This window comes from Streptomyces sp. TAA204, assembly GCF_000424965.1.
In genome coordinates, this window is sequence record NZ_AUKW01000023.1 from 56,657 (window position 1) to 112,652 (window position 55,996).

Here is a 55,996-nt window from a genome sequence, read left to right on the forward strand (position 1 = left end):
GGACCGGTGTCGTATGGCCCGGACACATCGCGAACGAGGGCCGCGGCGGCCCGAGTTCGTGCTTGGCAGAGATGTCCTCAGCGGCCATCCGGCGAATCGGAGATCGTGAGGGGCGGCAGAGGTATGTCCTCGCCATTGAGGTAGCGCTTCGGGGACGTGCCGACCGTTCGCCGGAATGCGGCGAGGAATGCGCTGGGTGTCTCGTATCCCACTGTGTGTGCTACCCGGGATACGGGTTGGCCTTCGGCGAGAAGGGGCAGGGCGGCTCGCAACCGTACGTGGACGCGCCATCGGTCGAAGTTCAAGCCGGTGTCGTCGACGAACAGCCGGGTCAGGGTCCGTCGGCTCACTCCGACGGCTTTCGCGTGGGCCTCGAGGCTGCGCGGGTCTCCTGGGTCGGTCAGCAGTGCGTCGGCCACGGCAGATACGCGTTCGTCGACGGGATTCGGCACATGGATGGGTGTCGTCGGCAGCGGCCGCAGCAGATCCAGCACGACCGCCTCGGCCCGCAGCCGCGCGTCGCCGGTGAGGTCCTCCCGGTCGAGGTAGGCGATCAGATGGGCCAGCAGCCCGTCGACGGCGACCGGTGTGGGCTCAGTCCAGGCGAGCGCGCACCGGTCCGGTTCGAAGTAGAGACCGCACAACACCGCCTCACGGGTCGCGCCGGTCCGGTGAACGATCCCGGCGGGCAACCACAGCGCCCGTGTGGGCGGCAGGACCCAGTGGACGTCGTCGACGGCGACGCCGAGCACACCGCGTCGCGTCCACGCCAGCTGGTGCTGCGGGTGACTGTGCGGGGCGAACCACTGCCCTGACGACAGCGGGAAGTTCCCGACGACGATGGCTCCCGCCCCGGTCGGGGCGGCACACTCGAAAGGCTCGGCCATGCATCCCAGCCTATGTCCTGTACGCGATACCCCCTGGCCTTGTAGCGCATTGTGGCCAGCATGCCCGCTGCGTAGCGTCGTCGCATGGCGATCAATTCTTCGAGCCGCGGCCGCGACTGCAACGAGTACGTGCAGGTCATGCCGACGGGGCGTTCGGTATGACGACGGCATCAACCCCGCTCGCACATGCCGGTCGCCGTTCGTTGGCGCTGACGGTGTTGTGCTGCGTGCAGTTCATGCTCGTCCTGGACGACACCGTGGTGAACGTCGCTCTCCCCAGCCTCCGGGAGGAACTCGGCTTCAGCGCCGCGGGTCTGACGTGGGTCGCCAATGCCTATTTCCTCGCCTTCGGCGGGATGCTGCTGCTGTTCGGCCGCGTTGCTGATCTGTTGGGCCGTCGTCGCATCTTCCTGGCAGGTGTGGCGTTGTTCGGTGCGGCGAGTCTCGTCTGCGGGCTCGCACAGGAGCCCTGGTAGCTCGTGGCCGGGCGGTTCGTACAGGGTGTGGGCTCGGCCATGGCCAGCCCGGCTGCGATGTCGCTGATCACCCTCCTGTTCCCCGGTACTGAGGAGTGCGCCAAGGCGCTCGGCATCTGGGGCGGCATCGCGGGTCTGGGCGGCACGACCGGCCTGGTGATCTCTGGTGCGTTGACCAGCCTTGCGTCCTGGCGGTGGATCTTCCTGATCAACCTGCCGGTCGCCCTCGTCGCGGTTGCGGTGTTGCCGCGCCTGGTCGCCGAGAACCGCGCCGTCCGCCCGGCCCGCCTGGATGTCTCCGGTGCCGTACTGGGCACCGGCGCCCTTGTGCTTCTCGTCTACGGTCTTCTCCAGTCCGCAGAGTCCGGTTGGGGCAGCACGGCCTCAGCCATACCCCTGGTCCTCGCTCTGTTCCTGGCGATCTCCTTCATCACCGTCGAGGCGCGCACGGCCGAGCCTCTCGTCTCGTGGGCGTTCGTGTCGTTCCGGACGCGTGCCGTTGCCAACGGCACGAGTCTGCTGTTCACTGCCGCCTTCTTTTCGCTGTCCTTTCTGCTGATGCTGCATCTGCAGACGGTGCTGCGTTACAGCCCGCTCACGGCAGGCTTGGCCTTTCTGCCCTACGGCGGTGGCATCCTGGCCGGTGTCTGGCTCTCCTCCCGAGCTATGGTCCGATTCGGGACGCGCTGGACGCTCGTGGCGTCGTTCCTGACCAGTTCAGCGGGACTGCTGCTGTTGTCCGGGGTGTCATCGGGTAGCAGCTACGCGGGCGGAGTGCTGCCCGGCATGCTCGTTGCGAGCCTCGGCTCCGGCCTGGGCTTCCCTGTCTTGACGGTTGCGGCGCTCACGGGCATCACCGAGGAGAACGCCGGCCTCGGCTCGGCCGTACTCACGTCCGTTCAACAGGTCGGCGGCGCTGTGGGGTTGGCAACCCTGGTCACGCTGGCTACGCGCCACGGTGACACCGTGGAAGCATCGGCGGGCGAGGGGCGCACAGCGACGGCGGGCTTTTCATTCGCGCTCACCGTCGCTGCCGCCCTCCTTGCTCTCGGCGCCGTTCTCATCACCACGCTGCTCGGGCGGCACAGCGACTCAGGACCCTCAACCCGGGCTTGTGAGAATGCAGATGAGTCGCCGGCGCCATCGGGGTAATCGGGGACAGAGGCCGTTGAGCAGCGTCGTTCAGTGCGCTAGTCGGGCCGCGTAGTCGCCTGCTCCTTCCACTGCGGCGACCAGCACGGCCGGGTCCACGTCGACGCCTGCCTCGAGGCGGATCGTTGAGCGCCCGGTGCGCACGGCAGTGCTGGCGGAGCGGACCCCGGGGATCTCCTCCAACTCGTCGTCGATGAGGAGGCCGCAGCTGGGGCAGTGCATCCCGTCGACGTGCAGCACGACTGTCACGTCACCGTCACCTTCGGTCTTCGTCTTGCGGCTGAACAGGTTCACGATTGCCTCGACTTGAAGTTGATGGTGCCGGTCTGCATGCCCATGGAGCAGGAGAAGCGCAGCTTCCCGGTCTTGGGGGTTCCGAGGTCCACGTCGGTGTCGCCGTATCGCTTGACGATCTTCTGCACACCGAGGGACGGGATGGTGAACGCACGGGCGCACCCACCGGCGTTGTCACCGTGCAGCACCAGCTTGGTGGGAACACCTGCCTTGGCGCTGAACGCGGTGGTCTCGTAGAAGTCGGTGACAGTGAGGGTGATGATCTGCTTCCCCGAACTGTCCGTGCGCACGGGCTCGTTCGGCTTCCCCCTGTCCTCAGCCCGCCCTGATGGCTCTGGCGCGGCTGCGGGGCTCTGCCTGCTGTCCTCGTCGGAGGGCCCCCACCCGCCGGCCTGCACTCCGGAGGCGATCGTCCAGACCGCCACGGCCAGGACGACCACGCCGGTGAGGCTGCGCAGTGAATCGGAGAATGAGGTGCCCGAGCGGCGGAAGAGGAAGCCGAGGATGGTGAAGAGCGGAGCGGTGCCGACTACGAAGCCTGCCATCACAGCTGCGCCGGATACGAGGGATCCGGTGGTGACCGCGATCAGCTCTACGGACAGCGTCACGCCACAGGGCACCAATACCGTTGCGAAGCCCACCAGCGTGGGCGTGACCACCGATGTTGTCTTGGCGCTGCGACGCAGGAGACGCCCGAAGAACGCCGGCGTGCGTGGAAGGAAACGCCCGACTGCCTTCACACCGAACAGGTCGAGGGCGAACAGCACCATCAGCGCTCCGGCGATGATCAACAGTGCTGCTTGTGTGCGGGGACTGGGCTGGAGTGCCGCTCCGAAGACACCGAGAAGTGCGCCCAGGATCGCGTGGGAGAGCAGCTTGCCGAGCAGGAAAGCTCCCACTGGGGCCAGATTCTCGGGTGTCGGCTTCAACGGGGCTGTGGAGCGCGGCCGTACGGGGTCCGGGTCGGGCTTCGAAGAGGACGAGGGTGATGTCCGGGCAGGGATCGGTGAGCTGTCCCGGCTGGGATTGCGGCGCGTGACCGCGGCGGCCAGCAGCCCTCCTTGCACGGCGGCGCAGGAAGCGCCGCCGGCCAGCAGCCCGGTGCCCACACCAGTGACGAACAATGCAACGGTCGACGGCATGCGTCGTAACTCCTGTTCTGCAACGACAGCACGCGCATGAGGACTTGAGCGTGCCGCGGTGGACGTGGGGAATTCGGTGTCCCGCAGAGGCATGGACCTCACGGGTGGCGAATGATCACGTCCGCAGTACGCACAGCTGGTGCAGATCAGGAGGGGGTTTCGCCGCAGGAGGCGCGTTGGGCTGCGTCACCGGCGTTTCCGGCGGGCAGAGAGCCGTCGTCCGGGAACCGGCAGCGAGCGCCGGGGCCACGCCCCCGTGCTGGGCGAGGACTGCCTCCGGGGAAGCGCACTGCTGCTCGACCATCGGGCAGTGCCGATCCCCGTCAGGTGCGTGGGTGGCCATCGGCTCGGCGTGCCGGCCGGCATCGGCGGACATGTGCCCGCCGGCAGCCTCCCCGCTGGCAGCTTCGGCGGCCGCGGCGGAAGACGTCATCTGCATCGAGTCCGGCATCGCCATCGCGGGCCGGGCAAGTCCGGTCAGGCAGAGCATGAGCGCGCACACCATGAGCGCCCCGGAGAGCCCCCGGAGCGCAGGCGGCACGCATCGCGTCATGCCGGTCATGCTAAGGGCAGGCTCGCAGAGCCGGTTGATGGGGACCAGCCGAGTGGCGGCGTGCCGGGAGCGCGGGGCGTCGCTCCTCGGGCCTGGCGGACGACCAGCAGGGACGTACCCACAGCGCCTATTCGTACAGCGAGGCGCTGCCGATGCCGGCCTGTTGGGCGACCTGCGACAAGGGCGGCTCCACCGTCCGGCCCGCAACCAGCCGGTTGAGCCCTGCGGTCACGGCAGAGCCGTAGGGGCGGGACGGGGAAGGAAGGCGTCATGACGAATGTGGTCGGGGCTCTCGCGGCACTTCTGACGGCAGTGGCGATGGCACCCGCTCTCGCTCACGCGCTGGAGGTGCCCGGCAAGCTGCGCCTCGCCCGTGACGAGTACCTCGTGGTCCAGCGGATCTACTATCCCGGATTCACCATCGCAGGGAGCATCGAATTCCCGAGCATCATCGTGACGGCGATCGCGCTGGCGCTGACAGAGACCGCGAGCCCCGACTTCACATTGCGTGCCATCGGGCTCGTGGCCCTCGTGGGGATGCAGGCGGTCTACTGGCTGCGAGTACACCCTGTGAACGGGTTCTGGCTGGAAGGCGAGAACCTCGACCGGTTCAGCACGGGCTTCTTCACTTTCGCAGCGCGGCACCGGGATGCCGAACGGAACGGTCACGTGGAGTGGACCGCTCTGCGTGACCGCTGGGAGTCCGGGCACGCCATGCGCGCGGCGCTGTCGGTGGTCGGTGTCACCGTCCTCATCGTCGCGCTGGCGTGATTCCACGGCAGCGACGTCTCCCATGCATCCATCGCGTCCGCCGACTTCCGCTTCATTCGCCGGACTTGGCGGGAAGGGTGGCGAGAATCCCGCCGACGATGAATGCGACCAGCCTCTCGGGGTCGACGCCGCCGGGCCCGCTCGCTGATGTGCTGCTGTCCGTCTGTGATGCCCAGTCCAGCGTCGCGTACGCGCCGGACTGGTAGACGCTGAGCAGCCCGATCATGTTGGTGTAGGCGAACCGGACGGCACTGTCTTCGAGTTCGGGAAGCGCGCGTCCCAGGGCGGCCAGATAGCGACCTTCGACCGGCTCGACCTGTTGCGCGAAGATCTCCCGCACCCGGGCGTCCGGCTCACCCATCACGCGGCCGATGAAGCGCGCGACGGCCAGTCCACGACTGCCGTGCGCCTCTGCCAGGCCGACGCCGGGTTCGACGAAGGCGCGTACGAGGGCGGCTACCGACGTCGGTTGAGCTTCTGATTCGAGGTGCTCCAGTCGGATGCGGCGCTCTTCGTTGACGGTGCGCATCGTCTGGTCGATGACCGCGCGCAGGAGCCCTTCCTTGGAACCGAAGTGGTAGTTGACCGCGGCGATGTTGGTTCCGGCTGCGTCGGTGAGTGTCCGCAGCGAGGTCGCCCCGATCCCGCGCTCACCGAACAGCTCAACCGCCGCCTCGATGAGCCGCTCTCGCGTGGATGCCCGCTGTCGCGCGGCAGGCGCCTGGTCGGATCCGGCCACCGCACCTCCTTGTGTTGCCGGAAGGAGCTACATGCTATAACACTCGATTGAAGCAGGCGTTTGAAACAATCGATTGAATCTGTGAGGGGTGGCATCTATGGGCACGGACAAGGCGATCGTCGTCGGCGCGGGGATCGGCGGCCTGACCGCGGCGCGGGCTTTGCAGAGCATCGGATGGCGGGTGGCGCTCTACGAGCAGGCACCGCTCATCGGGCCGGTCGGCGCGGGTCTGGCCATCGCACCGAATGCCGTCAAAGCCCTGGACCACCTCGGCCTGGGGGCCGCCCTGCGCGAGCGCGGTCTGCGTCAGGACGGGCTGGAGATCCGGCTGCGAGGGGGCAGGCGCGTTGCACGCATTCCAGCCGCCGGTATCGAGCGACGCTACGGCGCCCCCTTCTACGCGCTGCACCGTGCCGAGATGCACCGCCTGCTCATGACAGGCCTCGACCCCTCGGTGCTGCACACAGGCCGTCGCGCCACGGACGTCACTACCGCCGCTGACACGGCCACGGTCACCTTCGACACCGCACACGGCCTGGTCACAGAGACTGCCGATCTGGTCGTGGCCGCCGATGGGGTCGGCAGCGGGCTACGGGCGGCACTGCTGCCCGACTACCCGGGGGCGGACTACGCCGGCTATACGGTCTGGCGCGGCATCGTTCCCGCCGAGAGGGCAGCGCCCCTGGGCATGGCGCCGATCCTCACCGAGACCTGGGGACGCGGCGCGCGCTTCGGCGTCGCCGCGATCAACGACGGCCAGGTCTACTGGTTCGCCGCCGAGGGCATGCCCGAGCACGCCACCCCCGAGCGCGACCTGGACAAGGTGGCCGGCCGGTTCCGGGACTGGCACGAGCCCATCCCCGAACTGCTCGCTGCCACCCCGGAAGACGCCCTGTTGCGTCATGACGTGTACTACCTGCACGCCCGGCTGCCCACCTTTGTCCGCGGCCGCGTGGCCCTGCTCGGCGACGCCGCTCATCACACCCGACATCGGTCAAGGAGCCTGTCTCGCGATCGAGGACGCCGTGACCCTTGCCGTCGCCATCGAACGATCAGGCGTCGTCGGCGGCTTGAGCGCCTACGACGCCACCCGCCGCCCCCGCACCCAGCGGATGGCCCGTACGTCCGGCAGGCTGGGCCACATGCTGCAGACCCGCAACCGAGCCGGAGTGGCGCTGCGCGACACCGTCGCCTCTCTGATTCCGACCCGGCTGCTCATGGGGGCGGCGGGGACGGCCTTCGCCTGGAATCCCCCTTCGGCGCAGGAGAGTTCAGCGTGACCGCCGATGAGCCCTTCAACCATCCGCGCCGAGCTGCTGGTTGCGGTAGCCCAGGATGGTCATCATTCCTGATTCCGAGTGGTAGACGTTGTGGCAGTGGACCATCCACAGGCCGGGGTTGTCGGCGTCGAAGTCGACGCTGAGGGTTCTGTCCGGGAGGACGATCGCGGTGTCCTTGCGGGGGCCGTTGTCGGCCAGGGCGAAGGTGTGGCCGTGGAGATGGACGGGATGCCACATCTTGGTGGTGTTCTTGAAGACGAGCCTGACGCGTTCGCCCGCGCGGACGGGGTAGCGCTGCTCCGGGTCGTATTTCCGTTTGTTGAAGGCCCAGTTGTACTTCGCCATGCCACCCGTCAGGGTCAGTTCGATCTCGCGGTCCGGCTTCCCGGGGCGTAGCCGGACGCTCGGGTCCGGGCTCAACTTGCTGGCGGTCAGCAGCTTTCCGGACAGTTCTGCCGGGCGGGCGGACGGCTTGGGGGCTGCGCCGCCTCCCGTTCGCAGCAGCGCCATGCCCGTCTGCTTCTTGCCCTCGGCCAGAACTGTCAGGGGGAAGACGCCGTCCTTCGCCGTGACGAGCACGTCGTAGCGCTCTCCCATGCCCAGCAGGAGCCCGTCCGTCTTGGCGTGTTCGACGGGGAAGCCGTCGGTGTGGGTCACCGTCATGGTGTGGTCGCCGAGTGCGACGCGGAAGGCGGTGTCACCACCGGCGTTGATGATGCGGATGCGGATGCGGTCGCCGGGCTTCGCACGGTAGACCTCCGGGTCCTCGGCCACGCGTCCGTTCACCAGGTAGTAGGGGTAGGAGACATCGCCCGCGTCGCCCCCGAGGAGGCGGCTCGTAGCGCCCATCATCATGCGGGACGGGCCGGATTCCTTGGGTGAAGGCGACGCGTTCTCGGCCATCGACATGCCGCTCATGTCGTGGCCGCCGTGCTCCATGCCGCCCATGCCCTTGCGGAGTTCGGCGAACACGGCGTCGGGTGTGCTTCCGTCCACTCCGTCGACCCAGTCGTCGAGCACGACGACCCACTCCTTGTCGTAGGAGAGGGGTTCCTTCGGGTCCTCGACGATCAGCGGGGCGTAGAGACCGCGGTCCTGCTGCACGCCGGAGTGCGGGTGGAACCAGTAGGTGCCCGGGTGAGGGACCGCGAAGCGGTAGTCGAAGGTAGCGCCGGCCCGCACCGGCTCTTGGGTGACGTCGGGCACGCCGTCCATGTCGTTACGCAGAGCCAGGCCGTGCCAGTGCACCGAAGTGGCCTCCGGCAGATGGTTGGCGAGGGTCAGGGCGAGGGTGTCTCCTGCGGTCACCCGGATCTCCTGCCCCGGCAGCCGGTCGCCGTAGGCCCAGGACCTGACCGTGCAGCCACCCAGATCGAGCCGGGTCTCCACTGCGGTGAGCCGCACCTTTCGTGGTGGTCCGGGTTTCCGCCCGGCTTCGGCGGCGGCGGCCTCTTTCCCGCCGGGGGAGACGTAGCCGTCGGGGCCGGTAAGGGCTGACCGCGAGGTCGCTGAGTCTCTGGTCGGGGACGTTGAACAGGCTGTGAGTAGGCCGCCTCCGGCAGCGGCGATTCCCGCGCCGAGCACGGCGCGGCGGGTTGGTTTGCGCATGGCTGAGTGCATCTCGATTCGTGTCGAAATCACGGGGCCGCCGCCTCGCGGGCGGACGCGGCAGGGCAGAAGCAGGCCGAGCCGGGGAATCGCGGCTGTGCCCTGCTGCAGGGCATGCCGACTTCTTCCGGGCTCACCAAGGGGAGCCGCCGGCATTCCATCGTCGGCGAGCTGTTGAGGCTGTCGATCTACGACAGAGCCGGGCAGGGGGCCAAACCAGGGCGGCCCCCTGCGCGGCTACTTGCCGAGGAGCGTGTTCATCTGCTTGATCTCGGCTGTTTGCGAGCTGCCGATGTCCGTGGCCATGTCCATGGCGGACTTGCTGGCGCCCTCCGACTTCTCGGTCTTCGCCATCTCCACGGCGCCCTTGTGGTGTTCGATCATCATCTTCAGGAACGCGGTGTCGAACTCCTTGCCGGAAGCCTTCTTGAGGTCTTCCATGTCCTGGGGCTTCATCATGCCCGGCATGTCTCCGGAGTGGTCCATGCCGGGCATCTCCTCAGGCACTTCCTGACCCCAGGATTTCAGCCAGCCGGACATCTTCTTGATCTCCGGGCCCTGCGCCTTCTCGATGTCCTCGGAGAGGCTCTTCACCTTCGGGGAGGAGGCACGCGAGGCGGCCAGCTCGGCCATCTCCACGGCCTGGCGGTGGTGCGGGATCATGCCCTGCGCGAAGGACACGTCCGCCGCATTGTGCTTACTGCCCTTCTTGGCCGGGGCGGAGCTCTTGTGGCCGCCGCCGTGGCCGGCGGAACTGTCGTCGCTCCCGCCGCAAGCGGTCAGCACCAGGGCGGCGGTGGTGGTGGCAGCGACTAGCGCAGCTGCACGGGAAAGGGATCGGTACTTGGTCATGGTGATTCTGCTCCTGCGCGGTGAGAAGTGATGGTGTGCGTGCCGGATGGCGGCGCAGGCGCGGGGCCTGGCGCCGTGCGGCACGGCCTATATACGCAGGAGCTGTAGTTGCGACAGTGAGGGCGGCGCCCGCTCTGTGGCAGAGGCGCCGTCACGTACCCCGTGATCCGTCGGCGAGTCGGCACCGGCGACCCCGCTGGGGGCCAGTGCGTCCAGGGCCGGACCACCGCTGATGCCGGTCGCCACACAGGTGGCGTCGGCATGCTCGAGATGGCCCCTGCCACCGTCGTGGCCGTAGGCGCTGGGGTGACAGGCGCTGTCAGCCGCGTGCATCGCCTGCTGACCGGGCCCCGTCATCTCGGCACCGTGATTGCTGACTGACGACATGGCCCGCTCGTGCTGGGGCATGGGGGCGGCGGGCCCGAGGCCGTGCATGGCCACGAGCCCTGTCAGCACCGCCAGGACCAGCAGCACACACGCACGCGCGCCCAGGGGGCGGTACGAGCGGCGGGAGCTGGCCATGTTCGTCATCCTAGAGTTAGGACTTCCGTACGTCCGGCGATCGCTGCAGTGAAGCGGAACACTTTCCCGTCCCTCAGGTCCTGGTCACTGGTCGGAAGCGTCGCAGTCGGAGGCTGTTGCTGACGACGAAGACCGAGGAGAAGGCCATCGCCGCACCGGCGATCATCGGGTTGAGCAGCCCGGCAGCCGCCAGGGGGAGGGCGGCGACGTTGTAGGCGAAGGCCCAGAACAGGTTGGACTTGATCGTCGCCAGGGTGCGGCGCGAAAGGCGTATGGCATCGGCGGCGGCCCGCAGGTCCCCTCGTACGAGCGTGAGGTCACCCGCCTCGATCGCCGCGTCCGTTCCCGTGCCCATCGCCAGGCCCAGTTCGGCCTGGGCGAGGGCCGCCGCGTCGTTGACACCGTCGCCGACCATGGCCACCGACCGGCCCTCGCCCTGCAGCCGCTTGATCACGTCGACCTTGTCCTCGGGCATGACCTCGGCGATGACGTCCTCGGCGGAGATGCCGACCTCGGCGGCCACCGACTCCGCCACCGCACGGTTGTCACCCGTGAGGAGCACCGGCGTCAGGCCCAGGCCGCGCAGGAGCCGAATCGCCTCCGCGCTGGTGGGCTTCACCGCGTCGGCCACCTCAAGTACGGCACGTGCCGCACCGTCCCAGGCGACCGCGATGACCGTGCGCCCCGCACCTTCCGCTGCGGCCTTCGCATGAGCGAGCCCGTCCGGGAGCGGGATCGTCCAGTCCGAGAGCAGCCTCTCCCGGCCCACCAGTACCGCGCGCCCTTCGACGACGCCTTGGACGCCGAGTCCAGGGACGTTCGCGAAGTCCTCCGGTACGGGCAGAGCGCCCACCCGCTCGCCGGCCCCACTCGCGACCGCGCGGGCGATGGGGTGTTCGGAGGCGTTCTCCAACGCGCCTGCGAGCCGCAGAACTTCCTCCTCGTCCACACCCTCGGCCGTGTGCACCGCAAGCAGCGTCATCGTGCCGGTGGTCACGGTGCCGGTCTTGTCGAGCACGACGGTGTCGGCCTTGCGGGTGTTCTCCAGCACCTCGGGGCCCTTGATGAGGATGCCCAGCTGAGCCCCCCGTCCCGTACCTACCAGCAGCGCGGTCGGCGTCGCCAGCCCCAGGGCGCACGGGCAGGCGATGATCAGGACGGCGACGGCGGCGGTGAAGGCGGCCGTCAGGCCCGCCCCCTGCCCCAGCCAGAAGCCGAGCGTGCCCAGAGCGAGCACGATCACGATGGGAACGAAGACGCCGGAGATGCGGTCCGCCAGCCGCTGGGCGGCGGCCTTGCCGTTCTGCGCGTCCTCCACCAGCTTTGCCATGCGTGCCAGTTGAGTGTCGGCGCCGACCCTGGTTGCCTCCACGACCAGCCGTCCGCCCGCGTTGAGGGTCGCGCCGGTGACACTGTCGCCGACGCCGACTTCGATGGGCACGGACTCGCCGGTCAGCATGGAGGCGTCCACGGCCGAACTGCCTTCGGTGACGACGCCGTCGGTGGCGATCTTCTCCCCCGGCCGTACGACGAAGTGGTCCCCGACCGCGAGGTCTTCGGTACGGATCAGCGTCTCGCGTCCGTCCCGGAGCACCGTCACTTCCTTGGCACCCAGCTCCAGCAGGGCTCTGAGCGCGGCACCCGCCTTCCGCTTCGAGCGGGCCTCGAAGTAGCGCCCGGCCAGGATGAAGGCGGTGACGCCCGCGGCGGCCTCGAGATAGATGTTGCCCGAGCCGTCGGTACGGGCGATCGACAGCTCGAAGGGGTGCACCATCCCCGGCTCGCCCGCCATACCGAAGAACAGCGCCCACAGCGACCAGGCGAACGCCGCCAGCGTGCCAACGGAGACCAGCGTGTCCATCGTCGCCGCACCGTGCCGGGCGTTGGTCCACGCAGCCCGGTGGAAGGGCCAGCCTGCATAGGTGACCACCGGCGCCGCGAGGGTCAGCGAGAGCCACTGCCAGTACTGGAACTGCAGTGCCGGGATCATCGCCATCGCGATCACCGGCACCGACAGCACGACGGATGTGGTCAACCGCTGCCGCAGTGTGACTACCTCATGGGATTCCTCGGGGGAGTCGGCTTCGCTGTCCGGAGCGGCAGCTGGGCGCTCAGGGGCGGGCGGGGTGGCGGTGTAGCCGGTGGCCTCGACGGTGGCGATCAGGTCCTGCACCGCGACGTCCTCGGCGTAAGTGACCTTGGCCTTCTCGGTCGCGTAGTTGACGGAGGCTTCCACTCCGTCCATCCGGTTCAGCTTCTTCTCGATACGGGCCGCACACGAGGCACAGGTCATACCGCCGATGGCGAGCTCGACTTCAGCGTTGGCAGGTGTGGTGGTGGTCATCACTGCTCCAGTGACGCGAAGGGGCGCGGGCCCGTACGACAGGTAGAGGCCGCGGGATGGGCAGCCAGGCGTCAGACCCGGCCGGTGAGCTCATAGCCGGCGTCGTCGATCACCTCGGCGACCAGCGCGTCGTCCAGGTCGCTGTCAGAGGTAACCGTGACACGGCCGGCAGCCAGATCGACACGCACGTCGCTCACGGCGTCCAGTCCGCTGATCGCCTTGGTGACAGTGCCGGCGCAGTGGTCGCAGGTCATGCCGGAGACGGCATAGACGGTGCCTGCCGTCGCTGCCTTGTCGGAGTGGCAGCTGCCGTCGGTGGTGCAGCAGGACGAGCTGGCGGGGGTTTCCTGCATGGTTTCCTCCAGGGAAAGTGATCAAGCTGGATACCCGAGGGGGGTATTGATTTGTTAGCCATGTATACCCCCTCCCCGTATAGATGGCAAGTGTCGGCAGGGCGAGCGGCGTTGTCGGATCCGCCCCGTGCGTTCATTGGCGTCGGGCCAACGCAGCCTCGCGGCGCGAGGGCAGGTCCCGGCTACCGGGTCAGGGGGTCGGAGAGCGTGCCGAGGACCAGCTGGGCTGCGATGCCAAGGGCGAGCGTCAGCCCGGCGGAGGTGATGGCCGCGGTGGTGGCCCAGTGTTCCGCAGGTGGGCCGACGAAGGCCGCGTCGTGGGTCCCTTCGGCCGAGACCGTGGGGGCGATCCAGCGCAGGTAGTAGAAGAGGCTGGCGATCGTGTTGACGGCGGCGACGACGACGAGCCAGGCCATGCCGTCGCTCCACGTGGCGGAGAAGACGGTGAGCTTGCCGGCGAACACCGCCGTCGGTGGTGTTCCGACCAGGCCGAGCAGGCAGACGGTCAGTGCGCCCGCAAGCCATGGGTGCTGCCGGCCCATGCCGCGATACGAGCGCAAGGTGCGTAGGTTAGGCAGGGCTGCGGCCGCGGCGAAGGCGCCGAGGTTGGTGACCGCGTAGGCGGCGAGGTAGAGCCCCAGGCTGGGAAGAGCGTCAAGCCGGTTAGCGACGGCGACAGCCATCATCAGGTAGCCGACCTGGCTGATGGTGGAGTAGCCGAGCAGCCGTAGCGGGTCGGTCTGGGCGAAGGCGGCGAGGTTGCCCAGCGTCATGCTCGCGGCGGCGAGAAGGGCGATCAGCAGGCGCCAGCCGACGGTCTCTTCGGGGATGGTGGTCAGCAGGCGGTACAGGGCGATCAGGGCGCCGACCTTGGGGACGGTGGTGAGGAACGCGGCGGCCGGTACGGTCGCTCCGGCGGCGGCGTCGGGGACCCAGAAGTGGGCGGGTACGGCGCCTGCCTTGAACAGCAGTCCGGCGAGCACGGCCACCGTTCCGGCCGCTAGTGCTCCGGCGGAGGCGCGGGGGAGGCCCTTGGTGAGCGCGGCATAGTCGGTCGCCCCGGCGAGGGCGTAGAGAAGCGTGATCCCCAGCAGCATAGTGATGCCCAGCAGCACTCCGAGCAGGTAGAGCTTCAAGGCGGCTTCTGCGCCGATCGCGTCGCGGCCCCAACCGGCCAGCGTGTACAGCGGGATGGATGCGAGCAGGTAGGCGACGGCGAGCAGGAGCAGGTCGGAGGTGCCCGCGAGGAGGATGCTGCCCAGGGCGGCCAGCAGCACGAGCATGTTGAACTCGCTCTCGCGTCGGTCGCCGCGTACCCGTCCCACCGACAGCAGCAGGACGATCAGCGATGCAGCCGGGACGATGATGCGGGCAGCGCCGGTGGCGTCGTCGAGGGCGTAGGTGCCGTCGTAGACGGTCCGGTCGGCGCCCGGGGCGAGCACGGCCCCGGCTGTCAGCGCTGCGGCGAGCGCCGCTACGGCGGTGAGTCGGGTGATCCACTGGCGTTCGCGGGGCACGAACGATCCGGTGAGCAAGGTGACCACCGCGCCCGCCATGAGCAGGATTTCGGGGAGGAGGGCCAGGGGGTCCTCGTTCATGCCCTTCACCGGGCGACCAGGTCGACGGCGGTGCGTGCGGCCGGTTCGACGGTGTCCAGCAGCATGCGCGGGTAGACGCCGATGGCCAGAGCCGCAGCGAGAAGCGGCGCAATCGACCATGCCTCGGCAGCCCGCAGATCGGCGAACCTCTCCGGGGAGCGGGCCGGGCCGAGCAGCAGTCGATGCAGGGCGTGGAGGAAGAGCCCGGCGGTGATCAGAATGCCGAGCAGGGCGAGGGCGGTCGCCACCGGCGCCGGACCGAGGCTGCCGGCGAAGATCTGGAACTCCGCGATGAAGCCGCTGAATCCGGGCAGGCCCAGGCTGGCGAAGGCGGCGACGGCGGTGAGTCCGGCGAACCGTGGCGCCGGCCCTGCCAGTCCGCCGTAGGAATCCATTTCATATGTGCCGCCGCGCTCCCAGAGCACTCCGGTGAGCAGGAACAGCGCGCCGGTGATCAAGCCGTGGCTGACCATCTGGACGACCGCGCCGCTCACCGCCACCGAGCGGGCCTCCTGATCGCCGCCGGCCAGTCCGGCCGCGCCGACGGCGAGCAGCACGTAACCCATGTGATTGACGCTGGTGTAGGCGACCAGGCGCTTGAAGTCGGTCTGCGCGAGGGCAACGAGGGCGCCGTAGAGGACCGAGACGACGCCGATGACCACGAAGGCGAGCGCCCAGCTGCGCCAGGCATCGGGGAGCATCGGCATGGCGATGCGTACGAAGCCGTAGGTGCCCATCTTCAGCAGAACGGCCGCGAGTACGGCGGAACCGGCGGCGGGGGCGTCGGTGTGGGCGGGCGGGAGCCAGGTGTGGAAGGGAACAGTCGGCGTCTTCACCGCGAGCCCGACCGCGATCGCCAGCAGCACCAGCGCACCGCCCGGTCCGCCGCCCTGCAACGGCGGCTCCCGGGTCAGCTCGACCATGTCGAAGGTGTGCGGGGAGGAGGCTGCGTACAGGCCGATGAAGCCCAGAAGGATAGCGAGTGAGCCGAGGAAGGTGTAGAGGAAGAACTTCAGGGCGGAGCGGACGGCTTGGGCGCCGTGCCCCCAGCCTGCGATGACGAAGTACATGCCGACGATGGACAGATCGAAGAAGACGAAGAAGAGGATCAGATCCAGCGCCGCGAACACCCCCAGGCACGTGGTCTCCAGCGCGAGGAAGAGAGCGGCGAACCGGCGGATGTCCCGCTGCCCGCGCAGCGAATACGCCGCGCACGCGAGGAAGACGAAGGCGGTGAGCGCGAGGAGCGGCAGCGACAGCCCGTCCACGCCGATGTGGTAGCCGGAGCCGACGCCCGGGATCCACGGAAGGTTGGTCTCGTGACCGAAGCCCGGTCCCGCGTACGTGCCCCACAGCGCCACGACAAGGGCCAGCTCCGCCAGCGACACCGCGACCCACAGCCACCGCACCGCGGTCTCGGACAGGCCGCGCAGGGCGAGGAGGATCAGCGAGGCGACCAGCGGGAAGAAGACGGTCAGGGAAAGCATCCTCACCTCAACAGCAGGAGCAGCAGCAGGAGTACGGCACCGGCGAGAGCCGACACGGCCTGGGCGTAGTACTGGTGGAGCTGCCCCGTCTGCGGGCGGCGCGCCAGGTCGCCGAGCCGGCGGGCGCCGCCTGCGACGCCGCGTACGAGGCCGTCGACGCCCGAGCGGTCGGCCGCCCCGGCCCAGGCCGCGAGGCGGCGGGCGCCGGAGGCCGACGCCATGACGGCCCGGTCGAGGACCGCGTCGTCGAAGTGGGCCAGGAGGCGGGAGAGCCGGAGCGTCGGGCGTACGACGAGCACCAGCGCCGCGGCCTCCAGGTGCAGCCAGGCACGTGCCCAGGACGGCTCGGGCAGTCGCGGGGCGAGCGCGATCGCCGCAGCGGTGCCGGCCAGGGACAGACCGGCGGACAGCAGCATGGTGCCGAGCCCTGCCGAGGATTCCCCGGCTGCGCCCACGGTCCCCTTGAGCCAGGCGGCAAGCGGTGGCAGCGCGAGCAGACCCGATGCGGAGGCGCCGAGGGCCAGTACGAGCAGGGGCGCGGTCTCTCCTCCCCCGATGCGGGAGCGCGTCTGGACGCCGAGGCGGTCCGTCGGCGCGGACCGTAGGACGTAGCCGATCGCCTTCCCTGAATACAGCGCCGAGAGCAGGACGGCTGCCAGCGCCACACCGAACAGACCAGGGGTGCCGACGGCAGCCAGGATCTCGTCCTTGGTCGCCCACAGCGACAGTGGCGGCACGCCTGCCAGCGCGAGGGCACCGACGGTGAACGCAGTACCGACCGCGCGGTGTTGGCGGCCGACGCCGCACAGGGCGGGGAGTTGCTGCGTGCCGTAGGCGGAAAGCCAGACCCCGGCGGCGAGGAACAGCAGCGACTTCACGGCGGCGTGCGCGACGAAGTGTGCGGTGCCGCCGGCGATTCCGCCCGTCCCGGCAGCGAGGACCACGAACCCGAGCTGGGCGCACGTGGAGGCCGCCAGCAGCTGTTTCAGGTCGCGCTGGGCCAGGGCGACGGCGCCCAGCAGCAGCGCGGTCAGCGCACCCGCCCACGCCGTGGCTGGTGCCGCCCACCCGGCGGCTTCCAGCAGCGGACGCATACGCAGCAGCAGATAGCCGCCCATGGCGACCATCGCGGCCGAGTGCAGCAAGGCACTGACCGGACTCGGCCCGAGCATGGCTCGGGAAAGCCAGAAGGAGAAGGGCAGTTGGGCGGCCTTGCCGAACGCCGCCGCCAGCACACCGGCGGCGGCAACGTGCAGCCACGGACCGTGCAGTGCGGTCAAGGCCTCCAGGGACAGCGCAGCCGGGCCGCCCGTGGAGCCGGCGGCCAGCGCGGCGCCGGCTGCCACGTACAGCCCGATGTCACCGGTGCGCGTCGTGAGGAAGGCGGTGGCGCCCGCCGTCACGTGCTCGTCCTCGCGCCAGCGGAAGGCGATGAGCGCGTACGAGCTGGCGCCCATGACCTCCCAGGCCAGGAGCAGACCGGTCAGGGTCGTCGCCGTCGCGGTCAGTAGGATGGCGGCCTCGAAGACCAGCATCAGCCCGAAGAAGCGGGGACGGCCGTCACGCATGCCGGCGGCGGAGAAGAGGAGAACGAGCAAGCTGACGGCGGCGACCGTCACGATGACGGCGGCGGACAGACCGTCGACGCGCAGAGCGAGCGGCCCCCCGGGCAGGAACGGGATGCGGGTGTACGCCCGTACGGACGCGGCAGTGGTGGCCAGTACGAGCGTGACCGCGGCGATGGCCACGGCCAGCAGCGACGCCGGATGCCACACCCGCGCCCGCACGCCCTCCCGGTCACGGTCTCCGCCCGCGCCGACCAGCACCACGCCGGCAGTGGCCGGGAGCAGCACGACGGCCGACAGCAGGGCGCTCACTGCCTCAACTCCGAGGCCATGTCGGTCATATCGGCGTCCTTGGCACGGAACAGGAGCGTCACCACGGCGAAGCCCATGGCCATCTCCACGGTCATGGCCGTGATCACCACCAGCACCAGCAGCTGGCCGTCGGCGCGATCCGGAGCGACGAAGTACCAGAAGGCGGCACCGGCGACGATCACCCCGTTGAGCATGAGTTCCAGGCCCATCATCACCATCACGACAGACTGTTGGCTCAGCGCTCCGAAGAGCCCGACCGCGAACAGCGCCGCGGCCAGCACCAGGAACATCTCCAAGGTCACCGCCGGTTCACCGAGCCTTCGCTGGCTGCGTGGGCATCGTCTCGGTCGTACCGGCTGCGGCCCGCGGCCAGTACGAGCGCCGCGACGATGGTGGCGAACAGCACCGCACCGATGCCCACCATCACCAGCATCTTGCTGCCCATGATCGCTTCTCCGACCGCGCGGGTCGGGTCCGCCGGCCGCGCGGTACGGCGCTGCGGCCAGGGCACGAGCAGCGCGCCCGCTGCCATCACGAGGAACACCCCGAGGGAAATGGCCAGCGCTCCGCGCCGGTTGTGCAGCATCGACATGGGCATCAGGCCCGCAGGATTCATCATGAACATGATCATGAAGACGCCCATGATCGCCATCTCCATCACCATCATCAGAATGGTCACCACCCCGAGGTAGGCCAGGTCCAGCAGAAGCACGGCCGCTCCGACGGCGACGAACGACAGCGCGAGGGCGTACGTGGCGCGGGCCATCGAGTCCACCCGGAAGACCGCGACCCCTGAGGCGACAGCCACCACCGCGCATACGGCGAACGCGGCAAGCTGCACCACGCTCACCCCTTCCGCACGACGACGACGGCGACCACCAGCACCTGCAGCAGCACCGCAGGAAGGGCCACCAACCACCCGACGCGAACGAGCCGTTCCGGATGCAGCACCGGCAACAGGTGCCGCAGCAGCACCAGTCCGGCGAGGACGGCCAACGTCTTGATCAGCGTCCACGCCCAGGACGGCAGCATCGGCCCGGCGCCACCGCCCAGGAACAGCGCGACCGCCATCGCCGAACCGGCTGCCAGGAGCGCGTACCGTCCGGCCAGCACCAGCAGCCGGTCCACACCGGCCGCCTCGGCCAGCACACCACCGGCGGCGTCCTCGCCGACCGGCGAGGCGAAAGGGCCCCACATGCTGAACGCGGCGACCGAAGCGGTGAAGACCACGAACGCCACCGGCATCCACACCACGAACCACAGCCCTTGCTGCGCCTCGACCACCTCGCGCACGCGCAGACTGCCCGCGCCCACGGCGGGTGCGGTCAGGGCGAACATCAACGGCAGCTCGTAGCTCAGGGCCTGGGCGAGGAAGCGGTAGCCGCCGATGAGCGGATACACACTGTTCGGGCCCCAGCCGGCCAGCCACACCGCCGCCCACAGCATGATGTCGACGGCGTTGAACCAGACGATCCCCACTGGCAGATCGGCCACCACCACGCCCCCGACCGGCACAACAGCAGCCATCAGCGCAGCCACCACGAGTGGCCCCGCGGTCCCGATCCGCCACAGCAACCGGTCTGCGGCCACCGTCTCCCGGTTGCGCTGCCGCAACAGCCGCGCGCACTCCACCGCCGGCCACCGCCACCCCGGCAGCAGCGAGGATGTGCCCGGCGCAGCAGGGTCCGATGCCCGTGCGCTCAGTACGCCGTCGAACGCGGCCCCCACAAAGGCCACCGCCAGCAGCACCGCTACCGCGGGCACAACTGCCCATGCCGGCGCTCCCGTTACCGTCACGGGCCCACCTCGCCGGCGGACTGCGGCTGCGCCTGTAAGAGCTCATCCGGATCCGGATCGAAGCTCGCGACCATCACCCTCGCCGCAGCCAGATCCAGGCCCGGCAACAGCTCGGTCACCGCGGCCAGCAGCGCCCGGGACGGTGGAGGCGATACGTCGGGCTGTCCGCGCGGCCCGGCTTCCGGGGCTCGTTCACCTTCGAGCAGACGCCCGACCTCCGTGAGCCACTGCTGCCACCGTGCTGTGGCATCCCACGGCTCTGCGGTACGGGCCGCCGGGCCGCCGACACCGAGGCGCGCCGCATGAGGGGCTGTCAGTACACCAAGCCCGTCAGTCGACCACCGCAACAGACGGGAACGCTCGACCCGACGCCGCCACCGTTCGCAGTCCCGCACCAGCCCTTCGCCCATCTCGCCGCCCAGAGCCCGGTCTCGCAGCTCACGCGCCCGGGCTGCCGCCGAGGGCCAGCCGGCCACAGCCAACAGCCGGGTCAGAGAGTCCAGATGAGCGGCGGCCGTATGTAGTTGCAGCGCCGCAGGATCACCATCGGCATGCCAGAAGGGGGTGCCGATGGAATGAGGGGCCGAGAGCGGTCGAGCTTCTGCCTGCTGCACCACGTCGCCCTGCATCCGGGTGTCGATGACCAGACCGCCGGGCCAGTGCGGCAGCCACGGACCGAGTGGCACATGCAGCACGTCCAGCTTCAGCCCGTCACGGTCCTCGGCCCGGTCGGCCATCGGTAGACCACCGGGCATCTCCATCTCCGGCTCCTCGCGCCCGGTGTGACCGCCGTGTCGGCTGGGTCGACCGGGGTCGCCCTCCCGTCGCAACGCATCCCAGGCGCCTTTCCGGTCCTGGCCGTCCCGGTGGGCAGGGCCACGGGTCAGTTCGGACAATGCAGTCCGCAACATCTCGGCCACCGGCTCTGGGGCCGTCGCCGTCACCCGTACGCGCGGACCCGGCATTTGGGACCACACCTCGTCGACGGCAGTTTGTAATTCGGCCGCAGGGCTGCCCGCCACGAAAAGCACATCAGTATCCGCAGGGGACATGGCGAGGTACCCACCGAGCGCGGCAACCGCCGATTCCGCCGCAAGCCGTACGGCCGTGGCACCCGGGCAGGCAAACAGAAGAACTCGGGGGCGATGTGACGCCCGATAGGCAGCCTTCAGGCCCATCGCAGCGCACCCTCCCGCCACGCGTACACGACGCCGCACATCAGCAGCCCGAGGAAGACGAACATCTCGATCACCGCTGATCCGCCCATCTCCGCCACGACGACCGCCCACGGGTACATGAAGAGCATCTCGACGTCGAAGGCGAGAAAGAGCAGCGTCAACGCGTACCACCGTGCGTGGAAGCGGGAAACCGCGTGCTCCGCAGGTCGCTCACCGGACAAGAACGGGTCGGCGGCCAATGGCCCCGCTTGCACCGCCGTCAGCCTGTGGACCAGGCGCAATCCGACAACCAGCCCGAAAACAACAGCGAACATAGCCGTCAGATCCAGGAACTCGCCCATCTCCCAATCACGGCCTTCCCAGGAGTTCCTCAGTCCTCACGGCAGCACCCCGTCGACTGCCACCAAGCGCTCACGGCGAAACACAGAGCACTACCCAAACATGACAGATCGTCTGTTACGTCCAGGCGCTCAGCACAACAGGGTGAGTCCGCCCGCGGGCGGACTCGGCCAATGCAGGAATCACCCGGGAGCTGAGGGTGCACCACCAGCAGGCGGGGGGCTGTCGTTTCAGGCAGCCGCCGCGAACAGCGAGGGCACGAGGGTCCCGGTCATCGCGTGTGTTCCCCGGCAGTTGTCCTGGACTGGTCGTCGAGCCCGGAACGCAGGAGGTCGACTTCCTTGCGCAAGGCCTCGACTTCCCGCTCTCGCGGGCCGGTACCGAAGCCCGCGTAACCGGTCGTCCTGCTCCGAGCGTCAGGGGTTCCGCCGTGGCTGCCACTGCCCGCCCATCTCTCCTGTGCAGGCAAGGACCTAAGCTGCATAGGAGGTAGGCTGCGTGTCGACCGCCAGCCCGGACCGCCCGGGCGACGGCACTACCGCCGTGAACCGCGTAGCTGGGACCCGACCCCGTTCCCATGGAAAGGCACCGTCTTGTCCGTCGACATCAGCCAGGTGGTCGGCTCCGGCTCGCTCTTTCTCGCCGCGCCCATCGCGCTGGCTGCGGGAGCGATCACCGTGGCCTCGCCCTGCTGTCTGCCTCTGGTCCCGGGCTACCTCTCGTACACCACCGGCATGACCGCCGCCGATGCCCACGCGCAGCAGGCCGCCCCAGGCCGCAGGGCCCGAGGCCGGGCTCTGCTGGGCACCGCCCTGTTCGTCCTAGGCTTCGCTGCCGTCTTCACCGCCTATGGCGCCCTGTTCGGCTCGGCCAGCACCCTGCTGCTGGCCCACCAGGACACCGTCATCCGCGTCCTGGGCGTATTCACCATCGCGCTGGGCCTGATGTTCATGGGCGCGCTGGAGCGCCTCCCGCTGCTGTCGCGCAGCTTCCGCCCCCAGTTCACCCCCCGCGCCGGCCTCACCGGCGCCCCCGTACTCGGGGTGATGTTCGGCATCGGCTGGACCCCCTGCATCGGCCCCACTCTCGCGGCCGTCCTCTCGCTGTCCGTGAGCACCGGGTCCGCCTCGCGCGGCGCTGTTCTCGCCTTCCTCTACGCCGTCGGTGTGGGCATACCCTTCCTGCTGTTCACGCTCGCCCTCGGCAAGAGCATGCGCGTCTTCTCCATCGCCCGCCGGCACGCCCATATGGTCCTGCGCATCGGCGGCGGCCTGCTGGTGGCCGTCGGCATCGCCCAGGTCTCCGGCCTGTGGAGCCTGATGATCTACCAGCTGCAGACCTGGGTCAGCGGCTACGAACTCCCCCTGTAGGCACCGACACATACCCCCACGAGGACCGATCCGATGACCTTCCAGCTCCGCCCCGCTGTGACCGCCACCTCCGTCCTGCTCGCCGCCACCGCCGTACTTGCCGGCTGCGCGAACGACTCCGACACCCCGGCCTCCAAGGAGTCCACCTCTGGAGCCGCTGTCAGCCACATCCACGGGCTCGGCATCGACCCGGCCGACGGCCGCCTGTACGTCGCCACGCACGAGGGCGTCATCGCAGTGACCGACGGCTCGTCCAAGCGAGTCAGCGACACCGCCGACTACATGGGCTTCACCGTCGCCGGCGCCAAGACATTCCTCGGCAGCGGCCACCCCGCCCAAGGCAGCGGCGACCACGCCAACCGTGGCCTGATCAAGAGCACCGACTCGGGTAAGACGTGGAAGACGCTCTCTCTAGGTGGCGAAGTCGACTTCCACTCCCTGGACTACGCCCACGACACCATCTACGGCTACGACAGCACCAACGGCCTGCTACGCGTCAGCAAGAACGGCGAGAAGTGGGACAAGCGGGCCGAACTCAACGCACTGGACGTCGCCGTCAGCCCCAAGGACCCCGACAGGATGTTGGCCACCACCCAACGCGGCATCGCCAAGAGCACCGACGGCGGCAAGACCTTCAACAAAGGCTCCGAACCCGGTCTGGCCTTCCTCTCCTGGACCAAGCCCGCCGCCCTGTACGGCATCGACCCGGCAGGCGGACTCCACCGCAGCACCGACAACGGCACCACCTGGAAGAAGTCAGGCACCGTACCCGGCGGACAGCCCCAGGCCCTCACCGCCGTGAACGCCGACCGCATTCTTGCCGCGACCCAGGACGGCGTCTACGAATCCCGCGACGGCGGCAAGACCTTCACCAAGCGCCTGCGAGTCACCGCGCCCACAGACCACTGAATCCACCACTGCGGATGTTGGCCCAGCGGACCTACAACAGCCGGCGCTGACGAATACCTCGAGGCAGACTGCGCCACGGACGTCCCTGCCCCGTCAGGGACGTGTCTTCTTGGCCCGCTTCCGCCGGTGCCGGGCGACCGCCCACGACGCGACGAAGAACAGCGGCAGGGCGATCCCCACCATCAGTCCGGCCCCGGTCACCGCGCTCAGGAGCAAGTCACCGCCCGCACGAGCGACGCCTTGGTAGTAGCCGACTACCACAATCATCAGCAGCAGGTAGCCGCCGACGGCGGTGCGCATCACCTCGCTCATGAGTCCGCGCCAGCCTCGCCTTGCCGGGACGAGCGCGAATCGTCGCGCGCGGCGTGGGTCGAGTCGGCTCCCCTGCTCGTACCTGACGCGGCCTCGGCGGAGGATACGCAGGCCGAGAGCCAGGTATCCCATGACCAGCAGGTAGCCGACCAGCATGAGTACGACGTTCAGGGAGGTGGGGAGCACGTCACTAGACCTTCGGCCGCGGTGTCCGGCCCGCGCTCATCATCCGTCCCGGAGCAGGAAGTGCCAGCCGCGCACGAAGGTGTGCCAGCCGAACCACAACCACAGCGCGAAGAGCGCCCATCGCCCAACGGGATACCGCATGACCGCACGCAGGGCATCACTGAGGCTGGGAAAGGCGTCGTCCGCCCGGATCAGGGAAACGCCCTCCCAGGCGAACAGGGCACCGAACAGAACCGCCCAGACCAGATACCCGGCCACTGGGTGCTCAGCCACCGCGAACCTCCTGCCACGCTCGTGCGCAGTGCTGCGCTGCCTTGCTAGGGCAGTCGATCATCCGCTGCTGCATGCTCACAAAACGGATACAGCAAGCTAAACAGTGATTCTGTACCCGAACCACTCTGCCCTTCGGGCGGTTCCCAGATCCGTCTCATGCCGGCAGTCCCTGGGTCTACCCCATGACCACCACGTCACGGATATCTCGCAAGGTGTAGCGACCGCCGGCCTGCGTTCTGCGGCTGACCGCCGAAGTCCGAGCCACAACCTGCCGAATTGCGCCGACCGCACCCGCGATGGATCGAGCGGTGATCTGCAGCCCGCAGGCTACTTCCGGGGCATCTACCGATGAAGGCTAAGACGCTTGGCGTTCGGGGAGTAGCAGGGCCCATGCTGTGGCAGTGACGCCGCTGTATGCATTGGGAAGCTGCGAATTCCAGGCGTGCTGACTACCCCCTTCAGGGCTGCGATTGAGGCTAAGCACCTTAACGGGCTAGGATCCAGCACGCCTGCGCAGGTCGACCACCCACCCGGGGTGGTGAGCGGAGGCGCCGCCGAATCCGCATCCGCGTTGCTCACCTGGAACCACGACACGGCGATCGGTCGGCGGCCAGGAAGAGAGGGAGCCCGCCTCTATGCCGTCTCACCGCCGCCCCAAGCAGTCGAGCCATGCCTACGCGACCGTGCTCGGTGCGACTGCCATGGCGGCAGTCGCTGTCACGACCCAGTCGGCCCAGGCTGACCCGTTGCCGGACCCCAAGAAGAAGGGCGTCAAAGCGCAGGTCGACCGCCTCTACGAAGACGCCACGCAGGCCACCGAGAAGTACAACGGCGCCGAGGAGAAGCGGAAGAAGCTGCAGAAGCAGGTCAGCGACCTCCAGGAGACCGTGGCTCGAGGCCAGGGTTCCGTCAACGAGCTCCGCAACGGCCTGGGTTCCCTGGCCACGGCCCAGTACCGCAGTGGTGGCGTGGACCCCTCGGTGCAGTTGTTTCTCTCCTCCGCCCCGGACAACTACCTGGACAAGGCGGCCACACTCGACCGATTCACCAACAGACAGCTAGGAGTGCTGAAGGACGTGCGCTCCAAGCAGCGACTCCTTGAGCAACAGCGCAACGAGGCGGCGAACAAGCTCAAGGACCTCGCGGAGATCCGCGAGGAGCTGCAGAGCAAGAAGAAGGAGATCCAGGGCAAGCTCGCCAAGGCCCAGAGGCTCCTCAACTCGATGACGGCGAAGGAGAAAGCCGAGCTGAAGGCTGAGGAGGCACGGAGCAACAGGGCCAGCGAGCGGGCTAGTTTGGGCAGCGGCGCCAGCGCCTCGCAGCGCGCCGGAGCCGCCCTTGCGGCTGCCAAGGGCAGAGTCGGCATGCCCTATGTGTGGGGTGCTGACGGTCCCAGCTCCTTCGACTGCTCCGGACTGACCATGTGGGCGTTCAAGCAAGCCGGGGTCTCCATCGCGCGCACTTCGCAGGACCAGGCCAATGAAGGAACTCGCATCAACTCGCAGAGCGCCCTCAAGCCCGGCGATCTCATCGTCATGCGTTCCGACCTGAGCCACATCGGCTTCTACGCCGGCAACGGTCAGATACTCCACGCGCCCAAGCCCGGCTCCCAGGTGCGATACGAGCCGATCGCCACCAGCGGCATGCCGTTCATGTGGGGCGTCCGCATCGGCTGATGCCAATGAAAACTCGCCCTCAGCCGCTCCGCGCCATCATGGAGGTCCTGCGCTGGTCGGCACCGTCGGCGTCGCCACTACTGCGAGAAGTGAGCGCAACTCGGCTGTGACTCCGGCCGACAACGTCTCTCCGGCGCTCGCTCGCGGTGACCGGACCCGGGGGGTATCTACTAAGCTACTTGGCAGCATTGGCTACGGTGAGAGGCGCGCGTATGAGGAAGTGGACGCTGCGTCACTGGACTGTGGCCGCGCTGGTGACCCTCGTGGCGGCAGCCGCGATCGGCGTGCCGACCGGGGTGGTGGCCACGCCGCTCTACACCCGGATGACCCCTGTGCTCTGGTGGAACTACCCGGTGTGGGCCATCAGTTCCGTGCTGGAGGGCCTGCTCGTAGCCACCTATGTGAGCCGACGGGCCGATGCCCGCGCTACAGCGCAGCCCACGCCCCGTACAGCGCGGGCCGTGCTCGCGGGGGTGCTGTCGGCCTTCGCTGTCGGCTGTCCTGTGTGCAACAAGCTGGTGGTGCTGGCGCTCGGTGTCAGCGGTGCGATGTCGTACTGGGCGCCGGCGCAGCCGGTGCTCGCGGTCGCCACAGTGGCCCTGCTCGCGCACGCCTTGGTCCGGCGCTTGCGCACGACGGACGAGTGCCCGGTACCCGGCACAGCCGATCAGTACCCGGCCGACGGCTACGATGAAGCGGTGTCAGGAGCGCCGCGTGCGGATGCGCGAGACGGAGGGGCCGGTCGTGCGACAGCTCGGTGAGCTCGAAGCTGAGATCATGGACCGCCTGTGGACGTGGGGGCGTCCCGCGACCGCACGTGATGTCGTCGCAGACCTCAACAAGCACCGCCCAGTCGCCTACAGCACCGTCAAGACGGTCGCCGACATCCTCTTCCGCAAGGGCATGCTCCGCCGCGAGAAGGAGGGGCGGGCGTGGCTCTACGAGCCCACCTGCACGCGCCAGCAATACACCGCGACGCTGATGCAGGAGGCACTGGGCGGCACCACCGACACCGCTGGAGCGCTCGTAAGTTTCGTGGAACAGATGTCGCCCGGCGAAGTGGATGCTCTACGGTCTGCCCTACGCGCCGCGAAGCGGAGGAGCGATACGTGATCACGGCCCTGGTACTCGCCGGATACGCTGTCCTGGTCGGCGCGGCCGCCCCACGCGCGTTGGCACGAGCCCGGTGGACCCACCGCGCTCCCGGCCTGGCGATCCTCGCATGGCTGGGCCTGATGATGTCATTCGTCATCACCACTGCGCTCGCCGTCTATCACCTGCTCCTGACGGAGGAGCACGTCCACGATGGGCTGGTGGGGCTGCTCAGCACCTGCGGCGTGCTGTCAGGGGCGAGCACCAGCGAGCCGGTCCCGGATGCGGCCGATGCCGTCGCTCTGCTGGCCTTGGCGATCATCGTGCTGCTCCCGGTAGCACAGCTCGTACGCGCCACGTGGTGCAGGCGCCGTACCCAGCGTCGCCACCTGGACATGCTCACAGTGGTCGGCCGCTCGGCGCCGCAGTACGGCGCCACGATCGTGGACCACGACACTCCCGCTGCCTACTGTCTCCCCGGCCGTTCTCACCGCGTGGTCGTGACCCGTGGCGCCCTGGAGGTCCTTTCAGCGGAGCAGCTTCATGCGGTGCTCGAGCATGAGAGAGGACACATCGCGGGTCGGCACCACCTCATCCACGCGGCGACAGAGGCATTCGCGCACTCGTTTCCGTGGCTGCCACTCGCCGGCCACGCGCGGAACCAGACCGCGCTGCTGCTGGAGATGCTCGCGGACGATCGGGCTCTGCGTTCCCACTCGGGGGAGGTGCTGGCCAGCGCCATGTACGAGCTCGTGGCGGGACGAGCCCCGCATACCGCGCTCGGCGCAAGCGGGCCGGGCGCGGCGATCCGGGCGCGCCGAGCGCTCGCTCCGCAGACCAGGCCGCACCGTGCCACATGGCTTGGCGTGATCGGAGCGTCTGTCGCCGTGCCTCTTCTGCCGCTGCTCACCGCCTGTGGGCCCGCTGTCGGCTGAACCTGAGCCACCTGGTGGCTGAGCCCGCGGAACCGACCGCCTGCTGAGGAACCAGTCATGGGGACCTGCGACCGCAGCGCCGCGGTCACCGGCCCAGGGCCACCGCTCGACTCGCCGTCCAGGGGGACACCGGTCACATTGGGAGGGTGGAGACCTATCCCAGGGGCCGGAAGCCGCAGCACGGGAGAGAGCGGCAGGCGGACAGGTGGGGCTTGCGGATCACGCGCGAGGGTCGCTTCGCCGGCCCGGCGTCCGTGCGCCGCGTCGTATTCCCGCTCCCCTTCGTGCTGATCCTGGTAGCCGTCGGTTTGGAATTGGTCACCGCTCCCACGCTGACCGGCACCGCCCTCTTCTGTGCGGCCCCACTCGTTGCTGCTCCCTTCTTCTCGACCAGCGGCACCGCCCTGGTCGGCATGTTCTCGGTCGGGGCCGTCGCACTCCTGCGCGTACTCGATGAGACGACCACCGGTCTGCATGACATCTCCGAGACGGCTTCCACCGGCGTCGTATCTCTTCTCGCTGTCGTCATCAACCGCCTCTTGCACCGCAGCGGTGCCGTTGCCGCCTCCGCCCGAACCATCGCCGAGGCCGCCCAGCTCGCAGTGCTGCCGGTGCCGCCCTCCTGGATCGACATTTTCCAGGTCGCGGCGCGCTACCGGGCCGCCCAGATCGACGCACGCATCGGCGGAGACCTGTATGCCGTGCAAGAGACCCCGTACGGCGTCCGGCTCATCATCGGGGACGTACGCGGGGCGGGCATGGACGCGGTCGAGGCGGTGGTAGTCGTGATCGGGACTTTCCGGGAAGCCGCGGAGCAGGAGAAAACCCTCGCAGCGGTCGCAGCCCGCCTGGACCACGCACTACTCCGGGAAGGCCAGCGACAGCGCGGCGACGCTGGTTACGACGAGAGCTTCACCACGGCCGCGCTCGCCGAGATCCCCGCCGGACATCCTGAGACACTGCGCATCGTCAACCGCGGCCACCCACCACCGCTGCTCCTCGCCGACGGCCACACCCGCTTCCTCGACCCTAGCCAGACCGCCCTGCCGCTGGGCATGTCCGAGCTGGGCGAGGGACCGGCTGACCGCATCGACGAGGTCCCCTTCCCGCAGGGGACGCAGCTGCTCTTCTACACCGACGGTCTGTCCGAGGCACGTGACGACAGCGGCGAGTTCTTCGAACCTCACAAGGCACTCGCGGAGCGCGCCTTCGACGACCCGGAGACGCTCCTTGACGCCGTAATCGCGGACGTACAGGCGCATACGGGCGGCGCGTTGACGGACGACATGGCCCTTATGGCGCTGCAACGAAGAGCCCGAGCAGACCGGAAGAGGCCAGAGCGGTAACGGTAGTGGCGCCTGCGCCCGGACATCGAACCAGAGCGATGGATGAGAAATGATCTCCCACAGCGCGGGAAACGATGTCTGAGCAGGTTCCGTAGCGCCTGATCAGTGCATTTCGTCGGTTCCTCCCCAGCGCCTTCCCGTTTCTTGTCCGGCTCCGGACCGCGTTCCGCCCGAGAAGGCTCTCAGTTTCCAGATTGCCGCCTATAGCGGGCACACTGCTAATCTGCTTAGCAGTAGAGCAACGCTGGGGGCTCACGTCGGATGAGAACGTCTGAGGAACTGGTGCGTGTGAAGGCCGGCCGCACGCGGTCAGCGTCGGGCGAGGTAGGCCCGCATGGTCCGATGCAGGGTGCGATTGACCGTACCTTCCAGTGGGGTCTCCCACTCGCCGAGCGTCTCCGCGACCTCGCCGCCGGTTCCCAGCTTCCAGCGGGTCAGCCCGAACGACCGGTTCTCGGGGTCGAGGGTGGCCGGGACCCCTCGCATGTCGTAGACCGCTGCTCCGCCGGCAAGGGCATCCCGCAGCATTCGCCATTGCAGGGCATGGCTGGGGCGTACCTCGCGCCGGTGGCTGGCGGAGGCGCCCGTCTGATACCAGGCGCGCCTACCCATGGTGATCATGGTGTGTGCTGCCAGCACCTCTCCATCGTGACGGGCTATGTACAGCCGCATGCGTTCGGGCTCCTCTTCGTTGAGCACCGCGAACTGGCGCTCGAAGTACTCCAGCGACCGTCCCAGCGAGAAGCCGTCCCGTCGTTCGGTTGTCCGCAGCAGTTCGTGGAACGCGGGCAGATAGTCCGCGGTGCCGACCTCTGCTGTCACTCCGTACCTCGTGGCTCGCTTGATGTTGCGACGCCACTCCTGGTTCAAGCCGGCCCACACATCCTCCAGACTCCTTTCGGCGAGCGGTACTTCGAAGACGTAGCGCGGCTGGGCGTTGTCGTCCCGGCGTTGCCAGCCGGCTTCGCGCAGCTGTTCCGCTACCGAAGTACCCAGCGGCTCCACCTGGTCCGGCACGACGTGGCCGATCTGCCGGCCCGGTCCTACCGCAGACTTGAGGGTGTCGGTGTACCAGCGACGAAAGGCCAGCGGCGGCCCCATCCGTACGGCGAATGCTCCTGCCTCCCTCAGGTGGTCGAGCAGGGGATCGATCCAGGCACCGAGGTCGAGTGCGGCCCAGTCCAGCACTGGCCCTTCCGGTACGTACGCGAAGACGCGCCGCGCGCCCGGAAGCCGTCGGTACAGCACGAGCGCCGCCCCGAGCTGCTCCTCGCCGTCGAACCATCCGAGGAGCTCCGCACCCCACTCCGGCTTGACCCGAGCCCACGACGCGTCCTGCAGGAAACTGACCTCGTGGGAATGCCGGCAACGCGCCCGCAGATAGTCGGAGTGCTGCGCGGACGAGGTGCGTGCCACATGCAGCGTTCGGTGTGGATCAGGCGCCTGGACCGTCGAGTTCATGGCCGTGGCCTCCTCGGGATGAATCGGAACCATCTGTCTGGAAGGGCCCCGGCGGGCCCGCTCACGTGGGATACGTCCGGGAGGGCTGCCAGGTGACAGAGCAATCAGGCGGAAGCGGACAACAGTCGCTGAAGCGCACTGACGAGCAGCAGAGCCGGAGTCCGTCGAATCGCCATGCCGACGCCGGCATGATCCTCGGCTCGTTGGTGTCACGCCTGACCGGGTTCGTACGCGGCGCGGCCGTCGTGGCAGCGCTCGGCACCGGCCTCATCGGCGACGCCTACAACGTCGCCAACACCGTGCCCAACATCATCTACATCCTGCTGATCGGGGGCGCGCTCAACTCGGTCTTCGTGCCCGAACTCGTACGGGCGGCCGAGAGGGACAGCGACGGAGGGGCCGCGTACACCGACCGGTTGCTCACGGTGTGCACCGTCGCGCTGCTTACGATGACGGCAACGGCGGTGCTCGCCGCTCCCTGGATCGTCGCCGCATACACCGACTACACCGGCGCACAGCGGGACCTCACTGTGGCCCTTGCCCGCTTCTGTCTGCCGCAGATCCTGTTCTACGGGCTGTTCACGCTGCTCGGCCAGATCCTCAACTCCCGCGACCGGTTCGGCGCGATGATGTGGAGCCCGGTTCTCAACAACCTTGTGGTGACCACCGTCTTCGGCCTGTACCTGATGGTCGCCGCGAACGCGACTGAAGCGGCGGAAGTAACCGAGGGGCAGATGCTGTTGCTTGGCGTGGGGAGCACGGCAGGCATCGCCGTCCAGGCCCTGGCTCTGCTGCCGTCGCTGCGCTCGGCTGGATTCCGCTGGCGCCCCCGCTTCGACTGGCGGGGTTCAGGGCTGACGCGCCCGCTGAGGGCCGCCGTGTGGACGCTGCTGCTCGTACTCGTCAACCAAATCGCGTACTGGCTGGTGACCCGCCTGTCCACCTCCGCCGGTCTGCGGGCCACAAGTGAAGGAGTGACGGCGGGTGTTGGCTACACGGCGTACAACAACGCCTATCTCCTGTGGGCGATACCGCAGGGCATCGTCACGGTCTCACTGGTGACCGCTCTGCTGCCGAGGATGAGCCGTTCCGCGGTCTCAGGAGACATGGCCACGGTAGCCTCCGACCTCGCCCGCGGGCTGCGCAGATCGGCTGCGGCGATCGTTCCTGCAGCCTGCATCTTCCTCGTGCTCGCACCTCAACTGGTCGGCGTCGCCTACCAATACGGCCGGGTCGGCGAAGCGGATTCCCGCGCAATCGCGCTGGTGCTCATGGCCTTCGCACCGGGGCTCGCGGCATTCGCCGCCCAGTACGCACTCTCTCGCGGCTTCTACGCGCTGGGCGACACCCGCACTCCGTTTCTCCTCACCCTGGTGATCGCCTCCACCAACGCAGCGGGCTCGGCCCTCGCCTACACCTATCTCCCCCCGCAGCTCGCCGTTGCCGGCATGGCCGCGGGATACTCCGTCGCCTGCACCGTCGGCGTGGCGTGCACCGTCCGGATGCTGAACCGGCGGTTGCGCGCCGGGGGCACCGATAGCCCTTCGCGCGGTCTGTACGGGCACCGGGTGCTGAGTATTCACCTGGCTCTCGCCGTGGCGTGTCTCCCCGGGGCAGCTGTGGCCTACGCACTTGCCAGGTGGAGCACGCGGCAGTTGGGCAACGGCCCGGCCGGCGACCTGGCAGGGCTTGTACTCGGCTCGGCAGCGGTCGCCGGGTCGGTTCTGCTTCTGGCCCGGCCGCTCCGCCTCATCGAGGTGACCGAACTCCTTGCGCCAGTGTCACGGCGTCTGGTCCGGCGGGACCGGCGCGGACAGGCAACGGGCGGGTGAGGCAGGTGGACGGACAGCATCCGCTGCACAGGGACTTCACATCCTTCTACACCGCCACGGTGAAGCGACTCACCGCCGCCGTGTACGCGATCACCGGCGACGCGTCCGAAGCGGAGGACGCGGTGCAGGAGGCGTACGCCCGAGCCTGGCAGCGCTGGGACAAGCTCACGGCCGACAGCGACGACCCGACCCCGTGGGTACGGACGGTGGCAGTGCGGCTGGCGGTCAGTTCGTGGCGCAAGACGCGCAATCGGATTCGTGCGCAGTTCCGGAACGGGCCTCCGCCGGACCTTCCGGGTCTCGGGCCCGACCACGTCGCCTTGGTTCATGCCCTGCGGAAGATACGCTCCGAACAGCGGCGCGTCATCGTGCTGCACCACCTCCTGGACCTGCCGATCGCGACCGTGGCGCAGGAGACCGGTGTCTCTGAAGCGGCGGTGAGAACTCGCCTCGTACGAGCCCGGCGCGCACTGGGGCAACACCTTGCCGAGGAGCCGCAGGCCAATACCCGGACCGCGCACGGAGATCGACGAACAAGCGGATCCACTGCCGGGCCCGGTACCGATGAGCTGACGGAGGAGGCGGCTGCTCATGGCTGACGAACGCGATCAGCAAGTCGCCGCACAGCTGAGCGAGTTCGGTGACGCAGTCGAGGCGCTTGTCTCGCCGCCCGGGGCGGCCGATGCCCGCCGCCTGGGCCGGCGCCGGAGAAAGAGGCGTCGGGAGACAGTGGCCGGTGCTGTATCCACCGTTGTTCTCGCAGCGACGGCCTGGGGAGTGATGCCCGCCGTGGACGACACAGGACGTAAGGAGGAGGCGTCCCGGCCCGGCGAGTACGCCGTGGCCGCATCGGTACTCCCGCCATCCGACCCGGACGGCAGGCTGTCCCGGGCCATGCTGCTGTCTCCTTCAGCGCTGCCCTGGCACGACACGTATCAGTGGCAGGCGGGCAAGCTCGGCGGCGCCTCGGCCATCCCGCTCCCCAGGGTGGGCGCGTGCCACCTGCGGTGGCCCCGCAGTAGTCCGCCGGCAGATGAGGTAGCCGCCTCATATGCGGGGCGCGGCACGGCGTATGCGCAGCACCGCATTGCCTCGTATGCGGATCGGTCACAAGTGGTGGCGGCGTTCGACGCGTTGGATCGGACACTGCGCTCGTGTGGCTGGCACGAGAAGCAACCTGTCACCACCTCCCACGGCCCACGGCCAGACGCGACGCAGGAGTACGGCGTAACAGTCGACAATGCGCCGGCACGGGTGACCGTTGTGCGCAGGGGTGATCAAGTCGGCCTGCTCTTGGTCTCTGCTGGGACGCATGCTCAGCGGTGAACGCCGAACGACATGCCCTGGGCAACCGTGCTGGGTGCACTGGGAGTTGGGCGCGAGCGAGGCCGCGGACTGATCCGCGCAAGTGCTTCTGACTAGGGGAACCGGGGGTGTGCACGATACGTCTACTAAGGTAATTAACAGTGTGGCACCCTTGGAGGCCGGCTCATGAAGCGTGTCCCAGTACGATGGCTCCCTGTTCCGGAGCTGTCCCTACGCCGATCGGCGCAGCGTCTCCTGGTCCTCACGGCATCTGTGGCCGTGATCCTTACGGGCTGCACAAGCGCAGGGGGCGCGGAAGGTGCGGTCAAGGGGCGTACGAAGATCACCGTCACCCCTGCCGCGGACAGCAAGCCCGTCCCGGTGGACCGCAACGTGACTGTCCGCGCATCCGGAGGCGGCAAGCTCACCTCAGTGCAGGTGAGCGCGCCTGGCCCGGGGAAGCTGGACGGCAAGATCTCAGGCGGCAAGAACGCATGGGTCTCGACTGCTCCGCTGGCGCCAGGGGTCACGTATCAGGTCTTGGTCCACGCCGCTGTCGCAGACGGGAAGAAGAACGTCGAGCGCAGCAGCTTCACCACCGCTGATCCGAAGCCCGAGAAGACCTTCGTCGGTGAGTACAACGTGGACAAGGGCTCTACCGTCGGTGTCGGCATGCCGGTCTCACTCGTCTTCAACCGGCCGATCCACGACAAGGCCGCAGTGGAACGGCGCCTCAAGGTCTCAGCCTCCCCGGCGGTCGATGGCGCGTGGAGCTGGATGAAGGACAGAGACGGCAAGGACCGGATCGATTACCGGCCGAAGAAGTTCTGGAAGCCCGGCACCGAAGTCTCGCTGCGGATGTCCTTGGACGGAGCGGACGCCGGTGACGGCCTTAACGGGACACAGAATCGCCTCGTCAAGTTCCGCATCGGCAAATCGGTGGTGAGCACTGTCGATGTGGTGAAGAAGACCATGAAGGTCTCCGAAGGTGGCAAAGTGCGGACCCTGCCGATATCCGCCGGGAAGAAGAAGTACGAGACATGGAACGGCACCATGGTGGTGCTCAGCAAGGTCCCCACCATCAGGATGAACTCGCGGTCGGTGGGCATATTCGGCCCGGAGGCATACGACCTCGGTGCCGTGAAATGGGATGTCCAGCTCACCCCGTCGGGTACCTATGCGCACGCCGCGCCCTGGAACGACGGGAAGTTCGGCAAGGTCAACGGCAGTCACGGCTGCATCGGAATGAGCACCAAGGACGCCAAGTGGTTCTACGACCGTGTCCATGCGGGAGACCCCGTCACCGTGGTGAACTCCAAGGACACCGTTTCCGCCAACAATGGCTACGGCGGGTGGAACGTCGACTGGGACACGTGGAAGGCCGGCAGCGCACTGAAGTAGTCCTCGAAACCGTGCGTACGGCGCGGAGTTGACCGCCAAGGCCCACTGGCTGATCACGGCGCGGAGAGGACACGGAGGACCATCCCCGCCACCGGCTTGGGACCGAACGACGTCGACTTGCGGGGCAACAGCACGCCGGCACCGGCCAGTTCGCGGACTGTTCCCTCGGTCAGTGCGGGCAGGAGGACCGCCGTGCCGCCCCCTGGCGCGGCAGCAGCCGCGATGGCCTGCGACGTGTCGTGTACGTGAGCTACGGCTCCGGGGAGGTCGGGGACCGACCAGGCACCGGCGAGCAGCAGATGGTCGGCGATGGCAGCGGGCAGAGAGTGCCACTGCGGCGGACACCCTGCCAAGGCGTCCTTGAGGGCTTCCTCGTCAGGGTCTCTCACGCTCCAAGCGCGGCCGGCTCCGGTGACCACCAGCTCACCGGGCTCAGGCGGACGTGGTCCGCCAGGAAGTGGCCGTACGCGGGCCACGTCGGCGGCTGCGGCTGCGGCCTTGTCCGCTTCCAGCCCGGAGACGAGCCGGTGGATGGCAGTCAGCTCGACCGGACTGGACGTGGAGTCGACCAGCAGGGCAAGGCTGTATCGCCACTGGTCAGGGTCTCCATGTGTGTTGAGGTCCCGGCAGGCTGCGTAGCGGTGGTGTCCGTCGGCGATGAGGGCTTGGTATCGCGACAAGCCCGCGCTGATGAGAGCTTGTTCCCCCGGATCGGTACATGCCCACAGGACGTGGGTGAGCCTGCCGATACGGGCGTAGGCCACGGGTGGACGTCTGGTGACGTGGTCAATGAGCTGTGCCGTCGTTGATTCGGTGGAGCGGTAGGTGAGGAGCAGAGGTTCGAGCTGGGCGCCCAGCCCGGCCATGTGAGCGGCGCGCTGCCGGACGACGGAGGGCTGCACGTCCTCGTGGGGCAGTACCGGTGCGGGGTTGCCATGTTCCAGGAGGTCGAGCTCGCCGATCAGACCTCGTTGCAGAATCCGGGCCCCAAGCTGCTGCTGATACACGTAGAAGGCTGGATGGGGGTCACGGCGCAGGATGCCGTCCTGCTGCCAGCGCTCCAGCTGACCGGCCGCAGTGCGTGGGTTGCGGGCGTACAACAGCCGGGCAAGGTGGTGCGGTCTGCGGAGGGCCTGCGCGCGGGCCGGCTCCATGGTGTCGTACGGCGGGCACAAGAGGCCGGACAGGTCACCGGCTCGATCAGCGTCGTAGCGCACGGCCTGAAAGGGGCGTACGTGCAACGCGGTTGAGGCGGTCAGGGGGCAGGCAGGCATGAGGTGCGCACTCCTGTCAGGGAAGGACGGCCGAGCGGAGGGGCGGGCGCTGACAACGCCCGCCCCTCCACTGCGAGGCGGCTCGGTTATACGGAGGCGGTCGCGGGCTGCGCTGCGGGCGCAGGGGGCCGCAGACGGCCGGTGCGGTGCAGCCCGTACAGGGCCGCACTGCATCCGAGCCCGAGCGTGAGCAGCGCGATCCAGGGGATGGCGGAGACCCCGGCTGCACGTGCCGCGTCCAGGGCAACACCGGTCAGCAGGTTGCCGAGCGTGATGCCGATGCCGCAGATGGTGTTGTACAGCCCGTAGTGGGTGGCGACGAGCCGGTCTCCGGAGAGGCGGACGATGGTGTCCATCTCGAAGGGGAAGGCGATCATCGTTCCCAGGGCCAGCAGCAGCGCAGCCAGCGACGGCGGGATCGCAGCCATCAGCCAGAGCCCCATGCCCCCGTCCGGAACGGGGATCGCGGTGGCCGCCAGAAGGGGGACGAACGCCACGCCCATGATCAGCAAGCCGCAGCCAAGGGCCTGGCCCGGTGCCATGCGTGCCTTGCACCAGGCGGTGAGCTTGGTCTGGCCGAGGATGGTACTCAGACCGGAGACGGCGAACATCAACGCCACCGCAGCGGTGCCGAACGTCCCCTGGCCGCCCAGCCGCCGTACCTCGAGCGGCAGGGCGAGATAGACCTGGAACTGCATGACGTAGAAGCCGATCATGGCGGTGGAGAAGAGCAGGAACGACGGGTTCCGCACGATGCTGCGCCACTGGGACAGCACACTCTCCTGCTTTCCGTCCTTGCTGTCCTTCGCGTTGTCGCCCCTGCGGGCCGGCAGGGCCCTGATCTGCACGATGCTCAGCAGGGTGAAGATGGCAGCCGAGACCAGGCAGGTGATGCGGAAGTCGATGCCCGTCAGCAGCATGCCCACCAGCGGCCCGAGCAGGATCCCGGCCTGGTAGTAGATGTTGAACAGCGCGAAGGCATCGACCCGCCGCTCGCCCGCATCCGCGGCGAGATAGGCCCGTACGGCCGGATTGAACAGCGCCCCGGCCAGCCCCGTCGCGGCGGAGGCGGCCAGCAGGGCCGGTACGGAATCCACCAGGCCGAGGGTGACGAAGCCGAGCGTACGCAGCACACAGCCCGCGACGATGAGCGGCTTGTAGCCGAGCCGGTCGGCGAGGGTACCGCCGACCAGGAACATGCCCTGCTGGCTGAAATTCCGCACCCCGAGGACGAGTCCGACGATCCAGCCTGCCAGGCCGAGCGTTCCGGACAGGTGCGAAGCCAGGTACGGCATCAGCATGTAGAAACCGAGGTTGATGGTGAACTGATTGACCATCAACAGCTGGGTGCTGCGCTCGTAAGTGCGGGTCTGCGCGATGACGCCCTTGGCGCGTGCGTGCCGGCCCATCACTCGCTCCCCTCCTCCAGCGCGTCGGATTCCACGTCGCTTTCGACGAGCAGATCGACCACGCCGCTCTCCTTCGCCGAGCCATTCCGGCTGAGAGGGTCGACCACGGTCGTGCACCGGGTCCAGCGGGTGACTTCCTTCTCGTCGGGCCGGCCGATCACCTCCGGCTCGGGAGCGGGTGGTGAGTCGAGCAAGCCATGGGCTGCGCAGTAGTCGTCGTCGAAGACCGTGCCCAGGTAGCGCTGTGGCCCGTCGGGGAAGATGGCCGCGATCCTGGTCTCGGCGGGCAGGGTACGGGCCAGCCATCCGGCGACCAGGGCTACCGCCCCCACGCTCCAGCCACCCGTGGCGTAGTGGGAGTTCGCCAATTGACGGCAGGTCCACACCGCTTCGGACGGTGCCACCCAGTGCACCTCGCTGAATCGGTCGTAGGCGATGTTGCCGGGGTAGATGCTCGAGCCCAGGCCGCGCATCATCCGCGGCCTGGCCTCCTGCCCGAAGATCGTCGATCCGACGGTATCGACGCCGACCAACTGCATTTCGGGATAGAGCTGTTGGAGGACTCGGGACACACCGGCTGAGTGACCACCGGTTCCTACACTGCACACCAGCACATCGATGTGGCCCAGCTCGGAGGCCATCTCCAGCGCGAGGGGCGTGTAGGCGGTGATGTTGTCCGGGTTGTTGTACTGATCCGGGCACCACGACTCGGGGTGCTGGGTGCGTAGTTGATTCACGCGGTCACGGCGGGCCTGCTGCCAGCCGCCGGTGGGATGTGGCTCGCTGACGATGTTGACCTGGGCTCCGTAAGCGGTCAGCAGCCGCGTCATAGAGGATTCCAGGCCCGGGTCGGTGACCAGAGTGACCGGGTGTCCGTAGACCATGCCGGCCAGGGCGAGGCCCAAGCCGAGTGTGCCGCTGGTGGATTCGATGATCCTGGCGCCGGGACGGAGATCGCCACGGGCGCGGGCCCGCTCGACCATGTGCAGGGCGGGACGGTCCTTGATCCCTCCTGGGTTGAAGCCCTCCAGTTTCGCCCAGAAGCCGCGCCCGGCAGAGGCGAGCGGTTCGGAGACCTGGAGGACGGGCGTGTTGCCGACAAGCCCCGAGAGGGCAGAGCGGGCGGGGGGTGTGATTTCAGGGGTGGTCTGGGATTGCATGATCCGCTCTCATTCGATGATGGGCATCAGGAGGTGCTCATCTCGCGCGCCGCCCGTTGCGGGCATGGCCATACGGCTCTGCCCTGACAACGGCGCGCGGCAGCCGTCTCGTACGGCTGCATCGAATTCGGCCTAAATGCGCCACCGGCATACGGACTTCAGTCTGGAACGACCGGACTGAGCCCAGTCACGGCTGCGAGACCGAGGCGGTACTGCACGCGCAAGTGCTACTCCACCCGCCGCTGCCACTGGGGTAGCGGTCAGGAACAGCGGTCCAGGCTGGGAGTTGTTTCGTCCCTCACCCTCGTCGTCGAGTCCGAGCGTCGAACAGGACTCGTCGACCGGTGGCACCTCCGCAGCTGTATGCCCCGTGTGGTCCTCCGCCACGGTGGAGCTGGAGCTCGTAGAAGCTGAGCCGTGAGAATGGTCGGCGCCGTGAACGAGGGCCCCGCAGTCGAATGTCACGAGGAACAGACCGCCCATGAGAAGGGCGAGAAGTCGGTGACGCCAATGCCAGGTGACAGAGCGGCAGTGGGCACGGGGGTGGAACGGCACAGTTCCTCCGCAGAGGGGGTTTCCTTGCCGAAAACGGCGAGGTGACATGGGCAGAATCAGCCTGGAATGCTCCCGCGCAGACAGCCGCAACCTGGCCCATCGCAGGACAATGGGCAACAATTCATGAGCTGGAGTGTCGCCGCTGCATGGATGCCGAGGGTTGCCGGGCGTACCGAGCAGCGCACCGCGAAGAGCCTCCGGATTCTAGATCCGCAGGACGCCTGCCCCCGTGGAATCTCTCAGCTGCGGAGGAGCCGAGGCGCCCTCACTCTGGACAGACCCATCGCGCCACTGATCGGAGAAGGCGGCCCCACTGTGCCAAGAGCACACGGAGGGAGCCTCCATAGCCGGTCCTTGCTGCGGCTGCCCAGGCAAGCACTCGAGAGCGGGATGAGATGAGCCGTGTTCATCCTGATGGTCTTCAGTGTCTTCTGCGGACCCCGCATGGGTGCCGTGGACAGCCGTTCCGGGCTCTGCACCGGATCCATGAGCGCCAGCTGTCTCAGAAGCGGCTATATCCGCACGAACGACATGGCCGGACGCGCCCTCTGCGCTGATGCCGTGAGCGAATACGAGCCCGAACAGCAGCATGGCCACCAACATCAGGCGCCGCGACACCGCTGACGAGCGGGCCCGCGGCGCACCGAGAGGCGACCAAGCCGTAATCATGCCGTGATCCTAACGTCTTCCTGGCACGGCACGGGCACCACTCCGGGAACATCGCGTTAACAGGCACCGGCTCAAACCCGGCATCTCCCCAATGAGCAGCTGAAACAGCAGCCTTGCGGCTCGGTGTCGGCTACGCCACTCCCGCAATACGGCCGAGTGCTCCAGCCGTATTGAAAATGCCTAGGACACATCTGTTTGTACTGTCCTGGTGCGGTTCAGCACTCGTCCTCACGAACCTGCGTACGCACCATCACCGCGGGGCCACGCGCTCGCTCTCGGTCTGCCGCCACGCACGAGTTTTCGCCAGACGCTCAAGAGTCTCCACCCGTAAGATCATCACCATGATCAGTCGCCGCCGCGCCCTACGCTCCCTCGGGGCGCGCGCGTGTGCGCTGCTGGTGCTGACGGGGCTGGTGGCCATGCACAGTCTCAGACCCCACGCCCTCAAGACCCAGCATGAGCGGGCCATGTCCAGGGCGAGCATCCCTGCGGGCGCCTCCATGGCGAACCCAGGCGTACAAGCACACGCAGCCAACAGCGCCTGTCACCAGCTGTCGTACGGCGACAGTGGCGGCGGCCACGGCGACCACGTCAACGCCACTTGTTCGGCGAGCGGTATCAGCGGTGGGCCGGCCCTGCCTGCACTGGTCACGGTCGGAAGCGCCGCTGCCGGCTCCCTCATGCCTCAGGCTGGGCATGACGCCACCGCCTCCGCCACGGTGCGGGCGCCACTCTCGCGCCCGCAACTCCAACTCCTGCACATATAGCCGCACCGACGGTGCCGGGCCCTCAATGCCGGTGCCGCATCCGGCACATACACCACCACTTCCCATCACGCAGGAGCACAGCATCACCATGACCACACACCGTTCCCTGACGCGCGTCGCGGCCGTCGTAACAGCTGGCCTCAGCGCCGCCCTCGTCCTCACCGCCTGTGGCGACGACAACGACAAGGGCGCCCCGGCCAAGGCCAAGCACAACTCCGCTGACGTGTCCTTCGCCCAGGGCATGATCCCGCACCACCGCCAAGCCGTGGAGATGGCCGAACTCGCCGACTCCCGCGCCTCCTCCCCGAAGGTGAAAAGCCTCTCCAAGGACATCGAGAAGGCGCAGGGACCGGAGATCAAGCAGATGTCCGGCTGGCTGAAATCCTGGGACGAGAAGGTCCCCGAGGAGATGCACGGCATGAACCATGACGGGGACATGCCGGGCATGATGAAGCCCGAGGACATGGAGAAGCTCAAGAAGGCCTCCGGCACGAAGTTCGACACCACCTTCTAGAAGATGATGATCGAACACCACAAGAGCGCGGTCTCGATGGCCAAGACTGAGATGTCCAAGGGCGCCTACAAGCCCGCCAAGGACATGGCCCAGGACATCGCCACCTCACAGACCGCCGAGATCAAAAAGATGAACGGCCTGCTCGGCAGCTAACGGCAAAGGGGCCGCACCCGGTAGGCCGAGCGGCACGGCGGCGACTTCGAGGTCGGCTGCGTTGGTTCGCCGCCTCTGTGAGCGCGGTCCGGCCACCACCCTTCAGTTCTGGGGGCGCAGCCCCGCCAGCGTGACGGCGACAAGTCGGCGGACCGCGGCTTCGGATGGCAGGCTGCCGGCCGCACCGAGGGCGTGGAGGCAGTAGCTCGCAAGCTCATCGGGCGCAACATCGTCCCGGAGGCCGCCGGTTGCCGCGACCTCGGCCAGCAGATCCCGGAAGACCTCGATGAGCCGCTGCTGCGCGTGGGCGACATGCTCGCCTCGGTGCAGCAGTGCTGCGAGTTCTTCGGTGCCGTGCCGCTCGCGCTGGTAGCAGATGAGCGCGTAGTACTCGAGTACCGCTTCGAGCCGCTCGTCGGCGTCGCCGGGCCGGCTCCGGAGTTCGGCGAGATGTTCTAGGTGGCTGCTGACGTGGCGTTCGTGGTGGGCGGCCAGGATCGCTTCGACGTCCGGGAAGTACTTGTACAGCGTCGCACGCCCGATGCCCGCCTTCTCGGCGATCTGCGTCATCGTCACCGACATCAGCCCGTGCTCGGACACCAGCGCCCAGGTTGTTTCCAGGATCGCCTCACGCACCGCGTGGCGATGCGACTCGATCGTCTCGTTCCACAGCTTCGGCACCCACGCAGCATACGTGACGATACTGCCGTGACACTTTGAACTCTCTGTAGACACTGCGTCTCGTAAACTGTTAGCTGTTCAGGGAACCGCGCAGACCACGCACATCGGAGGCTTCTCATGGCCGACCCGTCCCACCACCCCGGCACCAGCGACGACACCGACGTAAGGCCCGACCGCGGATCGCCTCACAGCGCGCCGCCCAGGGCGCCACGCTGGGTGAAGGTGTCCGCCATCATCGTCGGCGTCCTGATCCTGCTGGTCCTGATCACGAAGCTCACCGGTCTCGGGGGAGATCACGGCCCTGGACGGCACACAGGTACCAGCGGCACACCGCTGGCCGGCGTCACAGAAGTCCAGGCAACTTCCGTAGACAACTCGGGCGGCCACGCACCAGCCGAGGGCGACGACTGATGATCATGCCTCCGCGCCTCCGCAAGATCGTGCTCACCGCACACATCGCCACGTCGGTCGGCTGGCTCGGCACGGTCCTGGCCTACCTCACACTCGACATCACCGCTGTGACCAGCAAGGACATACCGACGGTGCGAGGCGCGTACGCCGCGATGGAGGTAACCGTCCTGTACGCCATCGTCCCGCTGGCACTCACGTCGGTGCTCATCGGGATCGTGAACGCCCTGGGCACCCCGTGGGGCCTGTTGCGGCACTACTGGGTGCTGGTGAAACTCCTGCTCACCGCGTTCGCCGCCACCGTCTTGCTGATAGAGACGCAGACCGTGAGTCACCTGGCAGAGACAGCGGCGTCCAGCGCCGATCCCAGCGAGCTGCCCGGCACACTGCTCCACTCCGCCGGCGGCCTGGTGGTGCTGCTCATCATCCTGATCCTGTCGGTGTTCAAACCGCGGGGTGTGACCCGCTACGGCTGGCGCAGGCAACAAAAGCAACGGCAGAATCAGCGCGCCCGGCCCACGGTGCCCATCGGGTAGGTGCGGCAGCCGCTCGATGGAGTCGTCTCGCGGTTGTACGCCTCGACCTTGTTGGTCGCCGCCGTCCACTGTCGCGTGGACGGTCGGACCGAAGCGCAGCAGCTGTGCCCCTTAGCACCGGCATGGTGAGCGCGACGGCTGCCGTTGAGCGACCCCGCCGTGGTCGGTTGCCCCGGAGTCCAATGCAGGCAAAGCCTGCCGAACCGCTATTGAGGTCTTTTAATACAATCAACCAGTGTGTGACTTGTTGCATGAGGCCTGTCTGTGCGACGCGACTGCCATCGACAAGGAGATCCAGTGCATCGCTTTCCGCGACTCGGCATTCCTGCAGCCGCCGCGCTGGCCGACCGCCGCAGAATACGCGCTGTGGCACTCGTGGCAGGGGTGGCGAGCATTGGATTCGGCGGCCTGTACCTGGCGGGCCTGCTGACATCCGGTGACGACATCCCCGCGGGTGCCCGAGTGCAGGGCGTGGACGTCGGGGGGCTGAGCCGCCAGCAGGCCCAGGAGAAGCTGGACAGGCAGCTGGGTGCGGCCTGATCATCGCAGGTGAAGGTGCGCATCGGCGACCGTACCGACACCATCGACGGGGGTGTGGCCGGCCTCTCACTGGACAGCGAGGCAACCGTCGCCCGTGCCGCGCGAGCGGGGTCCGACCCGCTGACCGTGATCGGTCGATTGTTCGCGACCGGCGGCCGCGACATCGAACCGGCGACCCACGTGGACGAGGGAAAGGCCCGCGCGGCGCTGGCCAAGACGGCGAAAGCGTACGACCTGAAGACCCGGAACGGCGCGATCAACTTCGACGACGGCAAGCCAGCAGCCGTACAGCCAGACGACGGCCGGTCAATTGATGTGGACCGCGCGCTCGCGGCCCTGAGCTCCGCCGACCCCGGTCACGGGGCCGATCCGGTCCGGCTGCCGGTGCGGAAGACCGAATCCCGTGTCGATGCGGCAGAAGTGTCCCGCGCCATGAAGGACTTCGCCAGACCTGCGATGTCGGCTCCGGTCACACTCACCACGAGCGGCCGCCGGATCGAGATCAGCCCAACGACGGTGGGTCAGCACCTCACGATGCAACCGGACAAGACGAACCGGCTGACACCGGAGTTGGACGGCGAGGGACTCCTCAGGGATCCGGCGGTGGCCCGGCCCCTTGCGGGGGCTACCCGCGGGGCGGTCGAGGCGAAATTGCGCCTGGAGGGCAGCCGGGTGGCAGTGGCCTCGGACGGCGAACCCGGGCAGGAGGTCACAGCCAAGGGGATCAAGAGCGCTGTACTGCCCCTGCTTACCAAGACCGGGGCGGCTCGCACCGCAACCGTTGCTACCGAGACGGTGCGGCCGAAGCTCACCCGTGACACCGTCCGCCGACTGGGTATCAAGGAAAAGCTGTCCACCTTCACGGTCAACTTCGAACCCGCCCCATACCGCACACAGAACATCGGCCGTGCCGTGGAATTGATCAACGGGTCAGTCGTGCTCCCCGACGAGACCTGGAGCTTGAACCGGACCGTGGGTGAGCGGACCAAGGCCAACGGTTTCAGGGACGGCATCATCATCCAGGACGACAATTACACCAAGGCGGCTGGGGGCGGGGTCTCCACTGTCGCCACCACCGTCTTCAACGCCATCTTCTTCGCCGGCGTCAAACCGATTGAATACGGGGCTCATTCGTTCTACATCGAGCGCTATCCGGAAGGCCGGGAAGCAACGGTAGCGTGGGGCAGTCTCGACCTGAGGTTCGCCAACGACTCGGGCAACGCCATCTATATCCAGGCGAGTGCCACGGATACCTCCGTCACCGTCACCTTTCTCGGCACCAAGAAATATGACTCAATCGAATCCGTCAAAGGCCCTCGCACGAACGTGAAACAGCCGGGAAGCCGCCCGGGGGCTGCGAAAAACTGTCTGCCGCAGACCCCGCTCGAAGGGTTCGACGTAAACGTTGACCGGAGCTTCCGGTCAGGTGGAAAGGAAGTCAAACGAGACACCTTCGAGACCCGGTATGTGCCCCGTGACCGCGTTACTTGCCACTGAGACGCACAGGCCACCAGGTCACGGAGGCCGACGTCACTGGAAAATGCTCTTGTCCGCGGGCCGACAGATAGAAGCGGCGGCCGGTGCGGGCGCTCGGCCGCTGGTCTTCGAAGGAGCGTCCCGGGGAGGAGATCCAGGCCAGCCCGGTCACGGCGAGCTGCCATTCGCCTTGCTACGAGCATTCCGCTGCGCTGCGGAAATAACGGGCCTGTGCGCCGCCAGCGAGCTAGGACAGCGCGGCCGTAGTTGTTGGTGTCCGTCAAACGGTCCAGTTCGGCACAGTCGGAGTGCGCCCACTGAGTTTAGTGACGGTCCATCAACAGCGCCAAGGTCTTCACTCCCCGGTGGCGGGGCATAACCTTGAGCACGCTCACCGAACCCGACGAGTTGAGTCCCACGACACCGTGTGCGTTGCACCGCACCATCAAAGCATCAGTGCAGGTCACAGCCCTACAGGGGAAACAGCGGCGTGCGAGCAGCCAAACTGCCGGAAACGCCCCCGTGGTCAGGGCGCCACACGGCAACGAAGGCGGCTGACCTGCGCAAAGTCGTTGGACAAGACGCCTCTGAGGCGCTGCTCCAGACGAAAAGAGCAACGGTCCCCAGACCGTGTGCGTTTGGCATGCACACCTAAGGCTCTCTGACCCGCATGTCTGCTGGTCAGAGCCTTGATCGGAAGTACCCCCGGCAGGATTCGAACCTGCGCACACGGCTCCGGAGGCCGTTGCTCTATCCCCTGAGCTACGGGGGCTCTGTCGGCGCTCTCGGCGGCGACAGGAGGAACAGTATCAGCTCAGCGGTGGTGCACCGGAACCCGGTTTTCGGGAGCCCGGGCCTGCGGGGAGGCGGTGTCCTGCCAGGCGACGGACCCGCCGCCGGGCACGTGGGAACCGCCGAACCGCCGGCCGCGTCCCACAGGGAAGCCCCCCGCACGGGTGGAAAGGGGCAAAAGCCGGACGCCGCCCTAGGTGTATGCCTAGGCTTTGTCGCGTGCCAGGTGTGTTCGGCCGGGTCCTTGTGGTGGACGATGACAAGGTTGTCCGGCAGTTGATCAAGGTCAATCTCGAGCTGGAGGGCTTCGAGGTGGTGACCGCTGCCGACGGTGTCGAGTGCCTGGACGTCGTGCACGGTGTCCGGCCGGATCTCGTCACACTCGATGTGATGATGCCGCGTCTCGACGGGCTGCGTACCGCCGCCCGTCTCCGCTCCGATCCCCGCACGCGGCACATCCCCGTCGCGATCGTCAGCGGCCGTTCCCATCTCGGGGGCGAGGAGGGCGGGGAGGAGCCCCCGGTCGACGCTCTCCTCGCGAAGCCGTTCGAGCCGGCCGAACTGGTGCGGATGGTCCGGCAGTTGACGGGCGCCGAGCAGCGCGAGGACGACCCCTCCGGGGGGACGGGCGAGGCGAACGAGTCCGATGCCCGCCCGGCCCGCCGCTGACGCCCGAGAGCGCGGTGGACGTGGCGGGTGCCGCGCTCGCCCTGTCGGCCCTGGTCCCGCGCCTCCGCCCGCCCCGTCGGGTGACGCGGCAGCGCGGCATGTTGACGCCGTCCCGCACCCGCACGAGAGCCACAGACCGGCACCGCATCCGCGTGCGTCCGTCATCAGCACACACGCCTCCGCACTCCGACGCCGTTGCCGGTGCGCCGACCGGGGAAACCGGTTCGCTCTCACCCACCCCCTCTCCCATACGCTTGCCCTGTGACACCCGCCCAGCTCTCCCGCACCGTGCTGCACGTGGTGCGTCGCGCCGCCGAGAGCGGTGATCTCGGCAAGGCCGCTCCCGGCGAGGCACCCGAGGACTTCGGCATGCCCCGGCGTGTGGTCGTCGAGGCGCCGCCGCGGCGCGGGGAGGGGGACTACGCGCTCAGCGTCGCCTTCCAGGTCGCCAGGGCCGCGGGCATCGCGCCGCTCGAAGCGGCACGCGTCCTGCGGACCGCGCTCGCCCGGCAGGACGGGGTGGCAGGGGTGGAGATCGCAGGAGGCGGCTTCCTCAACGTCACGCTGGACGACCGGGCGCGGTCGGCCCTCGTGGCGGAGCTGTCCGAGTCGTCGCCAGAGCGGGTCGATACCACCGAGCAGAGCGAGCAGAGCGAACGGGACGAACGGGACGAGCAGACCGGCCTCGCCCACAGCGGCCCGCGTCACGCCCACCGGCCGGGCAGCGACGCCCCCGCCGCCGACATCGCTCAGTGGAGCGCCGCCACCGGCGACGCCCCCGCCGCGCTCGCCGTACGAACGGCGACGTCCAGCCCCCTCTTCCATGTGCAGTACGCGCACGCCCGCACCCGTGCTCTCTCCCGCAACGCCCACGACCTGGGTTTCCGCAGCGATGCGTACGCCGCCGGCACCGAGGTGGCCTGCGGCGGCAGTGGACGGGCGCTGCTGGCGCTCCTCGCCGACCACCGGCGCGTCAGCGAGCAGGGCAGCCGCCCGCGGCAGGCCCGTCATCTCGTCGCGGTCGGCGAGGCGTTCTTCGACTTCCACGACCACTGCCCGCCGCTGCCCCGCGGGGACGAGAAACCCGGGGCCGCCCACCGTGCCCGGCTGGCTCTCGTCGAAGCCACCGGGGCGGTGCTGGCAGGCGGCCTGTCCCAGCTCGGCGTGACCGCCCCCGAACACCTGTGAGCCGGAGTGAGCCGTGAGCCCTCGTCCCTGAGAGCTCCGGTCGGACCTCCGAGTCTCCCGAGACCTCCCGAACGAGACTTCCCGAAGGAACAACGATCGACGTGAACCAGTACGAGCAGTACGAGCCGCATGAGCAGCACGAGCGGCGCGGGCCGCGTGAACAGCCCCCGCTCCACGGGGACCACAGCGCCCACAGGAACCACCGTGAGAGCGGGGCCCCCGCATGAGCCGCTCCGCGCACCCCGCCGGGCCCCGGTACGCCGACGTCCTCCCCGAGGGCCACTACGTCGCACCGCCCGCCGACATCAACGACCTCGACCCCCGCGTCTGGCCGAAGACCACCACCCGCACCGTGACGGGTTCCGTCACCCTCGGCGGGCTCGACGTGAAGGACCTGGCCGAGGAGTACGGCACACCGGTCTACGTCCTCGACGAGGCCGACTTCCGCGCCCGCTGCCGCGCCTGGCGTGAGGCGTTCGGGCAGGACGCCGACGTCTTCTACGCGGGCAAGGCCTTCCTCTCCCGCGCCGTCGTGCGCTGGCTGACCGAGGAGGAGCTCAACCTCGACGTCTGCTCGGGCGGCGAGCTGTCCATCGCGCTCGCCGGCGGCATGCCTCCGGAGCGCATCGCGCTGCACGGCAACAACAAGTCCTCCGCCGAGATCGAGCAGGCCGTCGAGGCGGGCGTGGGGCGCATCGTGCTGGACTCCTTCCAGGAGATCGTCCGTGTCGCGCACATCGCCGACCGTCTCGGGAAGCGTCAGCCGGTGCAGATCCGCGTCACTGTCGGCGTCGAGGCGCACACCCACGAGTTCATCGCGACGGCGCACGAGGACCAGAAGTTCGGTCTGGCCCTCACCGGCGGCCACCAGGGTGCCGGGGGAGGGCCGGCGGCGGAGGCCGTACGGCGGGTGCTGAAGCTGGACAGCCTGGAGCTGGTCGGCATCCACTCCCACATCGGTTCGCAGATCTTCGACACCTCCGGCTTCGAGGTCGCCGCCCACCGCGTCGTCGGCCTGCTCGCCGACATCAGGGACGAGCACGGTCTGGAGCTGCCGGAGATCGACCTCGGCGGCGGCCTCGGCATCGCCTACACCTCCGACGACGATCCCAGCGAGCCGCACGAGATCGCCCGTTCCCTCCGAGAGATCGTCAGCCGTGAGTGCCGCGGCGCGGGCCTGTCGGTGCCCCGGCTGTCGGTCGAGCCGGGCCGCGCCGTCGTCGGTCCGTCGGCGTGCACGGTCTACGAGGTCGGTACGGTCAAGAGGCTGCCGGGCCTTCGTACGTACGTCAGCGTGGACGGCGGCATGTCGGACAACGTCCGCACGGCCCTGTACGACGCGGAGTACAGCGTCTCGCTGGTCTCCCGGACGTCCGACGCCGAGCCGATGCTCTCCCGCGTGGTCGGCAAGCACTGCGAGAGTGGCGACATCGTCGTACGGGACGCGTTCCTGCCCTCGGACATCGCGCCCGGCGACCTGATCGCCGTCCCCGCGACGGGTGCGTACTGCCGTTCCATGGCGAACAACTACAACCATGCGCTGCGCCCGCCGGTCGTCGCAGTGCGCGACGGAGAGTCGCGGGTGATCATCCGCCGGGAGACGCAAGAGGATCTCTTGCGTCTCGATGTCGGTTAGCGAGATATACGTCCCACATTCTGGAACGAGCGTGGAATCTCCGGACCGGTACGTGAGACTGACAGCACAGGAAATGACGAGAGGCGAGGTCGGATGATGCGTACGCGTCCGCTGAAGGTGGCGCTGCTGGGCTGTGGAGTCGTCGGCTCAGAGGTGGCACGCATCATGACGACGCACGCGGACGACCTCGCCGCCCGTATCGGAGCCCCGGTCGAGCTGGCGGGCGTCGCCGTACGCCGCCCCGACCGGGTACGGGAGGGCATCGACCCCGCCCTGGTGACCAGCGACGCCGCCGCCCTCGTCACGCGCGAGGACATCGACGTCGTCATCGAGGTCATCGGCGGTATCGAGCCCGCCCGCGCCCTGATCACCTCCGCCTTCGAGCACGGCGCCAGCGTCGTGACCGCCAACAAGGCGCTGCTCGCCCAGGACGGCCCCACCCTCCACGAGGCGGCCGAGAAGCAGGGCGGCGACCTGTACTACGAAGCTGCCGTGGCCGCCGCCATCCCGCTCGTGCGGCCGCTGAGCGAGTCCCTGGCCGGCGACAAGGTCAACCGTGTCGTCGGCATCGTCAACGGCACCACGAACTTCATCCTCGACCGGATGGACTCCAGCGGCGCCGGATACGGCGAGGCCCTGGACGAGGCCACGGCGCTCGGCTACGCGGAGGCCGACCCGACCGCCGACGTCGAGGGTTTCGACGCCGCGGCCAAGGCCGCCATCCTCGCCGGGATCGCCTTCCACAGCCGCGTACGCCTGGACGACGTGCACCGCGAGGGCCTGACGGAGGTCACCGCCGCGGACATCGCCTCCGCCAAACGCATGGGCTGCACGGTCAAGCTCCTCGCCATCTGCGAGCGCGCGGCCGACGGCCGGTCCGTCACGGCACGCGTGCACCCGGCGATGATCCCGCTCAGCCACCCGCTGGCCAACGTCCGCGAGGCGTACAACGCCGTCTTCGTCGAGTCGGACGCGGCGGGGCAGCTGATGTTCTACGGGCCGGGCGCCGGCGGCGCACCCACCGCCTCCGCCGTACTGGGCGACCTCGTGGCGGCCTGCCGCAACAAGCTCAACGGGGCCAGGGGGCCGGGCGAATCGGCGTATGCGCAGCTTCCCGTCTCGCCCATGGGCGAGGTGGTCACGCGCTACCACATCAGCCTCGACGTGGCCGACAAACCCGGTGTCCTGGCCCAGGTCGCCACCACCTTCGCCGAGCACGGCGTGTCCATCGACACCGTCCGGCAGCAGGGCAAGGACGGTGACGCGTGGCTCGTCGTCGTCACGCACCGCGCGGCCGACTCCGCCCTGAGCGCGACCGTCGAGGCGTTGCGCAGACTCGACACCGTGCGCGGTGTCGCCAGCATCATGCGGGTCGAGGGCGAATGAAGGCGAGCAGGCCCCAGGGGACTTGGAGTTGAGGACAGTGACCACCATGGAAAGCGCCGCATCCGGCCCGGCCGCAGCTTCCGGCCCGTCCGCCGCGCCCGCCGCGGCCACGGCGCCCGCCACCAGCCGTCAGTGGCGCGGCATCATCGAGGAGTACCGCGACCGGCTGCCCGTCAGCGCCGGCACCGCGGCCGTCAGCCTGCGTGAGGGCGGCACCCCGCTCGTGCCGGCGCAGCTGCTGTCCGAACTCACCGGCTGCGACGTCCATCTCAAGGTCGAGGGCGCCAATCCCACCGGCTCCTTCAAGGACCGCGGAATGACCACGGCCATCACGCGCGCGAAGGAGGAAGGCGCGCAGGCGGTCATCTGCGCCTCCACGGGCAACACTTCGGCGTCCGCCGCCGCTTACGCGGTACGGGCGGGCATGGTCTGCGCCGTGCTGGTGCCGCAGGGAAAGATCGCACTGGGCAAGATGGGCCAGGCGCTGGTGCACGGCGCGAAGATCCTGCAGGTGGACGGCAACTTCGACGACTGCCTCACCCTCGCCCGGGGTCTGTCCGACAAGTACCCCGTGGCGCTTGTCAATTCGGTCAACCCCTACCGCATCGAGGGGCAGAAGACGGCGGCGTTCGAGATCGTCGACATGCTCGGGGACGCACCCGACATCCACGTCCTGCCGGTGGGCAACGCCGGCAACATCACGGCCTACTGGAGGGGTTACCGCGAATACGCGGCCCCCGACGGCCCGGCCACCCGTACGCCGCGGATGTGGGGCTTCCAGGCGTCCGGCGCGGCACCCATCGTGCGCGGTGAGGCCGTGAAGGACCCCAGCACGATCGCCACCGCCATCCGGATCGGCAATCCCGCTTCGTGGGAGATGGCGGAGCGGGCCCGGGACGAGTCGGGCGGCTTCATCGATTCCGTGACGGACCGTCAGATCCTGCGCGCCTACAAGCTGCTGTCCTCGCGGGAGGGCGTCTTCGTGGAGCCCGCCTCCGCCGCCTCCGTCGCCGGCCTGCTCCAGGCCGCCGAGCAGGGAGCGCTCGAGCCGGGACAGCGGGTCGTGTGCACCGTCACGGGCAACGGGCTGAAGGACCCGGACTGGGCGGTGGCGGGCGCTCCGCGGCCGGTGACCGTGCCGATCGACGCGGACGCGGCGGCCGAGCGCCTCGGGCTCGTCTGACCGGCCCACGACCGGCCCACGACCGGCCGGGACTCGCCGCGACCGCCGGTTCGGCAGGGGCCGTCCCGGGGTTTCGGCGTCCGACGCCGCGCGCGGGAGGCGCACGCAGCGAGGCACGGGGTTGCGGAACGGGGACAGACGGGTACGGATGCAGGTGACGAGGGAGCGCGGAGCTGCTCACGACACGCATCGTGCGCCTCCCGTGCGCCCTGTGTCGCCACTGAACCCACCTTCGATAAGCTGGGACAACCCCGAACCCCACGAACGTATTTCGGGGCCGCCCCGTGCTTTGCCGGGGGCTTCGTCAGGGCCGTCAGGTCCGTAAGCACACAGGGTCAGCGGCCGGTCCGGCGTCTCGCCGCGGTCCACGGGAAATCGCGTCAACCAACCAAGGAGAGTCATCGGAAGATGGCCGGCCCCGCGTTCCGCGCAGCGCCCGTCCGCGTGCGTGTTCCCGCCACCAGCGCCAACCTCGGCCCGGGCTACGACAGCCTGGCGCTCGCGCTGGGCCTGTACGACGACGTGGTCGTCCGCGTCGCCGACTCCGGTCTGCATGTGGACATCGCCGGCGAGGGAGCCGAGAGCCTGCCGCGCGACGAGGACCACCTGCTCGTACGCTCGCTGCGTACCGCCTTCGACCTGCTCGGCGGCCAGCCGCGCGGCCTGGAGGTCGTCTGCGCCAACCGCATTCCGCACGGGCGCGGGCTGGGCTCCTCCTCCGCCGCGATCTGCGCGGGCATCGTCGCGGCCCGCGCGGTCACCACCGGCGGCGAGGCCAGGCTCGACGACGCCGCGATGCTGGAGCTGGCCACCGAGGCCGAGGGCCATCCCGACAACGTCGCGGCCTGTCTGCTCGGCGGCTTCACCCTGGCGTGGATGGACGCGGGTGCCGCGCGGGCCATCAGGATGGAGCCCGCGGAATCCGTCGTCCCCGTGGTCTTCGTGCCGGCGGTGCCGTTGCTGACGGAGACGGCGCGCGGGCTGTTGCCTCGTCATGTCCCGCATGTGGACGCGGCGTTCAACGCCGGACGGGCCGCACTGCTCGTGGAGGCGCTGACCAGGCGTCCCGAGCTGCTGCTGCCCGCGACGGAGGACCGCCTGCACCAGGAGTACCGCGCCCCCGCGATGCAGGAGAGCGTGGAACTGGTGAACCGGCTGCGGGCGGACGACGTCCCAGCTGTTGTCTCCGGTGCGGGCCCGACGGTGCTCGCACTGCCCATGGGGAACGGCGCCGCCGAGAAGGTGGCCCGGCTCGCCGGGGAGAAATGGACGGCGAACAGGCTGAGCCTCGACACCACGGGCGCCGGCGTCCTTCCGCTCAAGGCGGAGGGTGGCCCCCGCGATGCACCTCAGTGACAGCGAACGGCTTCCCGGGGCCCGCCGGGGCCCGGGGGAGGGCCAGGGTCCGGAAGAGATCCAGGAAAGGGGGAATGTTTGTTGGACTCGGTAGTGTTAACCTCAAGTCAGTACCCGCAGTCTCGTGGTCCGCACGTGAGTTTCAGTGGCGGCCCGTAGGGTGCGGTGCTTGAGTGGTCCCCCAGGGCACAGGCCCAGGGATCGCCTCTTCCTCCAGGAGCCTCCCACGCTGCTCTGCATGCTGAGCAGTCCCGAGCCCGCTCCGGAGCCGGCGTGCGGGACACATTTGCGTCCTTGTTGCACGCCGAACCATGAATTGATCTCCCCGCCGCACATTCAGGCGGAACCACCGTTTCGGCCAGGTCCGCTCGTACAGGATCACCGCCGGACAGCACGACCGGTCGCCGAGCCAGACAGGCCGACGTCCGCTCCAGGGAAGGACCCTTAGTGAGCGACACCACCGATCTGATGGGCGTGAACGCCGCTCCCTCCGAGCCCGCAGGCTCGGGTGGTACCCCTTCCGGGGGTACGTCCGCGGACAAAGCCGACGCGCCTGCCACGGACGCATCCGCCGCGCCTGCCTCCGGTGCTGCGCCCAAGCGTCGGCGCTCCGGCACCGGACTCGAGGGCATGGTGCTCGCCGAGCTTCAGCAGGTTGCCTCCGGCCTCGGCATCAAGGGCACCGCGCGGATGCGTAAGAGCCAGCTGATCGAGACCATCAAGGAGAGGCAGGCGGGCGGGGGTTCGGCCGGACAGGCCGACGCGTCCTCCTCGCGGGGCAAGGAAGGCGAGGCCGGTAAGGACACGGCCGACGCGGGTTCCAAGCCGAAGCGCCGGGCGACGTCCAAGGCACGTACGGGCAACACCGCCGAAGACGGCGGGCAGGACGGGCAGATCGACATTCCCGGGCAGCCCGCCAACGAGGAGAAGTCCGGCGGCGAGCGCCGCGGGCGCCGCGGTGAGGGCAACGGCAGGGCCGACGGCGACGCCGACGAGAGCAGGAACGAGGGCCGCGGCGACGGCGGTTCGTCCGGCAAGGGCGATGGCCAGCGTGGCGACGGCCGGGGCGACGGCGGCGGCCGGCAGCAGGACCGTCAGTCCAAGCGCGACCGCCAGCGCGGCCGCGGCAGCAAGGGCGGCGACGGCGGCGGTCAGAACCAGGGCGGCGGCCAGAATCAGGGCGGCCAGAACCAGGGCGGCGGCGGCCGCAGGGACGACGACGACTTCGAGGGCGGCCGCCGTGGCCGCCGGGGCCGTTACCGCGACCGCCGTGGACGCCGTGGTGGGCGTGATGAGGCTGAGCCGCAGGTGGCGGAGGATGATGTTCTGATTCCGGTGGCGGGGATCCTGGACATCCTGGACAACTACGCGTTCGTGCGGACGTCGGGGTATCTGCCGGGTCCGAACGATGTGTATGTGTCGTTGGCGCAGGTGCGGAAGAACGGGCTGCGCAAGGGTGATCATGTCACCGGTGCGGTGCGGCAGCCGCGTGAGGGGGAGCGGCGGGAGAAGTTCAACGCTCTGGTGCGGCTGGACTCGGTCAACGGTGCTTCGCCGGAGGGGCGGCGGTCGCGGGCGGAGTTCAACAAGCTGACGCCGCTGTATCCGCAGGAGCGGCTGCGTCTGGAGACGGAGCCGAATCAGCTCACCTCGCGGATCATCGATCTGGTCTCGCCGATCGGGAAGGGGCAGCGGGGTCTGATCGTCGCGCCGCCGAAGGCGGGCAAGACGATGGTGCTGCAGTCGATCGCGAACTCGATCACGGTGAACAATCCCGAGTGCCATCTGATGGTGGTGCTGGTGGACGAGCGGCCGGAAGAGGTCACCGACATGCAGCGGTCGGTGAAGGGTGAGGTGATCTCCTCCACCTTCGACCGTCCGGCCGAGGATCACACCACGATCGCGGAGCTGGCGATCGAGCGTGCGAAGCGGCTGGTGGAGCTGGGGCACGACGTGGTGGTGCTGCTGGACAACATCACGCGGCTGGGTCGTGCCTACAACCTGGCGGCTCCGGCCTCGGGGCGGATCCTGTCCGGTGGTGTGGATTCCACGGCGCTGTATCCGCCGAAGAAGTTCTTCGGTGCGGCGCGCAACATCGAGGACGGGGGATCGCTGACGATTCTGGCCGCGGCGCTGGTGGAGACCGGTTCGCGGATGGATGAGGTGATCTTCGAGGAGTTCAAGGGCACCGGCAACATGGAGCTGAAGCTGGACCGGAAGCTGTCGGAGAAGAGGATCTTCCCCGCGGTGGACGTGGACGCTTCGGGCACCCGCAAGGAGGAGATCCTCATGGCGGG

47 protein-coding genes, 1 tRNA gene and 4 pseudogenes are annotated in these 55,996 nt (G+C 68.7%); 26 read left to right on the top strand and 26 right to left on the bottom strand.

Annotation, left to right across the window (positions count from 1 at the left end; genetic code table 11):
- Nucleotides 1–77: 77 nt before the first annotated feature.
- Entirely contained in the window at nucleotides 78–887 is an 810-nt protein-coding gene (locus H343_RS32385) for an AraC family transcriptional regulator (RefSeq protein WP_051265850.1), read from the bottom strand.
- A 158-nt stretch (nucleotides 888–1,045) separates the two neighbouring features.
- On the opposite strand from H343_RS32385, the pseudogene H343_RS32390 reads away from it, so the two are divergent.
- A pseudogene (locus H343_RS32390) lies at nucleotides 1,046–2,515 on the top strand (MFS transporter).
- Nucleotides 2,516–2,545: 30 nt separating this feature from the next.
- On the opposite strand, the gene H343_RS0123110 reads toward H343_RS32390, so the two are convergent.
- The 3 genes from H343_RS0123110 to H343_RS0123120 all read right to left on the bottom strand — a co-directional run bounded on the left by H343_RS0123110 (nucleotide 2,546) and on the right by H343_RS0123120 (nucleotide 4,504).
- Nucleotides 2,546–2,809, bottom strand: coding sequence for a cation transporter (locus H343_RS0123110; RefSeq protein ID WP_158679604.1), 264 nt, complete (start codon nucleotides 2,807–2,809; stop codon nucleotides 2,546–2,548).
- The gene (locus H343_RS0123115; protein WP_037904802.1) at nucleotides 2,806–3,951 is read right to left on the bottom strand and encodes an urease accessory protein UreH domain-containing protein; all 1,146 of its coding nucleotides are present in this window, start codon (nucleotides 3,949–3,951) and stop codon (nucleotides 2,806–2,808) included. The genes H343_RS0123110 and H343_RS0123115 overlap by 4 nt, the downstream gene beginning before the upstream one ends.
- Nucleotides 3,952–4,066: 115 nt before the next feature.
- Nucleotides 4,067–4,504 carry a hypothetical protein gene (locus H343_RS0123120; RefSeq protein ID WP_158679605.1) on the bottom strand — a complete coding sequence of 146 codons (438 nt, stop codon included), beginning with the start codon at nucleotides 4,502–4,504 and terminating at the stop codon, nucleotides 4,067–4,069.
- Between the two features lie 270 nt (nucleotides 4,505–4,774).
- On the opposite strand from H343_RS0123120, the gene H343_RS0123125 reads away from it, so the two are divergent.
- Nucleotides 4,775–5,275: a DUF1772 domain-containing protein gene (locus tag H343_RS0123125; RefSeq protein ID WP_028433071.1), complete on the top strand. Its 501-nt coding sequence runs from the start codon at nucleotides 4,775–4,777 to the stop codon at nucleotides 5,273–5,275.
- A 52-nt stretch (nucleotides 5,276–5,327) separates the two neighbouring features.
- Here the strand turns inward: H343_RS0123125 and H343_RS32395 are convergent, their stop codons facing one another.
- Nucleotides 5,328–6,014 carry a TetR family transcriptional regulator gene (locus tag H343_RS32395; protein ID WP_051265853.1) on the bottom strand — a complete coding sequence of 229 codons (687 nt, stop codon included), beginning with the start codon at nucleotides 6,012–6,014 and terminating at the stop codon, nucleotides 5,328–5,330.
- A 97-nt stretch (nucleotides 6,015–6,111) separates the two neighbouring features.
- Here H343_RS32395 and H343_RS36115 point away from each other — a divergent pair.
- Nucleotides 6,112–6,984: pseudogene (locus H343_RS36115) on the top strand (FAD-dependent monooxygenase); the annotation flags it as partial.
- Nucleotides 6,985–7,309: 325 nt separating this feature from the next.
- On the opposite strand, the gene H343_RS0123145 reads toward H343_RS36115, so the two are convergent.
- The 13 genes from H343_RS0123145 to H343_RS0123205 all read right to left on the bottom strand — a co-directional run bounded on the left by H343_RS0123145 (nucleotide 7,310) and on the right by H343_RS0123205 (nucleotide 21,251).
- On the bottom strand, nucleotides 7,310–8,914 hold the full coding sequence (locus H343_RS0123145; protein WP_486587027.1) for a multicopper oxidase family protein: 1,605 nt from the start codon (nucleotides 8,912–8,914) through the stop codon (nucleotides 7,310–7,312).
- A 225-nt stretch (nucleotides 8,915–9,139) separates the two neighbouring features.
- Nucleotides 9,140–9,754, bottom strand: a complete 615-nt coding sequence (locus H343_RS0123150) for a DUF305 domain-containing protein (protein ID WP_028433075.1) — start codon at nucleotides 9,752–9,754, stop codon at nucleotides 9,140–9,142.
- A gap of 87 nt (nucleotides 9,755–9,841) precedes the next feature.
- On the bottom strand, nucleotides 9,842–10,276 hold the full coding sequence (locus tag H343_RS0123155; RefSeq protein ID WP_037904853.1) for a DUF6153 family protein: 435 nt from the start codon (nucleotides 10,274–10,276) through the stop codon (nucleotides 9,842–9,844).
- A 73-nt stretch (nucleotides 10,277–10,349) separates the two neighbouring features.
- Nucleotides 10,350–12,620, bottom strand: coding sequence for a heavy metal translocating P-type ATPase (locus H343_RS0123160; RefSeq protein ID WP_028433077.1), 2,271 nt, complete (start codon nucleotides 12,618–12,620; stop codon nucleotides 10,350–10,352).
- A gap of 71 nt (nucleotides 12,621–12,691) precedes the next feature.
- A complete protein-coding gene (locus H343_RS0123165; RefSeq protein ID WP_028433078.1) occupies nucleotides 12,692–12,973 on the bottom strand; it encodes a heavy-metal-associated domain-containing protein in 282 nt (93 codons plus the stop codon).
- A gap of 182 nt (nucleotides 12,974–13,155) precedes the next feature.
- The gene (locus H343_RS0123170) at nucleotides 13,156–14,571 is read right to left on the bottom strand and encodes an NADH-quinone oxidoreductase subunit N (protein WP_028433079.1); all 1,416 of its coding nucleotides are present in this window, start codon (nucleotides 14,569–14,571) and stop codon (nucleotides 13,156–13,158) included.
- A gap of 5 nt (nucleotides 14,572–14,576) precedes the next feature.
- On the bottom strand, nucleotides 14,577–16,058 hold the full coding sequence (locus H343_RS0123175) for an NADH-quinone oxidoreductase subunit M (RefSeq protein WP_028433080.1): 1,482 nt from the start codon (nucleotides 16,056–16,058) through the stop codon (nucleotides 14,577–14,579).
- A 2-nt stretch (nucleotides 16,059–16,060) separates the two neighbouring features.
- Nucleotides 16,061–17,935: a proton-conducting transporter transmembrane domain-containing protein gene (locus H343_RS0123180; protein ID WP_028433081.1), complete on the bottom strand. Its 1,875-nt coding sequence runs from the start codon at nucleotides 17,933–17,935 to the stop codon at nucleotides 16,061–16,063.
- A complete protein-coding gene (nuoK, locus tag H343_RS0123185) occupies nucleotides 17,932–18,237 on the bottom strand; it encodes an NADH-quinone oxidoreductase subunit NuoK (protein WP_028433082.1) in 306 nt (101 codons plus the stop codon). Before nuoK ends, H343_RS0123180 begins: the two co-directional genes overlap by 4 nt.
- On the bottom strand, nucleotides 18,234–18,776 hold the full coding sequence (locus H343_RS32405) for an NADH-quinone oxidoreductase subunit J (protein ID WP_486587028.1): 543 nt from the start codon (nucleotides 18,774–18,776) through the stop codon (nucleotides 18,234–18,236). Before H343_RS32405 ends, nuoK begins: the two co-directional genes overlap by 4 nt.
- A gap of 5 nt (nucleotides 18,777–18,781) precedes the next feature.
- The gene (locus H343_RS0123195) at nucleotides 18,782–19,732 is read right to left on the bottom strand and encodes a complex I subunit 1 family protein (protein ID WP_028433083.1); all 951 of its coding nucleotides are present in this window, start codon (nucleotides 19,730–19,732) and stop codon (nucleotides 18,782–18,784) included.
- Nucleotides 19,729–20,493 (bottom strand): hypothetical protein, encoded by a 765-nt coding sequence (locus H343_RS36120; RefSeq protein WP_486587022.1) that lies wholly within the window; start codon nucleotides 20,491–20,493, stop codon nucleotides 19,729–19,731. Before H343_RS36120 ends, H343_RS0123195 begins: the two co-directional genes overlap by 4 nt.
- A 407-nt stretch (nucleotides 20,494–20,900) precedes the next feature.
- Nucleotides 20,901–21,251, bottom strand: a complete 351-nt coding sequence (locus H343_RS0123205; RefSeq protein ID WP_486587023.1) for an NADH-quinone oxidoreductase subunit A — start codon at nucleotides 21,249–21,251, stop codon at nucleotides 20,901–20,903.
- A gap of 591 nt (nucleotides 21,252–21,842) precedes the next feature.
- On the opposite strand from H343_RS0123205, the gene H343_RS0123210 reads away from it, so the two are divergent.
- The gene (locus H343_RS0123210; RefSeq protein WP_028433085.1) at nucleotides 21,843–22,619 is read left to right on the top strand and encodes a cytochrome c biogenesis protein CcdA; all 777 of its coding nucleotides are present in this window, start codon (nucleotides 21,843–21,845) and stop codon (nucleotides 22,617–22,619) included.
- Nucleotides 22,620–22,652: 33 nt separating this feature from the next.
- Nucleotides 22,653–23,528, top strand: coding sequence for a F510_1955 family glycosylhydrolase (locus tag H343_RS0123215; RefSeq protein WP_028433086.1), 876 nt, complete (start codon nucleotides 22,653–22,655; stop codon nucleotides 23,526–23,528).
- Between the two features lie 93 nt (nucleotides 23,529–23,621).
- On the opposite strand, the gene H343_RS0123220 is transcribed toward H343_RS0123215, so the two are convergent.
- Together H343_RS0123220 and H343_RS32415 are read right to left on the bottom strand one after the other, a co-directional pair.
- Entirely contained in the window at nucleotides 23,622–24,026 is a 405-nt protein-coding gene (locus H343_RS0123220) for a DUF6256 family protein (RefSeq protein WP_028433087.1), read from the bottom strand.
- A gap of 39 nt (nucleotides 24,027–24,065) precedes the next feature.
- Complete coding sequence (locus H343_RS32415) at nucleotides 24,066–24,299, bottom strand: DUF6186 family protein (RefSeq protein ID WP_037904805.1); 234 nt, start codon at nucleotides 24,297–24,299, stop codon at nucleotides 24,066–24,068.
- Nucleotides 24,300–24,934: 635 nt separating this feature from the next.
- On the opposite strand from H343_RS32415, the gene H343_RS0123230 reads away from it, so the two are divergent.
- The 5 genes from H343_RS0123230 to H343_RS32425 all read left to right on the top strand — a co-directional run bounded on the left by H343_RS0123230 (nucleotide 24,935) and on the right by H343_RS32425 (nucleotide 29,348).
- A complete protein-coding gene (locus H343_RS0123230) occupies nucleotides 24,935–25,975 on the top strand; it encodes a C40 family peptidase (RefSeq protein ID WP_028433088.1) in 1,041 nt (346 codons plus the stop codon).
- A 212-nt stretch (nucleotides 25,976–26,187) separates the two neighbouring features.
- Nucleotides 26,188–26,736, top strand: a complete 549-nt coding sequence (locus H343_RS32420) for a hypothetical protein (protein WP_078506052.1) — start codon at nucleotides 26,188–26,190, stop codon at nucleotides 26,734–26,736.
- Nucleotides 26,720–27,088, top strand: coding sequence for a BlaI/MecI/CopY family transcriptional regulator (locus H343_RS0123240; protein WP_028433089.1), 369 nt, complete (start codon nucleotides 26,720–26,722; stop codon nucleotides 27,086–27,088). The genes H343_RS32420 and H343_RS0123240 overlap by 17 nt, the downstream gene beginning before the upstream one ends.
- Nucleotides 27,085–28,002 (top strand): M56 family metallopeptidase, encoded by a 918-nt coding sequence (locus H343_RS0123245; protein ID WP_028433090.1) that lies wholly within the window; start codon nucleotides 27,085–27,087, stop codon nucleotides 28,000–28,002. Before H343_RS0123240 ends, H343_RS0123245 begins: the two co-directional genes overlap by 4 nt.
- A gap of 284 nt (nucleotides 28,003–28,286) precedes the next feature.
- Complete coding sequence (locus H343_RS32425) at nucleotides 28,287–29,348, top strand: PP2C family protein-serine/threonine phosphatase (RefSeq protein WP_486587024.1); 1,062 nt, start codon at nucleotides 28,287–28,289, stop codon at nucleotides 29,346–29,348.
- A 309-nt stretch (nucleotides 29,349–29,657) separates the two neighbouring features.
- Here the strand turns inward: H343_RS32425 and H343_RS0123255 are convergent, their stop codons facing one another.
- On the bottom strand, nucleotides 29,658–30,809 hold the full coding sequence (locus H343_RS0123255) for a peptidoglycan bridge formation glycyltransferase FemA/FemB family protein (RefSeq protein WP_028433091.1): 1,152 nt from the start codon (nucleotides 30,807–30,809) through the stop codon (nucleotides 29,658–29,660).
- A 188-nt stretch (nucleotides 30,810–30,997) separates the two neighbouring features.
- On the opposite strand from H343_RS0123255, the gene murJ reads away from it, so the two are divergent.
- The 3 genes from murJ (at nucleotide 30,998) to H343_RS0123270 (ending at nucleotide 35,347) form a co-directional block, all read left to right on the top strand.
- The gene (gene murJ, locus H343_RS32430) at nucleotides 30,998–32,641 is read left to right on the top strand and encodes a murein biosynthesis integral membrane protein MurJ (protein WP_078506053.1); all 1,644 of its coding nucleotides are present in this window, start codon (nucleotides 30,998–31,000) and stop codon (nucleotides 32,639–32,641) included.
- 5 nt (nucleotides 32,642–32,646) lie between these two features.
- A complete protein-coding gene (locus H343_RS32435; RefSeq protein ID WP_078506054.1) occupies nucleotides 32,647–33,240 on the top strand; it encodes a SigE family RNA polymerase sigma factor in 594 nt (197 codons plus the stop codon).
- A 1,087-nt stretch (nucleotides 33,241–34,327) separates the two neighbouring features.
- Nucleotides 34,328–35,347 (top strand): L,D-transpeptidase, encoded by a 1,020-nt coding sequence (locus tag H343_RS0123270; RefSeq protein WP_486587025.1) that lies wholly within the window; start codon nucleotides 34,328–34,330, stop codon nucleotides 35,345–35,347.
- A 53-nt stretch (nucleotides 35,348–35,400) separates the two neighbouring features.
- On the opposite strand, the gene H343_RS0123275 is transcribed toward H343_RS0123270, so the two are convergent.
- The 3 genes from H343_RS0123275 to H343_RS0123285 form a co-directional block, all read right to left on the bottom strand.
- Nucleotides 35,401–36,621, bottom strand: a complete 1,221-nt coding sequence (locus H343_RS0123275) for a DUF1015 domain-containing protein (protein ID WP_078506055.1) — start codon at nucleotides 36,619–36,621, stop codon at nucleotides 35,401–35,403.
- 86 nt (nucleotides 36,622–36,707) lie between these two features.
- Nucleotides 36,708–38,030 carry an MFS transporter gene (locus tag H343_RS0123280; RefSeq protein WP_028433094.1) on the bottom strand — a complete coding sequence of 441 codons (1,323 nt, stop codon included), beginning with the start codon at nucleotides 38,028–38,030 and terminating at the stop codon, nucleotides 36,708–36,710.
- Nucleotides 38,030–39,190, bottom strand: coding sequence for a PLP-dependent cysteine synthase family protein (locus tag H343_RS0123285; RefSeq protein ID WP_028433095.1), 1,161 nt, complete (start codon nucleotides 39,188–39,190; stop codon nucleotides 38,030–38,032). The genes H343_RS0123280 and H343_RS0123285 overlap by 1 nt, the downstream gene beginning before the upstream one ends.
- A gap of 957 nt (nucleotides 39,191–40,147) precedes the next feature.
- On the opposite strand from H343_RS0123285, the gene H343_RS0123290 reads away from it, so the two are divergent.
- The 3 genes and pseudogenes from H343_RS0123290 (at nucleotide 40,148) to H343_RS32440 (ending at nucleotide 41,848) form a co-directional block, all read left to right on the top strand.
- Entirely contained in the window at nucleotides 40,148–40,369 is a 222-nt protein-coding gene (locus H343_RS0123290) for a hypothetical protein (protein ID WP_028433096.1), read from the top strand.
- 386 nt (nucleotides 40,370–40,755) lie between these two features.
- Complete coding sequence (locus H343_RS35380) at nucleotides 40,756–41,181, top strand: DUF6153 family protein (RefSeq protein ID WP_158679606.1); 426 nt, start codon at nucleotides 40,756–40,758, stop codon at nucleotides 41,179–41,181.
- Between the two features lie 88 nt (nucleotides 41,182–41,269).
- A pseudogene (locus H343_RS32440) lies at nucleotides 41,270–41,848 on the top strand (DUF305 domain-containing protein).
- A gap of 102 nt (nucleotides 41,849–41,950) precedes the next feature.
- On the opposite strand, the gene H343_RS0123305 reads toward H343_RS32440, so the two are convergent.
- Complete coding sequence (locus tag H343_RS0123305) at nucleotides 41,951–42,529, bottom strand: TetR/AcrR family transcriptional regulator (RefSeq protein ID WP_028433098.1); 579 nt, start codon at nucleotides 42,527–42,529, stop codon at nucleotides 41,951–41,953.
- 222 nt (nucleotides 42,530–42,751) lie between these two features.
- Here H343_RS0123305 and H343_RS33670 point away from each other — a divergent pair, with 222 nt between their 5' ends.
- The 3 genes and pseudogenes from H343_RS33670 to H343_RS32450 all read left to right on the top strand — a co-directional run bounded on the left by H343_RS33670 (nucleotide 42,752) and on the right by H343_RS32450 (nucleotide 45,510).
- Complete coding sequence (locus tag H343_RS33670) at nucleotides 42,752–42,940, top strand: hypothetical protein (protein WP_199778983.1); 189 nt, start codon at nucleotides 42,752–42,754, stop codon at nucleotides 42,938–42,940.
- Complete coding sequence (locus H343_RS0123315) at nucleotides 42,940–43,473, top strand: hypothetical protein (protein WP_028433099.1); 534 nt, start codon at nucleotides 42,940–42,942, stop codon at nucleotides 43,471–43,473. The genes H343_RS33670 and H343_RS0123315 overlap by 1 nt, the downstream gene beginning before the upstream one ends.
- A gap of 339 nt (nucleotides 43,474–43,812) precedes the next feature.
- Nucleotides 43,813–45,510, top strand: a pseudogene (locus tag H343_RS32450) (VanW family protein).
- Nucleotides 45,511–46,189: 679 nt separating this feature from the next.
- On the opposite strand, the gene H343_RS0123325 reads toward H343_RS32450, so the two are convergent.
- Nucleotides 46,190–46,261 (bottom strand) — tRNA-Arg (locus tag H343_RS0123325).
- 239 nt (nucleotides 46,262–46,500) lie between these two features.
- Between H343_RS0123325 and H343_RS32455 the strand changes: the two genes are divergently transcribed.
- From H343_RS32455 to rho, 7 genes are all read left to right on the top strand, one after another.
- Entirely contained in the window at nucleotides 46,501–46,950 is a 450-nt protein-coding gene (locus H343_RS32455) for a response regulator (RefSeq protein ID WP_486587026.1), read from the top strand.
- Nucleotides 46,951–47,211: 261 nt separating this feature from the next.
- Nucleotides 47,212–48,138 carry a DALR anticodon-binding domain-containing protein gene (locus tag H343_RS0123335; protein ID WP_028433100.1) on the top strand — a complete coding sequence of 309 codons (927 nt, stop codon included), beginning with the start codon at nucleotides 47,212–47,214 and terminating at the stop codon, nucleotides 48,136–48,138.
- Between the two features lie 223 nt (nucleotides 48,139–48,361).
- On the top strand, nucleotides 48,362–49,774 hold the full coding sequence (lysA, locus tag H343_RS0123345; protein ID WP_028433101.1) for a diaminopimelate decarboxylase: 1,413 nt from the start codon (nucleotides 48,362–48,364) through the stop codon (nucleotides 49,772–49,774).
- Between the two features lie 93 nt (nucleotides 49,775–49,867).
- Nucleotides 49,868–51,160: a homoserine dehydrogenase gene (locus tag H343_RS0123350; RefSeq protein ID WP_028433102.1), complete on the top strand. Its 1,293-nt coding sequence runs from the start codon at nucleotides 49,868–49,870 to the stop codon at nucleotides 51,158–51,160.
- A 46-nt stretch (nucleotides 51,161–51,206) separates the two neighbouring features.
- A complete protein-coding gene (thrC, locus tag H343_RS0123355; RefSeq protein WP_028433103.1) occupies nucleotides 51,207–52,343 on the top strand; it encodes a threonine synthase in 1,137 nt (378 codons plus the stop codon).
- A gap of 408 nt (nucleotides 52,344–52,751) precedes the next feature.
- Nucleotides 52,752–53,699 carry a homoserine kinase gene (gene thrB, locus H343_RS0123360; RefSeq protein ID WP_028433104.1) on the top strand — a complete coding sequence of 316 codons (948 nt, stop codon included), beginning with the start codon at nucleotides 52,752–52,754 and terminating at the stop codon, nucleotides 53,697–53,699.
- 447 nt (nucleotides 53,700–54,146) lie between these two features.
- The coding region (gene rho, locus H343_RS32460) for a transcription termination factor Rho (RefSeq protein WP_037904809.1) at nucleotides 54,147–55,996 on the top strand (1,850 nt) is incomplete at its 3' end.

Excerpts from the sequence above, each read along its gene's own strand:
- H343_RS32385 (WP_051265850.1), bottom strand. The coding sequence starts at position 887 with ATGGCCGAGCCTTTCGAGTGTGCCGCCCCGACCGGGGCGGGAGCCATC.
- H343_RS0123115 (WP_037904802.1), bottom strand. The coding sequence starts at position 3,951 with ATGCCGTCGACCGTTGCATTGTTCGTCACTGGTGTGGGCACCGGGCTG.
- H343_RS0123120 (WP_158679605.1), bottom strand. The coding sequence starts at position 4,504 with ATGACGCGATGCGTGCCGCCTGCGCTCCGGGGGCTCTCCGGGGCGCTC.
- H343_RS0123125 (WP_028433071.1), top strand. The coding sequence starts at position 4,775 with ATGACGAATGTGGTCGGGGCTCTCGCGGCACTTCTGACGGCAGTGGCG.
- H343_RS0123145 (WP_486587027.1), bottom strand. The coding sequence starts at position 8,914 with ATGCACTCAGCCATGCGCAAACCAACCCGCCGCGCCGTGCTCGGCGCG.
- H343_RS0123150 (WP_028433075.1), bottom strand. The coding sequence starts at position 9,754 with ATGACCAAGTACCGATCCCTTTCCCGTGCAGCTGCGCTAGTCGCTGCC.
- H343_RS0123155 (WP_037904853.1), bottom strand. The coding sequence starts at position 10,276 with ATGGCCAGCTCCCGCCGCTCGTACCGCCCCCTGGGCGCGCGTGCGTGT.
- H343_RS0123160 (WP_028433077.1), bottom strand. The coding sequence starts at position 12,620 with ATGACCACCACCACACCTGCCAACGCTGAAGTCGAGCTCGCCATCGGC.
- H343_RS0123165 (WP_028433078.1), bottom strand. The coding sequence starts at position 12,973 with ATGCAGGAAACCCCCGCCAGCTCGTCCTGCTGCACCACCGACGGCAGC.
- H343_RS0123170 (WP_028433079.1), bottom strand. The coding sequence starts at position 14,571 with ATGAACGAGGACCCCCTGGCCCTCCTCCCCGAAATCCTGCTCATGGCG.
- H343_RS0123175 (WP_028433080.1), bottom strand. The coding sequence starts at position 16,058 with ATGCTTTCCCTGACCGTCTTCTTCCCGCTGGTCGCCTCGCTGATCCTC.
- H343_RS36120 (WP_486587022.1), bottom strand. The coding sequence starts at position 20,493 with ATGGAGATGCCCGGTGGTCTACCGATGGCCGACCGGGCCGAGGACCGT.
- H343_RS0123205 (WP_486587023.1), bottom strand. The coding sequence starts at position 21,251 with ATGGGCGAGTTCCTGGATCTGACGGCTATGTTCGCTGTTGTTTTCGGG.
- H343_RS0123215 (WP_028433086.1), top strand. The coding sequence starts at position 22,653 with ATGACCTTCCAGCTCCGCCCCGCTGTGACCGCCACCTCCGTCCTGCTC.
- H343_RS0123230 (WP_028433088.1), top strand. The coding sequence starts at position 24,935 with ATGCCGTCTCACCGCCGCCCCAAGCAGTCGAGCCATGCCTACGCGACC.
- H343_RS32420 (WP_078506052.1), top strand. The coding sequence starts at position 26,188 with ATGAGGAAGTGGACGCTGCGTCACTGGACTGTGGCCGCGCTGGTGACC.
- H343_RS0123255 (WP_028433091.1), bottom strand. The coding sequence starts at position 30,809 with ATGAACTCGACGGTCCAGGCGCCTGATCCACACCGAACGCTGCATGTG.
- murJ (WP_078506053.1), top strand. The coding sequence starts at position 30,998 with ATGATCCTCGGCTCGTTGGTGTCACGCCTGACCGGGTTCGTACGCGGC.
- H343_RS0123275 (WP_078506055.1), bottom strand. The coding sequence starts at position 36,621 with ATGCCTGCCTGCCCCCTGACCGCCTCAACCGCGTTGCACGTACGCCCC.
- H343_RS0123280 (WP_028433094.1), bottom strand. The coding sequence starts at position 38,030 with ATGGGCCGGCACGCACGCGCCAAGGGCGTCATCGCGCAGACCCGCACT.
- H343_RS0123285 (WP_028433095.1), bottom strand. The coding sequence starts at position 39,190 with ATGCAATCCCAGACCACCCCTGAAATCACACCCCCCGCCCGCTCTGCC.
- H343_RS35380 (WP_158679606.1), top strand. The coding sequence starts at position 40,756 with ATGATCAGTCGCCGCCGCGCCCTACGCTCCCTCGGGGCGCGCGCGTGT.
- H343_RS0123315 (WP_028433099.1), top strand. The coding sequence starts at position 42,940 with ATGATCATGCCTCCGCGCCTCCGCAAGATCGTGCTCACCGCACACATC.
- lysA (WP_028433101.1), top strand. The coding sequence starts at position 48,362 with ATGAGCCGCTCCGCGCACCCCGCCGGGCCCCGGTACGCCGACGTCCTC.
- H343_RS0123350 (WP_028433102.1), top strand. The coding sequence starts at position 49,868 with ATGATGCGTACGCGTCCGCTGAAGGTGGCGCTGCTGGGCTGTGGAGTC.
- thrC (WP_028433103.1), top strand. The coding sequence starts at position 51,207 with ATGGAAAGCGCCGCATCCGGCCCGGCCGCAGCTTCCGGCCCGTCCGCC.
- thrB (WP_028433104.1), top strand. The coding sequence starts at position 52,752 with ATGGCCGGCCCCGCGTTCCGCGCAGCGCCCGTCCGCGTGCGTGTTCCC.